The sequence below is a fragment of the Pontibacter harenae genome, assembly GCF_020907245.1.
In the GTDB taxonomy this organism is placed as follows: domain Bacteria; phylum Bacteroidota; class Bacteroidia; order Cytophagales; family Hymenobacteraceae; genus Pontibacter; species Pontibacter harenae.
In genome coordinates this window covers 230,686-288,356 of the sequence record NZ_JAJJWH010000001.1, presented here as the reverse complement: position 1 = coordinate 288,356, position 57,671 = coordinate 230,686, and the positions used below count along the sequence as shown (strand labels likewise).

The window sequence follows — 57,671 nt, the reverse complement described above, 5'->3', positions numbered from 1 at the left end:
CCTCTGAAATCTTCCTCCTGCAGTTGGTAGCGCTGAATCATGGTACCCATCGCGCCATCCAGCACGAGTACACGCTCTTTCAGCAATTTATGTATAGGATGCTCTGTCATTTTCGGTGTCGTCTTCTTCTCGTTAGTCTTCAGCATTCGCTTATCAAGAAGGACACCCAGGTATTGGAGGGGATATCTTTCTTATCTTCCCTGGACATGGTTACCAGGAGGGAGTTAGCACCAAGCTTCAGTTCATGGTTGCTAAGACATCGTCGGGCCCTATCCCTCAGTCTTTCTTGATAAGAAGCTGCAATTTAAGAAGATATATGGAGTATGTAAAATTTTGTTGCCCTTAATTACAGCAAGGGTTCTTATAAAGCAAAAGGGAGAGGCGCTCTTGCACCTCTCCCTTTTGTTGTTTACTGCCTGAGCAGTTGATGCTGCGTAGCTTACGCCTCAGCCTGTACTTTAGGAACTACAGAAACGTAAGAACGATCTTTCTTTCCTTTTCTAAATTGTACAACACCGTCTGTTAAAGCAAACAGTGTGTGGTCTTTACCAATACCCACGTTAGTGCCTGGGTGGTGGGCAGTACCTCTTTGTCTTACAATGATGTTACCAGCGATGATATCCTGGCCACCGTAAATTTTAACACCAAGTCGTTTAGAATGCGACTCACGGCCGTTGTTAGAACTACCAGCTCCTTTTTTGTGTGCCATGTTTTTTAAAGTTTAACTCAGGCTAGCGAACTATACCTGAAAAGTTTTCACGATTAATTTCTTCTTACTGCTTAACCAATGCTCTCGATAAGAACCTTCGTAAACTGCTGGCGGTGACCATTCTTTTTACGATATCCTTTTCTTCTCTTCTTTTTGAAAACGATCACTTTGTCGCCTTTCACTAGGGAGGTCAGGATTTTACCTGTTACCTTTACACCCTCTACGAAAGGAGCGCCAACTGTGATAGTACCGTTGTCATCAGTAAGAAGAACATTGGTGAACTCAACGGCGTCACCTTCATTGCCGGAAAGCTTGTTAGCGTAGATGAACTTACCGCTCTCTACTTTGGTCTGTTGACCTGCGATTTCTACAATTGCGTACATCAGCTTCAATGTATATTTTTAGATTTAGTCCGCAAAAGTACGACACATATTCTAATTTTGCAAGCGATTTTTTCTGTTTCTAACTGGTTATCACCAAATATCAACCTTAATCAACAGTAATGTGGAAAACCATGTTGAAATCCACACTTCTTTTTTTGACACAACCGCAAAAACACCCACAAAACACTTCACCCCAACTAGTTACAGCAAAATCAAAGAGCACACCTTATCCACAAACACCACAACACAAGAAGAAGACACGGCTTTGACCTTTGTTTTGAAATTGCACTTTATATTCTCTGGCCACAAGCTTAAAGCCCCCTGAGCATCAGCAGAGCGGTTTTGCACTAAAAACACAGCTAAACATATATAATCAGGAATATTATTTATCAAATATATGCATCGAAACGAATGTTAACATTGCTGTTAATTTTATTACAACAAACACTTAATCAAGTGATTATGCATTTGTGGACAAATTGAAAAACTTTAACCCTCATTTTAGAGTTCATTTCTCTATATTTGAATTCACAATGTTCCGGCAGCCTGGTTCTTAGGTATTGCTTAACTATTGAGAGCAGCAGAGGTTGCCAGCATGCGAATGCTAAACCCTTTACTTTTTTAAATTTTAGCTTATGGAGCCAATACTGAAAGAGAATCCAAACCGCTTTGTTCTGTTCCCGATACAGAATGACGAGGTGTGGCAGATGTACAAGAAAGCTGAAGCCAGTTTTTGGACTGCCGAAGAGATAGATTTAAGCCAGGACCTTAAGGACTGGGAAAACCTGAACGACGGAGAACGTCATTTCATCAGCCACGTGCTTGCATTCTTTGCCGCTTCTGACGGTATCGTGAACGAGAACCTGGCCGTGAACTTCATGAATGAGGTGCAGATACCTGAGGCGCGATGCTTTTATGGTTTCCAAATCATGATGGAAAATATTCACGCCGAAACGTACTCTTTACTTATAGATACCTATGTAAAGAAGCAAAGCGAGAAGGACCATCTATTTAATGCGCTGGAAACAGTGCCTGCTGTTGGAAGAAAAGGAGACTGGGCGCTTCGCTGGATCGAGAGCGAAAACTTTGCTGAACGCCTGATTGCTTTTGCAGCTGTGGAAGGTATTTTCTTCTCTGGCTCTTTCTGCTCTATTTTCTGGCTGAAGAAGCGTGGCTTGATGCCAGGCCTTACTTTTTCTAACGAGCTAATCTCGCGCGATGAAGGCCTGCACTGCGATTTTGCTTGCTTACTTTATAGTATGCTGCACAATAAACTGCCGCAAGAGCGTGTACTGGAAATTATTCGCGATGCGGTAAGCATAGAGCAGGAGTTTGTGACGGATGCACTGCCAGTAGACTTAATAGGCATGAACGCTAAACTGATGAACCAGTACATTGAGTTTGTAGCTGACCGCCTGTTGGTAGCACTTGGCTGCAGCAAGATCTACAACTCTACCAACCCATTCGATTTCATGGAAATGATCTCGCTGCAAGGCAAGACAAACTTCTTTGAGAAGCGCGTGGGCGATTACCAGAAGGCGGGTGTAATGGGCGACAAAGACAAAAACGTTTTCAGCCTGGACGAAGACTTTTAAGAATAAACTTTACGTTGTAAATTTCGGGAGCAAAAGGGGAAGTACTCTTTCCCTTCCCATATTTACTTTTAGTAATCAATTACGAAACACAACAGTCGGAGCAAACGTGCCTCCACAAGCTGTTTCGGAACCATAGTTGGCACCACCGCCACCTAAACGGGCATTTCAACCCCACTATATAGTAAAAGCATTTGGCTTTACCTATAATCGTTTGTACTACAACGGCTTACACTGCTGTGCACGTATGAGCAGGTTGAGTTACATGGCCTAGTATAACCACCTTCTGCAGCAGCAGAGGTTACTATATATATTTTTTTATTAATAACCTGGGCCTTTCAAGCCCACTAATTGCATATGTTATGTTAGTAGTTAAACGAGACGGCAGACGCGAATCTGTTAAATTCGATAAGATTACGGCACGCATCGAAAAGCTGTGCTACGGTTTGAATATGGATTATGTGTCGCCGATTGAGGTGGCCAAGAAGGTGATCGACGGTATTTACGACGGCGTAACTACTGTAGAGCTGGATAACCTGGCAGCAGAAACTGCAGCCTCGCTTACCACTAAGCACCCCGATTATGCGGTGCTGGCGGCGCGTGTGGCTATCTCTAGCCTGCACAAGGTTACAAGCAAGTCGTTCTCGAACACCATGAAGCGCTTGTATACTTACCAAGACCCGAAAACAGGCGAGAACGCTTCGCTTATCTCGAAGGATGTGTATGAGGTAATCCGCAAGCATGCTGCTTCCCTCGACTCTACTATCATTTACGACCGTGATTACAACTACGATTACTTCGGTTATAAAACATTGGAGCGCTCTTACCTGCTTCGCCTGGATGGCAAGATCGTAGAGCGTCCGCAGCACATGTTGATGCGTGTGGCCGTGGGTATCCACAAGGAGGACATCGAATCTGCCATCGAGACTTATAATCTCATGTCCGAGAAGTGGTTTACGCACGCCACCCCAACATTATTTAACGCAGGTACGCCAAAGCCACAGCTTTCTTCGTGCTTCCTGCTTACCATGAAAGACGATAGCATACCAGGCATTTACGACACGCTGAAGCAGTGCGCTCAGATTTCGCAAAGCGCTGGTGGTATCGGCCTGAGCATACACAATGTGCGTGCTACGGGTTCTTACATCAAAGGCACGAACGGTACCTCTAACGGTATCATTCCTATGCTGAAAGTGTTTAACGACACGGCCCGCTACGTAGACCAGGGCGGCGGTAAGCGTAAAGGCGCTTTCGCTATTTACCTGGAGCCTTGGCACTCTGATATCTTCGACTTCCTGGACCTGCGCAAGAACCATGGTAAAGAAGAAAACCGTGCCCGTGATTTGTTTTATGCTCTTTGGACACCAGACTTGTTTATGAAGCGTGTGGAGGAGAACGGCGAATGGAGCCTGTTCTGCCCGCACGAAGCACCTGGCCTGGCCGATTGCTGGGGTAAAGACTTTGAGCGCCTGTACGAGAAGTACGAGCGTGAAGGCCGTGCCCGCAAAACGATAAAAGCACAAGACCTTTGGTTTGCTGTGCTGGAGTCTCAGATTGAGACTGGTACACCTTACATGCTGTATAAAGATGCGGCTAACGGTAAGAGCAACCAGCAGAACCTGGGCACCATTAAGAGCTCGAACCTGTGTACCGAGATTATGGAGTATACCAGCGCCGATGAGGTAGCTGTTTGTAACCTGGCTTCTTTGGCATTGCCTCGTTTTGTGAAAGAAGAGAACGGCCATAAGGTGTTCGACCACCAGAAGCTGTTTGATGTAACGTACCATGTTACCAAAAACCTGAACAAGGTTATCGATATTAACTATTACCCAGTAGAAGAGGCTCGTAATTCTAACATGCGCCACCGCCCGATTGGTTTAGGTGTGCAAGGCTTAGCCGATACATTTATTCACCTGCGTATGCCGTTCGAAAGCGAAGAGGCTCGTGGTCTGAACAAAGATATCTTCGAGACGATCTATTTTGCTGCCATGACGGCTTCTAAAGACTTAGCTAAAAAGCAAGGACATTACGAGACGTTTAAAGGCTCTCCATTATCAGAAGGTAAATTCCAGTTCGACCTGTGGAACGTAACACCAGACAGTGGCCGTTGGGATTGGGAAGAACTTCGCCAAGAGGTGATAGAGCATGGTGTACGCAACTCATTATTGCTGGCTCCAATGCCTACAGCTTCTACTGCCCAGATTTTAGGCAACAACGAATCGTTTGAGCCTTATACTTCTAACATCTATGTACGCCGTGTACTTTCAGGTGAGTTTATGGTGGTGAACAAGCACCTGCTGAAAGACCTGATCGCGCTGGGCATTTGGAACGACAGAATGAAGCAGGACATTATCGCAGCCAACGGCTCGGTACAGGATATCCCGAACATTCCGCAGCACATCAAAGACCTATACAAAACAGTATGGGAGATCAGCCAACGTACGGTAATTGACATGAGCGCCGACCGCGGTGCCTTCATCTGCCAAAGCCAGTCGCTGAACCTGCACGTGCAGAACGTGAACTTCGGTAAGCTGACCTCGATGCACTTCTATAGCTGGAAGAAAGGCCTGAAAACAGGTATGTACTACCTGCGCACTAAGTCAGCGGTAGATGCCATCAAGTTTACGGTAGAGAAACAGGCAGCCGAAACGCTGTCGCCAGTCTACCAGGAACAAGATCAGAACCGCAGCGACATGAGCTGCTCACTGGATAACCCAGACGCATGCGAAGCTTGCGGATCGTAAGGTAACTTATAAAGGGAGAGCTAGTTATAGTTCTCCCTTTATTTTGCTCAACCTAAGTACATCCTATGTTATTACTAATTTATAATTAGCAGGCGAAATCGTGATGTCATAGCTTTTAGCCAAATATCCTTAAAATAGATAATGAAAACTGTCGCCATAATCGGAAGCGGACTTAATTATATTATTGCTGATATAATTAACCAATACTCCAAAGAAAGTTCAAAGTCTCACCTCAAGCAGGAGTTGGAACAGGCACATAGAGACCTGTTAGCATTGAACAATCTTTGGGGAGAACTGGATAACATCCTCAACAATCCGAGCTCCGCCTTCCCATCTAAAAATGGTGAAGAAATTATCCAGTTTTACCAAACAGTCTTTGAATCTAAACTATTCAAGAACATGATAAGCAGAGACTACAACATCGAATACTCAGTAAGTTCACATCGGAATCTTCTTCAAGATGAGATCAAGAGGATTTGCTATCGCTTTACTGAATTTGAAAACAAAGGCGGTTACAGTAACATCAAAAAGCTCCTACCGCACATAGGAGATAACTTCTCTAATATTCTTCGAAAGAACGAAGTAAGGAAGCTGCACATTTACACATTGAACTATGATGGCGTGCTTGATGCTTTACTGACAGAACGAAGGAAGGTGAGTCAGAAACAGGACTATCTGTTTAAAGACAGCTTTCATTATGGAGAATTCAATCAATGGAAGTTAAATAATTTGCCATACCTTATGGGGCATTTACATGGCTCATATAAGTATAAAAGAAATACACACTCAACAACGAAGCTAAAAAAAGGAATTATAAATGAGAATCCAGTAATGATTTATAATAGCCCTAACCTCAAAAAGACACTAATAAAAGAAGACCCTGTATTAAAAGCATATTATAATCAATTAGCTATGGACCTAAAAACATATCAGCGTTTAGTTGTATTAGGTGCCTCTTTTAAAACCGAACCTCATTTACTAGAACTTATTAGGACAGCCTTCAACAGGCCCAACACACATCTTATAGTATGTTCAGATAAGCCTAGAGAAGTAGCTTCCATTTTAGAATCTTACTACGATTTCCCCATTTATGTACAATCTACTGAACATATTAAAACAGAAACAGACCTTATAAAGTTGTTTGATCAGCTAGTTAGCACTAAAAGCACAAATTTTGTTGCGACAGCATAAACAAATATTCCTTTCCCTGCCGTAACTCAACCGCAGCAATACGTTATAGCAGTAGTTCCATATAAGCCTACCTTCTCAACTGAAGCAATACAGTAGGCAGGCGCTACAGTGGTTGTTGGTGCCAACACACAACAACGGCGGAGGGTGTTGTAGGAGAAACAGTAACGGCATAAGCCGCAAGAGAGGTATAAAAGCGGCAGTTCAAGCACTCACAGCACAACCTTAGTGAGTGCACCACAATATTTTAGCACATGTTCGAGCAGAGGCACATAGCGTTCTTCACGGCTACTATACTTGAGTGGAAACACCTCCTGAAGCCAGACAAGTACAAGAACCTCATTATTGAAAGCCTGCGGTTTCTTGTGGAGAACAAGCGGGTGAAGGTATACGGATTTGTTATTATGCCTAACCACCTGCACCTGCTCTGGAAAATGGAGGAGCCACACAGGCGGGAAAATGTGCTGCGGGACTTCTTAAAATATACAACAGCAAATTAAGGCTGACCTGGTAAAGCACTACCCTGCGGTACTGGAGAAGTTTCGAGTGGGGCTAAGGATCGACAGTACCAACTGTGGGAACGCAACCCACTGTCGGTGTACTGCTACTCTACTGCTGTAACAGAGCAAAAGCTGGATTATACACACCATAACCCTATTCAGGAGAAATGGTAGCTAGCTACTGCTCCTGAGGAATATCTTTATTCATCAGCACGATTCTACCTCACAAACAAAGATAACTATGGTTTCTAACACATTACCTTGATTAAGCGAGAGCAATGGTTGCAACTGAAAATGCCAACAACAGCAGAAGACTTCTGGTAAACAACTGGCAGCTACTGCTACCGAGAAGGGCAGTTGCATATAATGCATTCACTTACATACGCAAATGGGCTGCGTAGTGTATTTCGACAACGCTGAGAAGGGACTGTACACTATTAACCTCCTGCTACTACGCAGGTTCAAGGCTTTACAGGAGCATAATCCACTACAAAAGCATCTTCTAGAATATCTAGTTGTCCCAATAATTCACCAAACGTCTTATGCTCTGGATGCGGCAGGTAATTATCACGTGCTGCGGCATCTTCAAACGTTAATTGGTAAACATGGGTAAAGCCAAGGTTTTTGTTCTCTGGGCTATCGTTCACGCCATATTCGAAGGCTACAATACCAGGAATTTTATTTTGCAAATCACCAAAGGCTTTGGTCACCTTTTCAATTTGGGCAGAAGTTGCATCTGGTTTATACTTGAAAACTACAATATGTCGCACGGGCTCGTTTTTAGGGTTTTGAAATGCTGTAATAAACAACGTGGCGAAAAGAACTACCACAACTAAACTTATACCTGTTATCTTCTTCATAGCTACTTGAAGCATATATATGTTCTCGCAAACTAACTATAGCATACGAGTATACTCTTCTTGAGCAAGATTTACAACTTTTAGAAAGATAACCTTACATCTAGATGCTTTGTGTCCATCAAATCTAACGCCATAATATTTTCCCTTCTGAATATCTATAATGCTAGAAGGGCTGTTTTAACCAACCCATAGCTAATACCTTATTTTCAAAATCTTTTGTTACCAGATCGCTTAGCCCCTCCGATCGCTTGTAGATCTGCTCTACGGCTGTTTTGTTGAAAAAGTCTTCTGACACCAAAACGGCATTTCGGCGCAGTGTTGAACTATGGAGCCTTGGCAGAATATGCTCCACAAACCACTCCTGATCTGCCTGACGGATAACTCTCATTTTACGATTGTCACCTAGCCACCTCAAGAGCCGCTGCCCTTCCATCAACTGCACACAGGTAGTAATTGCCTCTCTAAACTCTTGGCTAGAAAGAAAACCCTCCCAGATAGCCGTACCTAACTGCAAACTCTTATCATGGGTGATGGTAACCACATGATTCTGGAAGAAAATAGATTCCATAAATGAATACGCTCCTACTAATAACTCACCCGTAAAATTAGATGATACTTTTGTATAGACAATAATTATCGAAACATCTTACGCCCTTTTAAGTTTCTGGTTATACCGCTTTTAAGGAAGCAGCCGCGCATAAATAAAGAGAAGCCTTGAAAGTAGGGAAAGCTTATTAGCTGGGCAATAATAAAGGAGGAGCTGCGGAAACAGTATAGCAAATAAACCGTTAATCAAGTGCAAAAGTGATAAAGGCTTATGTTTAAGCATAAGTACTTCTGCTCATTGTATTCTCTGAAAATATTTTTAAAGAGTGCAATAATATAAGAAAGCTGAGGGCTTACTGGCTTTTATACTTTGCTAATTCGACAGTTAAGTAATTGGTAATCAATTTTACTTATTGAAAGTTAGTACATATATTCGCTAATATCTATAGCCATATCCTATGATCTATTTCAAGCAACTTGATGCTGTTAGAGCACTAGCTGTTATGCTTGTTATTGTTTCGCATTGGTTGCCATTCCCGATCCTGCAGAAGGGCGGATTCGTTGGCGTAAATATTTTTTTCGTGCTCAGCGGCTTCCTGATAACAAATATTCTGTTTGACAATAAAAAAGAAGCGGAGGAAACAGGTACCTCTAAGCTCGTTGCTTTCAAGAACTTCTTCTTCAGAAGAGCCCTAAGAATACTGCCAGCCTACTACTTCACAGTTATTCTTGTATATTTTTTAAGCCGATATTTCAAACTGGGTGTCGACTCTGAACTTCCTTATCTTTTAACTTTCACTACCAATATTCACTTCTATAATTTAAAGTATTTCGGCGATTTAACAGCGCATTGCTGGTCTTTAGCCGTGGAAGAACAGTTTTACTTTTTATGGCCTTGGGTTATTCTATATACAAATAAAAAGTACATACTTCCCGTCATACTCGCCTTTATACTTACTGGCACCATCAGCCAATTATTTATCACCAACTTTGAGTATGGCTATTTGCCTACTTACACCTGCTTTGACGCTTTCGGTCTAGGAGCTCTATTGGCATGGGTGCTGGCTTATAAGCCTCATTTGTTAGGCAAGGCTTATAAAGCTCTGCATCTGCTCGTAATTTTAAGTATGCTACTTTTGGCAGGCAAACTATCTGGCAGTTTAAATATTCCTGTACCCATTCGTACGTTTGTATCTGTTATAGCCTTGTGCGTGATAACTTTTTTAGTGCACCAAGGGCAGGCCAAGAAATACAGGTTCTCTTCTTTGTTTAACAACAAGCGCCTGCTATTTATAGGCAAAATCAGTTATGGCCTCTATCTATATCATATTCCGATACCGTATGTGGTATGGGCATTTGCAAGGCTTATAAACCCATACTTCCCTTACCTGACCGACAACTATTTGTATTTTGCTTTGGCAAACATTAGTTTGCTCTGCCTGCTACCGTGGCTTTCCTGGATGTGCATCGAAAAGCCTTTCTTGAATTTGAAGAAATACTTTTCTTACAAGAAGGCTTCGATTCCTGTTCCTGTAAGCACAGTTGTAAAGGTGGGCTAACTTAATGCTATAGTAAAAGCTGGAAACCTAAGGGGAGAATACTAAGAATAGAAAAACAACAGACAAAGCTAGGAGGAATGCTTGTCTGAACCAGGCACGCCTGCTACCTCCACAAGCCATGCTTCTGCTTCGACGATATCCTGAAAATCATGTACAACCAGGCTTTCTTCCGAGTTGTTAGCCTTACTGTACATCTTTTCTATGGCATCTCGGTTCTGTTTGTTTTCTGAGGCCACGTTAGCTAAACGGAGTAGCGGGCTTTCCAGCAACTGAGGTATAAATACTTTTAAACTCCATTCCAGATCATCTAGGCGAATAGATTTCATTTTACGATTATCGCCCAACCAACCTCTCAATTCGTGCCTTTCTATAAGATCTAGGCACAACAAGACTGCTTCACGATACTCTGAGCCTATTAGCTCCCCATGCCAAACAGCTTTACCTAATCGCTGCTTTTTATCATAGAATATACTAACAAAGCTATTTTTGAAGTATAAATTTTTCATACAGCATTAAAGTAGCAGCAAGTTAGCATATTTAAAGATAATGTGCAAAACAATTTATATCACAAGAACCTACTCCACCAAAAGGCCACAACCATAACATTTAATTTTAAAGCTTAAAAACCCTTTAAAACCACTAATATCACGTTAATTACACAAATATGTTATACTTTACCCACCATTGCTGCGCATTACAATCAGCCTGAACAAAACAGAAATACACAAAAACAAAAAAGCAGGTATGGCACCCAATATTGGTAACCAAACCTGCTCTTAAATTATTCTTTTCTAAGATTTACTGTTTTAAGGCTTACTACTGCTGTGTGGCAACTACAATCGCTACACGGCGGTTTTTCTGTCTACCTTCTGCTGTATCGTTAGTTGCTCTTGGATTTGCTTCGCCCACTGCCTGTGTCGATATACGAGAAGCATCCAGTTCTGTATTTTGCTGTAACCAGTTCTTAACGTTATTGGCGCGTTCTTCAGCAAGCTGTTTATTATACTCTTTGCTAGCCAGATAGTCAGTATAGCCATAAACACGGATAGGGGCCTGAGATCCGCCAACTTCCTTGATTGATTCTACAATGCTATTAAGCTTTTCATCTGCACCAGAACGAAGTGTGGCTTTATCTAAATCAAACAGAATACGCTCATCCATCATATAGATATTGTACCCCTGGCTCGAACGGCGCTCTATACCTGAATTTGTAAACCTATTATCATTTGCTACGGGAGCATCTAGATCTACATTAGCCCAAAAGCCTTCTCCTACCTCTTTTATCTCAGCTCCATCTGCCTCCACTCGGGCTCTATCATCGCCATACATAACTGCGGTATCGGCAGAAGCCAATTCTGATACGCCTGCTTCCTCTACTCTGTTGTTTTCATTACATGCTGTAAATAAGCCTAATGCGGCAATAAGTGCAATTGATTTAATATTTTTCATAGTTGTGTTCTTAGTTGGTTCTTATATATTTTCTACGAGGCATACCAGGCATTGTTTAGGTATAACATCCTTAATACTAGCATATTCTAAGAAATGCTCCAGCCAAGAAAGCATAAAAAAGCAGCAAACTATAAGAACCGCAAAACGAATTGTAGTCATTTATAACTGTGTTTAGAACCCGCACTACTAGCCGACAAAAAACAATAACACTTTATTAAACAGCTATTTACAATAAGTAAAATTATTCTAACAGCCACTATTGAGGCAGAATTATGAAGCTCGCTAATCTGCTATAAGTGAGCAAACCTAAATAGCAAGTACCAATCCTTTTCATATATAACTATACTTTTACAGCATTTTGCAAAAAAATGACAAAATGGCCATACAAGAGCAATAACTCTACCCATGAGAAGCCAAATTGGCATAACCACTTGAGGTTATAAATTACAGAGCACGCCTCGAATAAATGGCATCTATTTTGCATTATTCCTCTTGAAACCGAAAGAGGAGAAAGACATGAAATTGATAAATAATAAAGAATTTTTACGAAGCATAGCTCAACACCTTGATCTGTTTAATACAGTTGGAGGAGGTATAAGCGAAACTTATGTTGAAATCGAAAAATATAAGAAGGGAGCAATCATTAGTGTTTGGGCTGCGGGCGTGAACCCAGAAGCATTTAAAGTGGTGCTTCACAACAACCAACTAACTATTTATTCTGTGTTACAAAGCGAGATAAATCCTGAGTTGGCTATTCCGTTGTTCAACCGCATATATATGTTACCACCTCAGGTAGATTTAGGCCGCATTGAGGCAGTATACCAAGAAGGAGAACTTCAGGTAAAATTACCTTACCACGAAGCCGCTATGCAACCTAAAGAAATTGAGATAAAACAACTATAAGTAACCCAAAAATAAAGCTATAAACGAGCAAAGGCTACCATAATGGTAGCCTTTGCTCGTTTAGGTGGGGCTTGATAAGCATAACACACGCCCTGTTCGAAAACATAATTTATAAAAATTTAGCTTTTATGATTGATGTAAGGTAGTCGTACACTTCTACTGTTTCTTTATCATAGATAAAAGACTGATATCCTTCGGCTGTAGTTTGCTGCACCCTACAACCACTTTCTATCATCATAAATATTAGCTCCCGCAGACGGTACGGATGGCCAGCCACATTGAGGATACAGACAGCATCGCTGCTCTCTACCTGCAGAAACATGTGTTGCACCTGGTTTACATCCGTCATAGTGTTTTGATCAGACATATGCATAATTGATACTTTGGCTATTACTCTAGAGCAAAAACTTCTCAAAAAAAGTGCCCTATTGTAAACAGAATTTTACCAAAAGCCACTAAAACTTACTTAAATACAACCTAATGTAAGTATGGTTTTACACATCGGCTCTACTTAAGCCTTACCGTATGAACAATAACGTCAGCAGTAGCTATTTTTAGACTGCTTAATCTGGGCTGGCAATTCTACCACATTATAAAAAGCGGCATTTCAGGTTCTGAGAGGGTAGAAGTACAACGCTGAAGTACATTTCTACTTTAAAACTACTATCGCCTTGGGTGCTCCTTTCGCCAACCTACCACAAACAAGATAATCCAGACAGGAAACAGAGAGCTAAGGATAGAAGCAAAGTAAGGGTCTACTGCAAAGGCAAGTATGATCTGAAGCAAGAATGTTACGACAGCTCCAACGGCGGCTATTTTATAATACTTGTTCCATTTTTTCATAAACACTTATACGCAAGTTTTGCTCTGAAGCTTAGGACTACTGTTTTTCCTTTTTGATAGTATATAGTTTGTAGCAGGACAAAAAGAAAGACAATTGCCGCTAAGGCCGCAATCGAAAGGAGCCAAGGCTACACAAACAGAAATGGAGAAAAGGAATTGGATGACAAAGTCTTACTTATTGTTCCAACACAAAAGGGGAAGTGCGGCATGACGCAAAAAAAATACCCGTCGTTATGGGCGGGTATTCATTAATCTAAACGCTTCAGCACGCGTAATCTTCTTCTCAAGTATAAGCGGAGGATCGTCTTTCTTCGCTACGACCAACGTATACTTGTTTTTTGCATCCTGATAATAGATCAACGTTGTTAAATCTTCGTAACCAATACTAAAGATTTTTCGCGTCTCCTTATTATAGAAATTATAATTATCTAATTTAATATTCTTCAATAACCTCATATTCCAACACCTTTCTATTAATTTAACGGTACAGTGGCCCCCTAATGTTTCATTTCTTAAAGTTGTTCAACTACTTTCTTCTAAAATTTATACATTTGGCAACTATACATATATGTGCTTCTAATAAAGATAACTCGTACTAAAACTGTGCCATCAGCTACAAACCCTAGCAACCTTACTGCCAGCGAAATAACTGGCCTGCAAAACATGCTTAACCAACACGGGCTTATAAAGCAGCTCAACCCTGCCATGACGCGGGAGCGATACGAGGAGCTGCTCATAACTATGCTGGATAACGGCTACCGTATGGTTGGAGCTTTTGATAGCAGCACCTGTGTAGGTCTCTCTGGTTTTTGGGTAAACGCAAAGCTTTACAGCGGTAAGTATTTAGAAGTAGATAACTTTATAGTAGATGAAGCTTACAGATCTAAAGGTGTAGGCAAATTGTTGTCTGACTGGATGCTACAAGAGGCGAAAAACTTAGCTTGCGATACTATAATGCTAGATGCATACGTTACAAATAGTGCCGCTCATAAGTTTTACTTTAGGGAAGGGTTCCATATCAAAAGCTACCATTTTTTTAAAAGTATTTAGCGCATGAACAGCAGCAGCTCAAGCCGCTTTTACGGTTTGCTTCTCTTTCTAATCTTTGAAATCGTAGTTTTTGCTGGACTAAAGTGGCTACTATCGGATATGGGTATGGACAATCAGTTTCAGCCAGAAAACACTATTGTACCCAACTGGGTAAAAGCGGCGCTTTTTATCTTGCTTTACCTGCTTTCTGTGCTCACCGCTGTTGTGTTGGTAAGTAATTACGTGCCTAGCAAACACCGTAAGCAACTTATGGGCTGGGTGTACTTAGCGTTACTTGTTATGCTGCCTATGCTTTTTTTTATTTTTGAATAAACTGTGTGGCTGTTGATTTCATCAGAACGTTTTTACAGAGTTTCACCTGGCACAAAGACAGTTACTGATCGCGAAATCACACAAAAACTATTTCTTCCTCTAACTTTAACACGTACACAAAACCAATTATAATCTGACTAATTAATCTAATATTGCACTCATGAAAAAGTTACTTTCATCTATACTACTGCTGTTGTCGCTGTGCATGGGGGCGCAAGCACAAACAGAACAGGCGCAACCTGCTAGATATTTTATTCATCTTAACAACGGACAGACCATATACACCAATAAGTTAAAGTATAAGTCTCCGATCTTTAAGCAGGACTACTTCTTAGTAGATGACACGCTCCGTTATAGCATACAGTCTGTAAACCTGTACCAGAGCGACGAGGGTTATTTTGCCCGTGTTAGCTACGGCAGTGGCCTCGACAGCTTTGCAAAGCGCGTATCGGAAGGGCCGCGTATCTCTAAGTTCTACACCAGCACTTATGATTACAGGCCAAACTACTCGCCGTATGGCTTCGGAGGATATGGATACGGCTATGGTGCTGTACCATCACGCAGGCGCGTATACTTCTTCTCGAAAGACAATGGCCCACTGATCCCTTTAAACTACGAAAACCTGAAAGAGTCCCTTGCGGACAATGCCTCTAGCATGGCTTTGCTACAGCGGCATAAGCGCGAGCGTGTAATCTCTACCATTGTGTCTGCAGTGGGTGTGGGTGTTACGGCTATAGGCGTTTTAAGCTCTAATGTTACTACAGATGTCTATGGTAACAGCAGTGCCCAAATAAATCCAGCCGTGTACGCAGGCGCTGGTCTAATAGCCCTTCCGTTTGTAATCAAGCTTTTCCAGAAAGACAAACTGACTCAGGCCATGGAAGTTTACAACTATGAGCTAAAACGCTAACAGGACATATCACATAAAAGCTTTTGACTTTAGCCGAAACTGCCTTACAGTTTCGGCTATTTCATTATATTGTAGTCTGTACCGTTTAACGTGTGCCTTGATGGCGATTAGCGCTCTTCAGTTCTAGACACTCTAGCTCGACATGCTTCTGAATAGGCAATGTGTTCTTAGCGGCGGCGTATAAACATTAACTATTACCATTCTTTATGTTGCTTTCCTTACCCTTTACTGTTCCGAATTTTTCAATTATTAAGCGTTGGGTAGCCTCTGTAGCTGTTGCAGCCGCTCTAACCACAGGATTTTCTTCCTGCGCCAGCACGCCACCGCAGCATGGCCAACGCGGCTACACCGAACAAGGCAAAGCTTCTTACTACAGCCGAAAGTTTCAGGGGCGTAAAATGGCTAACGGAGAACCTTACCGCCGCCGAAAACTAACTGCAGCACACAAAACGCTGCCCTTCGGCACAAAGGTGAAAGTTACTAACTTGCAATCAGGCAAAACAGTACGGGTGAAAATCACAGACAGAGGCCCGTTTATCAGCGGCCGTATTATAGACTTGTCTGAAGCTGCAGCCAAGAGGTTGAACTATATTAAAGCAGGCGTTGTACCTGTTAAAATAAAAGTTGTGCGTGCAGCCGATTAGCAGCGACAAAATTTAAGGAATATTTAACATTTAAGACACACCTGTTCTTCAATTGGTTACGTTAAGTATAGTAAAAGTTGCATTTTATATAATATCCAAAGTTTACATTGATTATTATAACTATACTTTATAATTTTGTCTCATGAAATCAAGAGAAATATATTGGACTCTTTCCTCTTTAGTAGTTATAATGCTGGTTGCGATAGCCACTTGCATGGCAGCTACTTCTGTTTCTCTTAGTCCTTCAAACCAGCCTCAGCAACAGGTTACTTTGGCAGGAGAAGCTAGTACAAATGAGCCAAAAGCAAAATCGACTGCAACAACCACTAAACCAAGCCAAAAATCGATTCTGGATGCTGATGTACTGGAAAGCCCTATGTCTTTTCTAAAAAGCGCCTTTTCTGAGGAAGAGGATTCTGCAGAAAGCTTTGATCATGCCAGTGCTCTGGTAGTTGCTCTAAAAGCGCTTGTGGCAACCCTACTTTCCACAATCATTTAGTCTACATATCTTACGGCCTGTGCAGGCCTTACCAGCAAGAGGTTCCATAGCTGTGCTTGCACCCACTTATCTCAAAAGTATTTCAGAAAAGTGTAGTGGAGAGGGATTGGTATATTTTCCTTTTTTAAAAAGAAGTAGCTACTCCCACTAAGCCAAGCATAACCATCAGTTGTGATTTTCCCTCCACACTAAGCCGCTGCTGAACCATGCTGTCCTATATAAAATCGCTCATGATGGCCAAAGCCAAGCCAAGTATAGTTGCTACTAACTTATTTCGGTTAAAATGATGATCTGGACTGCTCTCAAAAAGAATGGTAGTGGAAATATGCAGGAAGTTACCAGCCACCAAACCTGTTAAGGCTATGTAGAGAGGGCTGCTTGCGGGTTCTTGTGCAAGCAGAGTGTTACCAACAATAATACCTAACGGAGAGCCTACCGCAAAAATTAAGAGCCACAGAAAAGCCTTCTTAAAGTTATGCCACCGCGAAAGCAGCACCGACATAAGCGCAAAAGCAGCAGGCACGTGGTGCAGCGCTACTCCTAACAGCACCAGGCTAAAACCGCCTCCTGCATGTGAGTGGCCATGCGCCGATGATCTTACATCAACCAGAATACTTCCTTCCAGAAAAGAGTGCACAAACAAAGAGCATAGCAAAAGAAAGGGGATACCTGTTGCCTCGTTGTGCTGGTGTTTATGCATGTGCCCATGCTCTACGCCCTGCGAAAAAAGCTCTAATATTAGCTGCAGAAAGAAACCAGCCAATACCCAATAGCCAACCAAATAAGGGTTATTAGCCTCTAACAGCATGTCGGGCAACAAGTGGATAATGGTGATGGAGAACAGGTAGGCACCGCTAAACGATAACGCAAGCTTCAGCCATTTACTGTTGCTGGGCGGAAACGCCTTTACCAGAAAGCCTGAAAGCACAACTGTAAAAAACAGCACAAGTATGGCAACTATCATAAAGGCTAAGGTCGTGTTAAAATAAAAATCATGCGGTCGCTATTTTCCGCGTGGTAAGGTTTAAGGTTATAGTCGCCAAACATATCTACTAACTCCAACTGCGCCATTCTGAAATAGCGCCTAAAATTTTTTTCTCGCAGCACTCTTACGCGCTCCTCAAATTCATAGTTCTTTCCTTTATCAGAAAAAAGGATATCTTTAACTATAAAGCCAGCCTCCAACTTCCTGTTAATGCGAAAGGTTATACCGTTTATCTCTTTTTCTTCGTGCGGCACCAGTTTCGCAATCGTTTTAGATGTGTTCATAAAATCAATTACTAGCTTGCCACCAGGTTTAACGGCTTTAGCTGTAGAGCTTAGTGCAACTATGTTTTCTACCTCACTTTCGAAATAGCCGAAGCTCGTATATAAGTTTACCACTAGGTCGAAGTATTCAGGCTTGTACACGGCACGCATGTCATGCACTTCAAAATGAAGGCGATCTTTCTCAAACTGCTTTGCATGCTTTATACTGCTCGCCGAAAGGTCGAGACCTGTCACGTCGCATCCTTTTTGGTTCAGGTAAACAGAATGCCGCCCTCTTCCGCACGCCAAATCCAGTACTTTGTAAGAGGGATCAGGTTGAATGTAGGCTAACAGATTATCTATAAACAATTGTGCCTCTTGTGCATTACGGTTTTTGTAAAGGATGTGATAGTACGGGGAATTAAACCAAGCGCTAAACCATTCTTCCTGCTGCGACATAATGCTAAAAGCAATAGAGTTGCAAATATAGAGTTAATTTCTGAAAAGCTGCCTTCCTTGCAGCACCAATAAGCTTACGGTATACGAAAGGAAAGAGCAAAAAAAAAGCCTGCCGTTGCTATAACAGCAGCGGCAGGCTAATAAAATCTTATAAATTTTAGTGCTGTAGTGTACCCATATCAGAAGTGTTAGATTCCACTTCTTCTGAAACACTGTCGCTTGGTTGTATGCTGTTTCCACCTCTCATGTGGCCTGGCATGTACTCTTCTTTCTGAGACTCGCCATGTATATCGTTTACCTTGCCGATATTATGTGTATTCCTTGTGCCTGGCTCAACATAGTCTACAGACACTTTCGTTTCTGGTCTGTAATCTGACGGAGTACCGCAAGAGGCCATAAACAAACCACATACGGCGGCAAAAGCTACTATTACGTTCTTGTTCATCATTGTTTGGTTTATACTTTATACTATAGCGCCTCTTCTCTTCTGATAAAGCTTCTATAATAATTGTTTACGACTATAACCTCACCTTAGGTTCTAAGGCAACTACGCCAACAGACTTTTACGGCGCAATATGCTATCCAACAGCTTAATATCGTTCGGGCTGTTAAATATACGGTGCGGCAAATGCACGAACACAGGCACCTGGAAGTTTTTAGCTACCCAGCCTTTCCAGCCACTTGGCAACTGCTCAGCACTTGGCTGCTGTAGCCACAGCATGAAAGCATCCTCTGAATGGCCTGCTTTCTGAATCATGTCCCAAGTCAGGTTCATACCCTCACGCTCGTTGCGCTTCATCAAGATCTGACGCTGGTCTATCTCGTAGTAAAGGCGCTCAAACAAAGGGTTGCCTTGCTCTACCTGCGTTACTCCCATCACCTGGGCCGAACGCACCAGCACAAAAAGAAGCGTAACGACAACAGCCGCTACCACCCACCACCACGAGAAGCTAAATACAGCTGGCAGCAACAGTAGCACCAACGGAATAAGAGCGTACCACCAATCGCGGCTCCAAACTTGCTTCAGGGCCATGGTAGTATACATTTGCTTGTCAAGCTGATATTTTTTTGTTCGGATGGCCAGCGGATTAGCGCCTTGTCCCATCCTTTGCCCTCTTTGATTTGGTTGATGCATAACTAATTAAACTATCGAAACTCACTGCTCTGCTCGTTCACCACTACCAGCCTCTGGTTGCAGAACTGACACCAGAGGTACATAAAGTAACCTGAAGGCACTGCCTCCCTACAATTTCGAGCACAAAAGTAGTTAATATTTGGGTTTAAGCAATTAGCTATCTGCTAATAGTGTCCTGTAACAGACACATTTTTGCACCATTTGTAATCAGACCACCACAAACTATGGCTATGGGATGCAAAACACTATAGGCTGTTCTGCCTACTCTAGCACATTTATACCCTTACCATAATCAGTGTTAGATAATGCCTGGTGCTAATACGCTTTCAGGCTCAGGTCCAGGCTTCTGTTAGAGTGGGTGAGGGCACCCACCGAAATATAATCTACACCGCTTTCGGCTACCTCACGAATCGTAGCCTCTGTTATACCTCCCGAAGCCTCGGTTTCGTAACGGCCTCCAATAAGCTCCACAGCCTCACGCATCAGCTTAGGAGCCATATTATCGAGCATGATACGATGGATACCGCCAACTTCCAGCGCCTCACGCACCTCATCAAGCGAACGCGTTTCTACTTCTATTCTCAGGTCTTTACCTTTCTCTTCCAGGTAACGCTGTGTAGCTGTAATAGCCGCGCGTATGCCGCCAGCATAGTCCACATGGTTGTCTTTCAACATAATCATATCGAACAGGCCGTAGCGGTGGTTCTGACCGCCGCCAATCACGACAGCCCATTTCTCCATTATGCGGAAGTTTGGAGTTGTTTTGCGGGTATCGAGCAGCTTTGCGTTAGTGCCTTCTAACAGTTTGGCGAGGCTGCGGGTATAAGTGGCAATACCACTCATGCGCTGCATACAGTTCAGCACCAAACGCTCGGCCGTAAGTATAGACTGCGCCTTTCCTGATACAGTAAAAGCTATTTCGCCGTGTTTCACCTCAGTGCCATCCTGCAGTAGTATCTCTAGCTTTAGTGCTGGGTCTACAGCATTAAAAATATAGTCAGCCATTTCTACACCAGCCAGTATACCTTCGTCTTTAACCAACAGGCGTGCCTTGTTTTGGGCATCCGCAGGAATAGAGGCAAGTGAAGAATGGTCTCCGTCACCGATATCTTCGGCAAGGGCACGAGAAATAAACTCGCTTATACTTTGTTCGTTCAGGTATGTCGGTTTCACAGTACAAAAATAAAAAAAGGCTCGGAACTTAACCCGAGCCTCATTAAAATCTATTTATTTATCGCTTACTACTTTATAAATTCAATGGAATGCACCAAATAGCGGCCGCTCGACTCTTTTAAACGGATAAGAACGGTAAAGGTGCCATCCTCATGTGTATAGGTTCCTATTACATAAGATTTGCTTTTGGTATTGGAGTCTCCGTCGAAACCATAGGAAAAATCAGTTGCGGGATGCTTGCTGAAGAAGTTCTTCATCACAAACTCTGCCTGTGTGTTGCTATAGTCTGTTGGTTTTTCGTCTACAAAAGATATTCTTACCTTATTGTCGAAATGCCTTGCCAGTTCTTTCGAAGAACCTGTCCGCATTGCTGTTTTCACCTGATCTGTTACATTATCAGAAAATGAATTCTGCGCAATTGCCTGCCCTCCGCACAACCACACAAACACTATTAGCAAAGAAAATACAGCAGCAATGTGTTTGATTTCTTTCATAAAAAATACTTAAGTCTCGCCCTCCTTTAAGCTAAAACTGTGCCAATAGCTTTTCCTTTTTCAGATATAAAGTTAATAGTATTCTTTTAATATTTGCGCAGAATTTTCCTTTGTAGGCACCTTTATCATGCTTTATTTAGCGTACAAAACAAAAACCTACTTGCATAGCATTAAGCCATACCCAAAGACTTGCTTTAAAAGTTTATACTTATATTTGCATCATGGATAAAAAGGTTCTCTTAGTTATTCTGGATGGATGGGGCATCGCCACTAATCCAGAGGTGTCTGCCATACAAGCAGCCAATACACCGTTTATTGACTCTATTCTTCAAAATTACCCTGTTTCTAAGCTGGAGGCTTCTGGCGAGGCAGTAGGTTTGCCTGTAGGGCAAATGGGTAACTCTGAAGTAGGACACATGAACATTGGCGCAGGCCGTGTAGTATACCAGGATCTGGTACGTGTAAACAAAGCCATTTCTGAACATAAACTAGGCTCCATGCCAGCCCTGGCAGAGGCTTTTTCTATTGCCAAAGAAAACAATAAGCCTGTTCACTTCATCGGCTTGCTGTCTGATGGGGGTGTTCACTCTCATATAGATCACTTAAAGGCACTTTGCTCGGAAGCCGCAGATCAGGGCTTGTCTCAGGTTTACATACATGCCTTTACCGATGGTCGCGACACTGACCCTAAGGGAGGAGTGAAATACATAAACGAACTGGAGCAGCACCTGGAGAATACTACAGGTACCATTGCCACTGTTATAGGCCGCTACTATGCCATGGACCGCGACAACCGTTGGGAGCGTGTAAAACTGGCTTACGATGTAATGGTTCACGGCAAAGGCACTCCTTCGCAGAACATTATTAAGTCGATGCTGAACTCTTATAACGAGAATGTAACCGACGAATTTATCCAGCCGATTGTAAAGGTAAACGACCAGCAGGAGCCTATTGCTACTATAAAAGACGGCGATGTAGTTATTTGCTTTAACTTCCGTACAGACCGTGGCCGTGAAATTACGCAGGCACTAACCCAGCGCGATTTCCCTGAGCAGGATATGCACAAGCTAGACCTGCACTATATTACCATGACCAACTACGATGAGTCTTTCCTAAAAGTAAAGGCCATTTTTGAAAAAGATAACCTGAACAATACGCTTGGCGAGGTGCTAGCTAACGCTGGTAAAAAGCAAATCCGTATTGCCGAAACAGAAAAGTACCCACACGTAACGTTCTTCTTCTCTGGCGGCCGCGAGCAGCAGTTTGAAGGTGAGAAGCGCCTGCTTTGCCCATCGCCGAAAGTGGCCACTTACGACCTTCAGCCAGAAATGAGCGCTTACGATATCAGAAACGCCATTGTACCAGAGCTGAAAAACAAAACCGCCGACTACATTTGCCTGAACTTTGCCAACCCAGACATGGTAGGCCACACAGGTGTGTTTGAGGCTGCTGTTAAAGCTTGTGAGGTAGTAGATGAGTGTGCAAAAGATGTAATTACAGCTGCCCTTGAAAGCGACTACTATACTATAGTAATTGCAGACCACGGTAACGCTGACATGATGGTTAACCCAGACGGAACGCCAAACACAGCACACACTACTAACCTGGTGCCTTGCGTACTGGTAAGCAACGACTATAAAGGAACATTGAAAGACGGTAAACTAGGCGATATTGCACCTACTGTGCTTGACCTGATGGGCATTAGCCTGCCAGCAGAAATGACAGGTACTTCATTGCTAAACAAAGCATAATACTGTTGCTAAAGTATAAAAATATATTGTATGCATTTTTCTTGCTGGCTATAGCAGCCTGTGAGAGACCGACGCCGCCCGCCACTGGTGAGGCGGCGTTGGCTTACGATATCAATGGGTTTATTGCCCAGCAGGTTCAGCACTTAGAGGCCCAGAGCCCAACAGTACTTAAAACAGTACAAACAGAAGGTCAACCTGCTGAAACCATTAAAACAGATAGCGTAAACTGGGAAGAAGAACTAGCTGTTTTCCAGGAGGTGGATGTGAACAGACCCGCTGTGCAGGAGTTTTATACAGAGCAGAAAACACAGCTTTCCAACGGAAACACTTCTGTAAAGTACAATAGAGTGGAAGGAGCGGAGGCACCCGTTGCTTATCTGCACCTGATCCTCCGCCCAGACAACCAGATACAGCACCTGGAAGCTGTGCTACAGGACCAGAATCCTCTGTTTTATACCAAAAGAACACTAAGCCTCACCACCGACGCTAACACCACCCTGCAAAGTTATTCTATTGAGGGCGTACAGAAGCTTATTCTCAACGACTCTCTTCATTATAGCGTCTCTGCAAAACTGTAAAAATTCTTAGCTAAGCTACTGCTATATTTTGTGGTAAGATGCTATTTATCTGTATCTTGCGCACAAAAGCCCTGCTTGTAAGTTTCCATGGTGGGCTAAGCCATAGTAGTATGCGTTTCTATTTTTTATTTTTTCTGCTTACCTGTTGCCTACCTTGTTTTGGACAAGGAACAACCAACGCACAGCAACGGTCGTGTGGCTACAGTACCTATGTAGAAACGCTAAAGGAAAAGGATGCCACATTTGAGTTACGTCAGCAAAAGGTAGAGCAAGACGTTCAGCAGGCGCTACAGCAAAAGCCACAGGGCCAGTACCTGCAGCAGTCTACTGTTTTTGTGCCCGTTGTTTTTCATGTCGTTTATAGTACAGAAGAGGAGAACATATCTGATGAACAGATTTACTCGCAGTTACAGATACTAAACAGCGATTTTCGGCGCAAGAATGCTGATACCACTAACACTCCTGCTTATTTTAAAGAGTTTTCTGCTGATGCAGGAATAGAGTTCTGCCTTGCCAGCGTTGACCCAGAAGGCAACCCAACCAAAGGCATTACCCGCACCAAAACCACCAGAACGTCCTTTAGCATCGGTAGTGACAATGTTAAGTTTAGCCAGTCTGGAGGAGTAGATGGCTGGGACCCGGAACAGTATTTAAACATCTGGATATGCAGTATATCGAACCGTATACTCGGATATGCAACTCCACCTGGAGCATCCGCAGCTTACGATGGTGTTGTGTTGCTTTACTCTGCTGTAGGAGCCTATCCTGCCAACCCTTTTGCTTCTCAATACAACCTGGGACGCACTGCCACGCATGAAGTAGGCCATTGGCTAGGCTTGAACCATATCTGGGGCAACGGTAACACTTGTTCAGACTCCGATGGCATAGACGACACACCTAATCAGTTGGGAGAAAACTACCAATGCCCAAGCAGTATAACAGTATCCTGCGACGATAGCCCCTACGGTGATATGTACCAGAACTACATGGACTACACCGACGATGCCTGCATGAATCTTTTCACGAAAGGCCAGGCAGCTTATATGCAGGCAGTGCTGGAAACAAAACGTGCTTCTATACTTAACTCTATTGTGTGCGATGGCATTATCAGAGCTAACTTTAAGCTAACCAACGCGCAAGATACACTTGCCATAGCAGGCAACACCGTTAATTTCACAGATGAGTCTGATGGTGTAAGAGCCAACTCCTGGCTTTGGGAATTTGAAGGAGCTTCTCCAGCTACCTCTACGGCTCAGAACCCAAGCGTGGTATATACTACTCCAGGTAAGTATCGTGTAAAACTAACTATCTCTAACAGCTACCAAACCAGCACAGAAGTAAAAGAGCAACTGGTGCATGTAACCGTGAATGAGTTGATGATCTATCCGAACCCTGCACATGATGTGCTTACCATTGAGCAGCCAGCCAGAATATATGTACGGCAAGTGGAGCTAGTAAACAGCCTAGGGCAAACCGTACTTAGCGAGCAGGTGAAAGACCGTGTACTGAAGCTGGATGTCAGAAGCTTACCTCCTGGCATGTATATCCTACGCCTAAAGAGCACAGATGCCACAACAATCAGAAAAATAATGATCACCAAATAGGCTTTCAAAGCTGCCTCAAGTCATCGTTGCTACCTACATACCTGGAGCTAAACAGAGGCCTGGTTCTCTTATAATACAACTCAATGCGCGCTGCACAAACAACGAGCTTACTGCCCCTGTAGCGTCACGACAACTGTACGCTTCGAGGCATAATCGCGGTGCTCACACAGGTAAACACCTTGCCAGGTGCCTAAGTTAAACCTTCCGTTTGTAATAGGCATGGTAACGGAGTTTCCTAAAATAGCAGCTTTAAGGTGAGCAGGCATATCATCAGAGCCCTCCAGTGTGTGGCGATAATAAGATTGATTTTCGGGCACCATATGGTTAAAATGGCTTTCAAAGTCCTGGCGCACCGTAGGGTCTGCATCCTCATTTATAGTTAAACTAGCCGATGTATGCTTGATGAATACATGTGCCAGTCCTACTTCTATATCCTCCAGTTCAGGCAACTGCGCCTCCAGCAAATCTGTTATTAAATGGAAGCCTCGCTTAACGGCTGGCAATCGTATCTCTTTCTGATACCACTTCATAGTATAGGCTATTGGGAAAAATGGTTTTAAGTGAAGTTTACGGGTAGGAAGTTAAAAGTTTAAAAGTAAGAGTTAAAAGTTGCTCTACTTAAGCAGCTGTTCTAACCTTTAATCAGCTTTACCTGCTTACACAGTATGCATGGACCTAACCTTTGCAATTTTACCCTTATCGCTTTATCGAAATCAAGAAAGCGAACAACAATTGACGGGGAACGGATAACGAAATCAGTCTATCGTTCTTTCAAAGGCACCCATATCAGGTTTGGTAGTGCTTCTGGTTTTGCCCTTAAAATCTATGGTAACTGTTGGTAAAGGCTTGGCGGCATTGCTGGCAGGGGAAAGGGTGTCTAAGCTAAAGTCCAGCTTGCCTGGCGCTTTAAACATAGGAGAAGTATTCAAAACATTCCCGTTGGCGCTAAAGCGGTCCTTGTAACGCTCGGTGCGCAATAAGTTATTCTCCACCTCCACTAGGCCTTCACCTATCTCTATCATTATCTCATCCCGTACGCTCTCGCTGTAGACAATCGAGTTGAGGAGCCTTAGGTTGGTTGGCTTGCCCTCTGCTCCTTCAGATTGCAGGTAACCAGTAACTACAAAGGCCGCAGAAGAACGTAGTGCTCTGTTATTATAGTTAACAATGGTAGAGTAAAGCACCTCATAGTTACCGCCGCCCCGTCCCCCAAAGCTATACCCGCCACAGTTGTATATAAGCGTGTTCACCAACCTTACATCTGCATCAGAAGCCATAATACCGCCATCAAAGGCATACTTTATAAAGCACCCTTCCACTAAATTACGGCTTTGGCCTGTGTTGTTTATGTATAAGGCGGTTCTGGCATTGCTGATATCGGTATACTTGATGCTGTTGTTTCCATTTTGCCCTAGCAGCCTTATTCCATGCCATTGCCCAGGAGCCGTAGCATATTCGGGCTCATGCCGATAGCCACTAAAAGATACCCGCTCGTCTGGCGTGCCTTCTACCGTTATGTTACCGTTTACAAGTAAAACCGCTTTATTAGCTGCGTATATACGTGCTCCTTTCTGTATGGTAAGCGTAGCACCTGGCTGCACCTGCACGGTATCGAGTAAAACGTAGGGCTTATCATTTGTCCAGGTGGTGGTGCCGAGAGAGCTTTTGCGGTAAAACACAGCATTCTGACCGTAGGCCACAAGTTTTACATCCTGCTGCTGCCCATTTGTGTTAAAAATAATAGAATCAGCTACAAGAAAAGGAAGGTCCTCATCTGAAGGATTAATCTGCACCTTTACCAATATGTACAGGCTATCCTGCCCCCTCAGCTCCAGATTGCTTACTACTGGTCCCTCAACCCCATTAACTGTTAGTTGATAAGGTGAACTAGCGGCACCAGCCAATGAAATGCTGTTGATCTTAACGGCTTTTCTATTTGAGTTATATACCTTCAGCCGCTTCGTGACGCTGCCTTGCTGCACAAACACGGTATCAAACAGCACGGTATCTGTAGAGAACTCCAGCACCGCACTGGCGTCAGTGGTGAGCACCTCATCGTTAGGTTCGCAGCCAAGCAAAGATAACAGCAGGAGCAGGGGCAATATGAGAAGCAGGTACTTCAAATTAATATTAAGCGATTTAGAAAAAGCGTATACTTGATGATTTTTGGTTGGCCTACTATTAGTGCTCGATAATAACTATTCCTAAACGGTTAGAGTTTCTTTGGTGTTAATTAGCTGCATTTAGCGACGTAATAACGTTATACTTCTTATACTCTTTTATTCTAGGATCGAAGTATTCTTGCTCTGTATAGTTTAGCCTTACTTTCTTTTTCAGCAGTTTTTTATAGCCATCTGCCAGATTAACATCAGACAGGAAAAAGTTTAACCAGAAGAAGTTATTTGTTTTACCTGTCGCATCTTTCAAGGTAAAAACAACAAACTGCTGATCAGTTACGCTTACAATCTCTCCTACAAAAGAACTCTCTACACTTATAGCTTTCTTATCCTCCTCCAGCATAGTTGTAAGGGCAATAAAGGCATTCGGGCACTGCGTAGCAATACGCACTCCCATTACTTTGCCAAGTTCTTCGCCTTGCTCATCAATACGACTCAGCTCAATGTTGTAATCTCTCTTTATCTGCTTTTCATAAGGCTTTGCAGCATACATAGTCCTAATCTTATTTCAAGATTTTTTGTTTCATTGTTGGCCACAAGGTTATCTATGCAAGCACAAGAGTTTTCGGCAATAGCATCCATATAGTCCTGAGAGAAGGCGCTAAGAGAAGCTGAAAACAGAAACAAGCTGGTGATAAGGGCGACACGGGTAAAGCTTTTCATTTTAGATAGGTAATATATCAATAGCCGAATGTAAGGACATTCTGGCAATTGTGTAACAAAAAAATAGGAGTGCAGCTTCAGCTTTTACAGCCTCACTGCACTCCTACATTATCTATCTCTTTTGACTATACCTATTCTGCCGCAGCACCTTCTTTCAAGCGCTCAGCGTTTTCGGCGATTCTCAGTTGCTCTACAAAATCTTCTATACCACCATCCATCACGTTTGGAAGGTTATAAACAGTATACCCGATGCGGTGGTCTGTAACACGGCCTTGCGGATAGTTGTACGTGCGGATTTTATCAGAACGGTCGCCGCTACCTACCATTGTTTTACGTTGCGCACCTTCAGCCTCATTCTTCTTAGCCAGCTCTATCTCGTAAATACGAGAACGTAATACTGCCAAGGCTTTGTCGAAGTTCTTCAGCTGCGACTTCTGGTCCTGGCACTGCGCCACAATACCTGTAGGAATGTGCGTTAAACGAACAGCAGAATATGTAGTGTTTACTGACTGACCACCAGGACCAGATGACATAAATAAGTCTTTGCGTATATCATTCATATCCAGCTCTACATCCAGTTCCTCCACCTCTGGCAGCACTACCACCGAGGCAACCGAAGTATGGATACGACCTTGCGTTTCAGTGGCTGGTACACGTTGCACACGGTGCACACCTGACTCAAACTTAAGTTTACCATACACATCTTCGCCAGACATGTTCACAATAATTTCTTTATAGCCACCAGAAGTACCCTCTGTCGCGTCAATCAATTCCATGCGCCAGCCCATGCGCTCAGCAAAACGGCTGTACATACGGTATAAGTCACCTGCAAAAATAGAAGCCTCATCGCCACCTGCACCTGCACGAATTTCCATAATGATGTCTTTGCTATCATTCGGGTCTTTCGGGATTAGGAGCTCTTTCAGTAGCTCTTCCATCTCCTCACGCTGCGGAAGCAACCCATCCAGTTCTTCCTTGGCCATCTCACGAAAATCTTCATCTTTTTCGGTAGCGATAACCTGCTTCGCGTTTTCGATGTTGCTCAGTATGTTCAGATATTTTTTATATTCTACAACAATCTTGTTAAGATCTTTGTACTCTTTATTCAGCGACTTATACTTCTTCATGTCGCTGGCCACGTCAGGCTGGATAAGCAACTGGCTTACCTCTTCAAAACGCTCATTAATGGCTTCTAATTTATCTAACATTGTTCCGCTATGGTTTTAAAGTGCGAAGATACTAAATTGGAGCTTAGTTTCTTTAATACAAATTTGGCTAAAAAGATGTTCAAATGCCTTAATATCTTCGCTTTTATAAAATTGCGGCAGCATGTGTAGCTCTAGGCCACGAAGTAAAGCAGACTAAGGGAGGCAAAAGCAAAGCGCGTAGTCCAAATCTATATACTGTAGGCAACCCAATTACAGGTGATTCTACAATAACTATTCAGGCAGTAGCTGGTTAAGAATGCTCAGCAAGCACAAAAGAAAAAAGAAATAGAAACACAAACAACTAAAAAGAAAGCTGTAACAATAGCTTCAATTCATAAAACATGAAGAAAGCTACATATTTAGGTATGAAACTTTTACCTTTGTAGCTAGTATGAATAAAGTATACTTTATTAGATGTTAAAACTTAAAAACAGATACTATGCCTGTTATTAAAGCAACAGATACCGATTTTTCGAATATATTAGGCGCTAACCAGAAAGTGGTAGTGAAATACTACGCTGACTGGTGTGGAAACTGCCGCCTTTTTTCGCCAAAGTTCAAGCGCCTGTCTGACGACGAGCAATTTACAGATGTAGCCTTCGTAGACGTAAACGCAGAGAACAGTCCTGAGGCACGTAAGTTGGCTGGCGTAACTAACCTGCCTTTCTTTGCTGTGTTCAAAGGAGGCCAGTTAGTAGATACCGTTGCAGCGAGCAAAGAAGAAGCTGTAAGAGATTTGATCCACAAACTTGATGCGTAAACTATAATGAAGATACCAGCTATAAAAAAACTAGTAGAAGCTCATTCTCTAGAAACCCTTATGGCAGCTGAGGCTGCCATTGTAGATGAGCAACCAGTAGCTATTGAGGTGGAAGGTGATGACGAAGGAGAGCAGCTAACACACGTATTAGCTGCCGTTTGGATTCTGAACCACATGGAAGACAATGGTACCGACTTTAAGACCGCTTTGCGAGAGTATACCAAGAAGGTGCGTGTCTCTATTAGCTAACTAACTCTTAACATATATAAAAGCAAAGGCCTGATGATTATCTTCATCAGGCCTTTGCTTTTATAAGTCGTTCTTTGAAAAGTATTCTTCTGCCAACCGGCCGCCGCTATCTGTACAAATGCCGCGAATGTAATATAGAAAAGTGCTCCGAAACACTTCTGGTAGGGAATAACGGTTTGGAGAAAACACAGCTGGATTTAATACCATCCGCACCTGCTCCAACATGATTTTAGTAACCAACTGTATGTTGATGTCCCTCCTGAACTGGTTTTGCAGAATACCTCTATTTATTATTTCTGAAATCTGGTGATAGGAATAGCTGTCTAAATGATCGAGTTTAAGCTGCCATGCTTCAGGGTAGTGCTGCTGCAGATCAATATAATATTTAAAGTTAATTTTTTGCGTCCTTTCAATTCCGTCTTTCAGAAGATACATAATCTCCTCTACAGGGCTGTTGGCTTTTGCCAAGTTTACACGGTGTTCTTCCTCATTTAGCTTAACCTCATGCTCCACTACCTGCTTTACCATATCTAGCCTGTCTTTGAAGAGCTCGTTATAAGTCGAGGCACTCATATTCAACCTGCTTACAATGTCTTCCTCAGAGTGAGCCTCTATACCCTCTTTGTGAAATAGTTGGAGAAGATCCCCTAATATGGTTTCTAGATATGTCATTTAGTATGAAACAGCCTTATGTACCTTTACCTGATATAGCCTACAAATTACGCTAAAGCTACGTAAAAGTATATCTTTTCATGACCATTTACCTACAAAAGGCTTAAAATTAAAAGTTTATGCAATCATAAAAAGCTAAAAAGGCTCATAAAAGAAAAACTATATCAGGTACACAAGCGGGGACAGTCTGTGTATCTTGTAGATTGGTAAAACATGAAAAAGGACCTGCAATAGGGCTGCTAATAAACAAGATTACTGCCTAACGCTTGCCCTCAAAACCTATTGTATGAAACAGAACTAGTATAAAAGCACCACCCACAGCTTATAGTTCTGTGTGGCAGGCTCGGTTTTAGGAATGACTTATTTTTGTAGAGAGTGGCACAAGTTCTCCTACAATTTTAGCAGATAACAAACATAATGGAATACCGCCACCAGGATGCACACTTCCGCCACAGAAGTATAAGCCTTTCAGCTTCGAGCTAAAGTTCGGATGCCGCAGGAAAGCTGCCATTCTATTGTTAGAGCTACTACCATACAAAGCGCCAGCATAAGAAGAGGTGCGCTGCTCGATAAGAAGAGGGTCCAGCACCTGCTCTTGCTCAATTAAAGAGGCTATATCAGTGTGCAGCATCTTACTCAGCTTATTCAGTACGGCTTGTCGTGTCTCAGCTTTCAGCTTTTCCCAATCCTGCCCCTCATTGTGCGGCACATTTACCATCACAAACCAATTCTCACACCCTGCTGGCGCATCCTCTGCCGATAACTTAGAGGTGATGTTCACGTAAACCGTAGGATCGGGACTAATAGTTTTATGCTGAAAGATGTGCTCAAACTCATTTTTGTAGTCTTGGCTAAAGAAGATATTGTGCAGGTGCAGCTCAGGAAATTCTTTTTTAATGCCCCAGTAATAAATTAAGGCTGAACTAGAGCGCGGCTGCTGCAATGTTTTTTCTGGTGCAGACTGATTAGGTAGTAGCCTGCGGTACGTAGGCACCACATCCATATTGCTTACCACCACATCTGCCTGATATGTCTCTTTTATAGTTCGGACACCTGTTATTTTGTTGCCAGCTGTGGTAATCTGCTCTACCTTCTCGTTATATCGGAACTGCACGCCTAGCTCCTCCGCCAGCTTTACCAAACTAGCAGCTATGGCATAAATACCGCCCTCAGGGTAAAATGCTCCAATGTTGTGCTCCAGGTGCGGAATCAGGTTGAGCGTGCCAGGTGCCTGGTAAGGATCGGAGCCATTGTAGGTGGCAAAGCGGTCGAGCAGCTGCACAAAGCGTGTGTCTGAAAATAGTGCGCTGTTGGCTTCGTGCATGGTGGTGGTAAGGCCAAGGTCGGAAAGGCAACTGAGCGCCTTCAGCACATCGGTACTTAAATAGGTACCAGCCTTGTGCAACGACTTGTGCAGAAAAGTATCTGCGGTGCCGTTGTAAAGCCTACTGCTCTTTGCCAGCACCTGCTGTACGTCTTGTTTCGGCACATCTAACTGTTGCTCTACCTCTTGTGCAAACGCAGTAGCATCAGCATAGGCTTTTACTTGGCTGCCATCAGGCCAGAAGTAATGCGTAACAGGGTCTAATCTAGTATAGGTAAAATAATCGGAGGGGGTGCGGCCTGCCAGCGTAAAAAGCTCGTCTACAAGGTGTGGCAGCGTGAACAGCGATGGCCCAGCATCGAACCTATAGTTACCCAGCCAAAACTCCTGCATTTTACCGCCAAAAGTGTCATTTGCCTCAAAAACGGTAACATCATAACCTTTCACAGCCAAACGAATAGCTGCTGCTATGCCTCCTATTCCTGAACCTATAACGGCTGCCTTTGCCATTTTACACTTAACCTGTTTATGTTTCTCCTGCACTAAACTAGAGTGAGGGGGTAAAGGTTTTGCAACAAATGTTATTAATTAGAATCCCTCAGGCCGAATACTTTCCTGTAAATTGGCTTCCGCATACTAAACTGAGACAGCATCAGCGGGTAAAGCAGCAGGTCCAGTACTTTGTTGCCAGTGCTATAGTTAATTATATCGTGAATAGTAGCACCATTACCATTCTTTGTAATGAGGTGCTTGTGCCGCCATTGGCGCAGGGGAGAAGGTACTTCCTGGCCTTCATCTATAAAATAAGCTTCCGTAGCTGTTATATTTCGTTCTGTAATCAAACTTGTCCAGCGGTGGCAGGAAAGGCCTGTCTGCAGCTCCAGTGCCACCACATCTCCTGGCTCACTTCCATCAAAACGCAGCAGCTTCGTTTTGGGGTAAGGCGGAGACAACTTCCGAAATAGTTGCTCATCAAAAGCATGAAATACTTTAAGATAATCTTGCTGCACATTTGTCTGGAGATGAAGCTGCATGGGTTTAGCCTTTAAATATAATACGATTAAGTATTTCCGAAAGCTCAGCTCTAGCCAAAGGAATTTATATGTTAACACACTCCTAAACCTATTGTTATACCGCTGCAACAAAAAAGCCGCTGCATTTCTGCAACGGCTTTCTAATAGATTTCATCATCAAGAAAACAACTAATCTTAACTCAATAAGTTGTCGATATCTTCTTTTGTAAGGCTCTTAATGATAGTTTCGTCGGTGCTGATAAGCTCTGTCACCAGCTGTATTTTGCGGCTTTGCAGGGCCAGTATCTTTTCTTCTACAGAGTCTTTGGTGATGAACTTATAGGTGAACACCGTGTTCTGCTGCCCAATACGGTGCGCACGGTCTACAGCCTGAGCTTCTACAGCTGGGTTCCACCATGGGTCAAGTATAAACACGTAGTCGGCAGCCGTTAAATTGAGACCTACGCCACCTGCTTTTAATGAGATCAGGAAAATCTGCACCTGCTCATCCTCCTGAAAACGCTCTACCTGCTGCTGGCGGTTTTTTGTATTGCCATCCAGATACGCATAGGTAATGCCACGCTCATTTAAAGCAGCACGTATAATCTCCAAATGCTTTACAAACTGACTGAACACTAATACTTTGTGTCCTTTCCCAACAATGTTCTTCGTCATTCGCAGCACCTCTTTCAGTTTGCCAGACTCTCCTTCGTAACCAGCATCGGTCATCAGCGGGTGGTTGGCAATTTGGCGGAGCTTTACTAGGCCCTGCAAAAGCATAAACTGTGTATTGCCTGCGCTACCGTTTTCCTCCAGGCTCTTGAGTATCTTGTTGCGGTAGTAAGACTTTGTTTCTTCGTAGGCATGCTCTTGCTCCTCTGTCATATTGCAGTAGGTGGTATGCTCTATTTTTTCGGGTAGCTCCCGTGCCACCTGCGATTTATGCCTGCGCAAAATAAATGGCTTAATAAGCGCATGTAGCCTGCGTGTTTTCTGCTCATCTTTTGACTTCTCGATTGGCTTCAAGAACTCTTTGCGGAAGAACTGCTTATTGCCCAGCAAACCAGGATTTATGAAAGACATCTGCGACCATAGGTCCATCGTGCTATTCTCTACAGGTGTACCTGTCAAGATAAGGCGGTGGCGCGACTTAAGCGATCGTACAGAGCGAGAGGTGTTAGAGTCGGGGTTTTTAATAGCCTGCGACTCATCCAGTATGATGTAGTCGAAGTAGTATGATTTTAGCAGTTCAGCATCTAAGCGTACAATACCATAGGAGGTAAGCACCACATCATAATTAACGAACTGCTCTACGTTTTTATCGCGGTAGGTGCCCGTATAAACTAATATGCGTAGGTTTGGCGTAAACTTTTGAGCTTCGTTTTGCCAGTTGTAAATGAGCGACGTTGGCATTACCAGCAGCGATGCGGCTTCTGCTCCGTTTTCTTTTCGGTGCTGTAGCATTGCCAGCGTCTGCACGGTTTTCCCCAAGCCCATGTCATCAGCAAGGCAGCCCCCGAACTTATAATCCTGCACAAAATGCAGCCAGTTATAACCTGCCTTCTGGTAAGGGCGCAACTCACCTTTAAAGCCACTAGGCAATGGGTGATCCTGAATCTCTTCAAAATCGCGCAGCTTCTCCAACTTGCGGCTCATGGTAACAGTAGCCAGGTTACCATTTTGAAGGTCATTTACGAGCGCCATATGGTGCTTTCTCAGCGTAAGGTTGTGCTCTCCCTCCGAAAAAGCAAACAGCTCAATGTACTGTGTAAACCACTCTTCAGGTATAATCGCTATTTGTCCGTTTGGTAGCTTAAACTCATTGTTCTTCGTCAGAATATGTGTTTTCAGCTTTATAAACGGAATTTCAAACTCTCCGAACCGAACGATACCATGTATATCGAACCAGTCGTTGTTTTCAGAAATTCCTACCTCTACAGAAACCTCACCTATAAAGTAGTTTTTGCCGTTCTTTTCTGTCTGCTGTACGCTAAAACCTAGCTTCTCCAAATCCTGCACATGGCTATTCAGCCATGCAAACGCAGTACTTTTATCTAGAACAGCCTTCCCGTTTTTTACCTCTAGGGCTCGCTTCGACAGCTCTTTTACAAACTCCTTCTCATGGCTTATATCACGTATCAGGCGATGAAACACATACGACTCATCCGTCTTCTCCACGCTCACGCTTACACGCTTCGCCTCTTCTGTCTGCACTACATGGTCACCGTACTTAAAGGCAAGCTCAAACAGAATCTTCTCTGATGCTGCTTTTTCTGCTTTCGTCTCGGTTCTTCCGCTTAGTTGCAGCACAGGTACCTCTGTCGCCTTCACCTCCGAAAAAGAAAGGTAGGGACTCGGGCTAAATCGTTCAGACTTTATATCGAAGCCTTTGGCATATACATCGAAGGATTCTACCAGCGGCGCTACAAACTTTTTGAAGTAATTCTCCTCTACCGAGCGGGGTATAACTATAAACTTCTTGTTCAGGAAAGGCTGTAGCTTTTTACCGTCTATAGCTTTCTCAAAGCTATAAATGGTATCGTTCAGCATTAACCAGGCTGGCTCGTAGCAAACAAGGGTAGCGTTCTGGTACTGAAAGTCCAGTTTGACGCCTGCGTATTTTATAGTTGGGAAATAATGGGTATTGTCGTCATTGCGCCTGAAGTGGAAAAGCACAGTAGCTTTCTCTGGAGCAAGTGTTATCTGCTTCCAGGTTGGCTCACCGTCTTTGCCCATGATAAAGGTCATCTTGTTTTGCAACAAGCTCAGGATCTTATCCATCCGCACCTGTATGTAGTGTGCTATGGCTTCCTGGAGTGTTTTATCTCCTCGTTCAGCATCGTATACTTTCAGGAAGAAATCGGCAGGAGAAACTCGTTTCGGGGAGAACTTCTTCAGCACCGCATCCTGCTGGATCTGATCTATCAAAGTGATCAGTTTAAAGTCTTCTGTATCGAGGCGCGACGCAAATTCATCAGCATTCTTTGCCGAAATATTCTGATGTTGCAACGTAAGCTGGCCCTTGGTATTTACCTGCACCACAAAGGACTCAAACAAGTAGCCCAGATACTCGTGCTCAAATAACGAGTATACCACCTGAAAAGGCTGCGTGGTGTATACTTTCATGCCAGTTACATTTTTTGGACACCAAATTTAATTGTAAAACAGCTAATATCCTATCTTAAATTTCCATGAAATTGATAAACAATAGTTCATTTTAAGAGATATTCAGCAGCCTCTCCACCCACCACTATTTATGGCCGTAATACATTTATAAGAAGAAGAGGCAATAATTAAATTAGGAGTGAGTTGAACTAGAGGTTATCTGTTACAGACATGGCGGCAGCTCTTTGTGCAGGCCTGATGGATACTAAAATGGTAATGACTACGATGGCTAAACCTGTTAACGCAAAATCTCTGACCTCCATTTTAACAGGGTAGGAGTCTACCACCGAAGTGGCCATACCCATCGACACCAGCCCGAATGTCTGTTGCAAATTGCAAACCAACATACCCAGCGACAGACCATAAGCTGCGCCTATAAATGCCACTAAAGCTCCTTCTAGCAAGAAAATATTACGGATGGTAGTAGCCGTTGCTCCCATAGAGGCTAGTATAGCAATATCTTTTTTCTTATCGATAACTAGCATAGAAAGCGAGAAGAAGATATTAAGAGAGGCAATAAGCAAAATAAAGGCAAAAGTAATGAACACAAAAAGCTTCTCTACCTTCACCGCTCTTAACAAGCTTGTATGTTGCTCATCGCTGTTCAGTACATTAAAATTTTCGCCTAGCAACTGCTGCAGCGAGCGCTTTACATCTGCTACTCTAAACCCATCTGCTACCTTAATCTCAAGGGCTGTGCGGCGGCGACCATACTCTAAAAGCTCTGCTGCAAAATTTAGCGGCACAAACACATAGGCATCGTCATATTGGCGCTCGATGGCAAATACACCGCCAGGCAATATGTTCTGCTGATTAAACGCCCCCTCAGGGTTAAGCGGGTTAAAAGGCGTATTGCGAGGGTACAGAAACTGTAATGGAATAAAGCTATTATTAGGCCTTATAGAGAGTTGGTACTGTATGCCGCGCCCTACGAGCGCATGGTAATCATCATCTTTTATAAGCTGGCTGTGCCCCTCTACCACCGAAGAGTCGATCTCGTTCTGCTGAAAGAAATTTTCGCTAACGCCTTTTATCTTCACCACCATCTGCCGGTCGTTGTAGCGCAGCAGGGCATTATCCTCTATCACCTCCGATACTACCGCTATGCCTGGCATGCGCCGGATGCGGTTCATAAATTCTGTGTCTGTCTCAAACGACTTGCCCTCCACAGAACTTATTTTCAGATCAGGGTCGAAGCTGCTGTAAATCTCGCGGATAAGGTCTTCCAGGCCGTTAAATACCGACAGCACAATAATAAGCGCCATCGTGCCTACGGCAACGCCTATCATAGCAATGTTAGATATAATACTAATGATGCTCCTCTTCTTTCTAGAGAAAAAATATCGCTTCGCTATCAGAAAAGGTACATTCATTTATTTTCGTTGATCGTTGTCCGTTTATCGCTTACGAAGCAACTACTGCAATTATTGTATTTAGGTTTATCGTATACACAACTCGTAGACCAGAATTATTCTGCCGTAACTCGAAAGTTACTTCCATGCTTTTACGATCAAGCCTGTACCTGAAGCCTGCTTGTTGTTTACATCCATCCAGTTCAGCACCAGGCTAATCGGGAATGTGAGGAGGTAATAGAACGGCAGCAGTATAAAAAAAGCTTTCGAGGCATTTAGCATTAGCAGCGGGTATTTCATAGACAAGCGCCACGATATTTGCCCTGGCTTTCCATAAGAGTATCGTGCCTCAGTTTTTCTGAAACCTGCTATACGTAGCTTATCCTGAATTTCCTGTATGTTGTAGCCGTCTCTTACGTGTTCTTCTATAAAAGAGGCTTCGCTATCGCCATGCACATCGGAGCCGCCTTGGTCGGAAGGAGTAGAGATAACCAGCATACCACCTGAACGCAAAGAAGCATAAATGTTCTTAAACACTTCCACATCTTCCAGTATATGCTCCATCACATCTACCGACAGTGCCAGATCGTAGGTGTTTGGCTGCCTAAACTGCACCAGGTCTTCAATCTTGAAGAGTACATTGTGCCTGTTAATAGCCCTGAAGAACTTATTGTTATCTGAAACCTGCTCTTCTTTTACATCAACAGCTAAAATATTCCACTTGCTACTCATGCTGGAGAGGTAGTACGTGTACTGCCCAAAACCAGCACCCGCATCCAGAATGCACTGTTCTTTATCTTTTCTGTTAGCGGCCCAGGCACGAAGCTCTTTGTGCACGTGCCACGAGCGAAGCAGTAACAGGTCTAACAGGTTAAAGAAAACTTGGCGCAGAAAAGGCGTCTTGTTGAACATATCGCCCAACACACGCTTTATCGGATCATACTGCATAAGGGTGAAGCAAAGCTTTATCTGTCGGTATAAGTATCGTCCTCTGCATCGTCATCCTCACTCTCTTCAGGAGCGGGAGGAATCTCGAGGTTCTCAAACAGTTTGTCCATGCGTGAGGCGTATTCTGCGGTATCATCCAGGTGAAACACCAGCTCAGGTATAACGCGAACCTGGCTTTTAATGCGTTGCGCCAGCAAATGGCGTATTGTTTTGGTATTCACGCGTACCTCCTGCAACAACTCTTCGTTGTTATTAGCCATCATCACGCTTAGGTACACACGTGCCAGCCCAAGGTCGGGCGACACACGCACTACGCTAATTGATATATAAGCCCCTCCGAACAAGTGCGGCACCTCTCTCTGAAAGATCTCCGCCAACTCCTTCTGAATAAGGCGCGAAAATTTCTGTTGTCTTTTACTTTCCATATGAAGATGCAAATATCATATTAATTTTGCATTTTTACCCCTAAAGCGCCTACTCATTTCGCATAGGCAGGTGTTTAGTTCTTTAACTCCTTCTTTCCTTGATTCGTTACTTCCGAAGCATATTACCTTCCCGACTTATCTTGCTGGTATTGCTGTACCTTGCGCTACGGCTACCGCTTATCTTCTTTGGTTTTCCTACTACAGCGCCAGAACTGTTATATATGCTGATAGGCGAACGCATGGCAGACGGCTTTGAGATGTACCATGACATTTACGATAACACGGCTCCACTCTCAGCTATGTTTTACTGGCTGATTGATTTGGTTGTAGGCCGTTCTGTAGTTGTTTACAGAGTAGTGGCTACTGTTTTGCTCTTGATACAATGTTTGGTATTGAACAGCACTTTTAACAGGCACAATGTTTACGGAAGCCAAAACTACCTGCCTGCGCTACTGTATTTGCTTTTAGGCAGTATCACGTTTGAGTTCGATATGCTTACGCCGTTGCTTATTGGCAACACGTTTGTGATCATGTCGCTGCCGTACTTTTTAACGCTATCGCGGGAAGGATTAGATAGCCACAGGCTATTTGTGGGTGGTTTTATGTTGGGCTTAGCTGCTTTAAGTTATTTGCCGCTAGCGCTTTTCCTGCTGATGGGCTTGTTTGCCGTTATACTTTTTGCCTCCAACTCCTTCCGCAGTTTTTTGCTAACGCTGTGCGGTTTTCTGTTTCCGTATGCTGTGCTCATGACCTACTACATGTATGTCGGTTCTCAGCAGTTTTTCCTGGACCTACATCTCCTGCGTCCCTGGAGGTTTAACATCAACTTTTTACTCCCTCCTGATGACTTGGCTATTCTTTTGGCGGCACCTGCGCTGGTTTTGCTTTTGGGGCTACTTAGTGCCGCCTCGCTTCCGCAACGCCTGGTTTTCCAGGTAAAGTTTCAGCAACTTATGTGGGTTTGGCTTATCGTAAGCCTGGTGGTTATCTTTACAAGAGAGGAAGTATCTGCAGGCACCTTTGTGATGGCTTTACCTGCCGTTGCTTATTTCAGCGAGTATATTTTTACTTCTTCCAGAAAAGCATGGATTTTGAATACCCTGTTTTTGCTTATAGTAGCCAGTGTTGTTCTTTTACGCTATCGAGATCCGCTTAAAATTGATGGCCTTATAGCGTTAGAGGAGTCTGCTTTACTCTTACCACAGGCTCCTGCCACACCAGCAAATGCTACCGTGCTTGTTTTAGGCAACGACAGAAGCTACTATATCCAAAATAAACTGGCTACGCCTTACCTAAACTGGCGCTTATCCCAAAGGCACTTCGCCCAGCTCAACAATTATGAAGCCGTGCATGCCATTTACCTCAACTTTATACAGGAAAAGCCTACTTATATTATTGACAAAGCAGGCATGATGCAGGAGTTGCAGTATAAGCTGCCTGGCATTTTTGAGTTGTATAGCCCAACAGCTACACCAGGCGTGTTTAAATTAAAATAAAATTGCCGCTTAGCAGGCGGCAATTTTATTTACTCTGTTTTGGTGGCGACCACCTTCGAATTCTGTTTCCAGGAAAACCCGTAGCATTTCTTTTGCAACTTCTTCTGATACAAAGCGCGCAGGAATACAAAGCACGTTTGCATTGTTGTGGCTGCGGGCAAGTGCTGCTATTTCAGGCTGCCAGCATAGTGCTGCGCGTACTCCCTGGTGCTTGTTTGCCGTTATAGCAACACCGTTACCGCTTCCGCAAATCAGTACACCTAAATCTGCCTCTTTGTTCACCACTGCCTTTGCCAGCGGATGCACATGATCAGGGTAATCTACAGACGCATCAGAATCGGGGCCAAAGTCCTGTATGGTATGACCAAGTTCTTCCAACACTGTTTTCAGCATAGCCTTATAAGTAAAGCCAGCATGGTCTCCTCCTATAGCAATTTTGTTAGCCATTATATTGTATTGTTTTCGTTCAATCTCTTTAAATCTGCATTTCTGATAGACCTGGAAACACTGATACTTACTTCGTAGAGCAATGTTAGCGGGAGCGCAATGAGTATTTGGCTTATTACGTCTGGCGGCGTTATAATAGCCGAAATTACAAGTATAACCACAATGGCATGTCGCCTGTACAACTTCATTAACTCAGGCGATAAGATACCTGCCTTTGTAAAGAAGTAAACTATAACAGGCATCTCAAACATAAACGCACAAGACAGGCACAACGTTGTGAGCGTAGAGATGTACGAAGACAGGTCAAACTCATTTAAGATTGTAGGGTCGACCTGGTAGCCTGCCAAAAAGTTGATGGAAATAGGGGAGACTACATAATAGCCAAACAGTAGCCCCATTATAAACAACACAGACACAAAGAAAACAGCCCCACGCGAGTTCTTTCTTTCCTCTGGGTACAAGCCAGGGCTTACAAAGCGCCAAATTTCCCAGAAAGCATACGGAAAAGCACAGGCCAGACCAAGTATGGCAGACACCAGCAGGTGCATGGCAAACTGCCCACTCATTTGGCGGCTTTGTATTGTAAAGCCCATGTCAGTTATACAAAGCGCCGTAGAACCCATTCGCTCGCCTAACTCACACATCAGCCTATAGCTAAGAAAATCAGTGCGCGACGGAGCTAAAATAATATCGTGGAACACAAAGCCCTTCGCTAGAAAGGCTATCGTTCCGAATACAAATATAGAACCCAGGGCTCTGATGAGATGCCATCGCAGTTCCTCGAGATGATCTATAAAGGTCATCTCCTCCTGTGGCTCTTGTTCTCCTATGCGTGGTTGGTCCATCAAAGTGGGCAGTTACAGATATTAGTATGCGAAGAGTGGATACTGGTTCATCCAGGTATTTATCTCTTTGCGCACAGCTTCGATCTTGCTCTCGTTTTCATTGTTAAGCAATACATCATCGATCAATTCAACAATGCGTGCCATGTCATTTTCTTTTAAACCTCTTGTTGTTATGGCTGCTGTACCTACACGCATACCCGATGTCACGAACGGTGATTTATCATCGAAAGGCACCATGTTTTTGTTAATGGTAATATCAGCTTTCACTAATGTATTTTCGGCTAGTTTACCTGTCAGCCCTTTTGAGCGAAGGTCGATCAGCATCATGTGGTTGTCTGTGCCTCCTGATATGATATCGTAACCGCGCTCCAGAAATGCTTTTGCCATTGCCTGTGCATTCTGCTGCACCTGCTTCACGTATGCCAGGTAGTCATCAGAAAGTGCCTCGAAGTAAGCAACAGCCTTTGCAGCGATAACGTGCTCTAGTGGCCCGCCTTGTGTGCCAGGGAACACAGCGCCATCTAACAACGACGACATCATACGTGTTTCGCCTTTCGGTGTTTTGATGCCGTAAGGGTTCTCGAAATCTTTACCCAACATAATCATACCGCCACGTGGGCCACGCAATGTTTTGTGGGTAGTGGTGGTTACGATATGGCAATGCTCAAACGGGCTGTTTAACAAGCCGCGTGCAATCAGCCCGGAAGGGTGGGAGATATCAGCCAGCAACAGAGCGCCTACTTCATCAGCAGTCTGACGCAGTTTTTTATAGTCCCAGTCACGGGAATAAGCCGAAGCTCCACAGATGATCAGCTTTGGTTTTTCGCGGCGAGCTATTTCTACTACTTTATCGAAATCTATCAAGCCTGTTTCCTGCTCTACACCATAGAACGTTGGGTTGTACAGCTTACCAGAGAAGTTTACTGGCGAGCCGTGTGTCAGGTGCCCACCATGCGACAGGTCGAAGCCTAATATTTTATCGCCTGGTTGAAGCAGGGCCAGCATAACAGCTGAATTAGCCTGTGCACCAGAGTGCGGCTGCACGTTTACCCACTCTACGCCGAAAAGCTCTTTTGCACGATCAATAGCCAGTTGCTCTGACTGGTCTACTATTTCACAGCCACCATAATAGCGTTTGCCTGGCAAGCCTTCTGCATACTTATTCGTCATTACGCTTCCCATAGCCTGCATTACCTGCTCCGAAACAAAGTTTTCAGAAGCAATCAGTTCTATTCCGTGCGTTTGTCGGGTTTTTTCTTTTGCTATAAGGTCAAAGATGGCTGTGTCTTTTTGCATCGTATGTATATGGTTTTTAAGCTCCCAAAATTACAGTATGCTTCTTAATAAACCAATGCTTCGGTATTTTAATAAGCACCACTTACGCAATCCTTCCTTTTCCAGATTGCTCTACTTTTAAATATTTGCAAAAAGCAAAAACAGGAGTACTATTTAGCCAACAAAAAAGCCTGAGGTTGTTACCCCAGGCTTTCTTATTAATGCTTCATTCTTTATCTCTTCAGCACTTTTGTTTGATGCAGTTTACCGTCTACTTCTACTGTAAGTATGTAGACGCCGTTTGGTAGCTTATCGTAAAGCGGCAAGCTTACCTCGTTTTCTCCTGCAGTTACCTCTACATCTTTAAAGTATACCTGCTTACCCGCTATGTTGCTCACACGGAGTATGGCTTTACCATCGCTGTTAGCCATGATGTACACTTTAGAGCTATAGTTAATTGGATTAGGAGCAACTGTTAACACTTGCACTGCCTCTGCAACAGCTTCCACAGCCACTACACTGCTGTAAGCAAATGTAACACCGTCTGTATCTATCTGCTTCAGTCTATAGTAGCGTGTGCTGGCCTCGCCATTGTAGAAGTGCGTGTATGTATAGTTTGTAGCCGTAGAGCTAGTACCTACCTTACTCTTAACTTCACCTATTTTGCTAAACCCTTCCATAGGGTTATAAGCCATTTCTATCTCAAAGCGATCGTTGTCTTTCTCCGAAGCAGTTTTCCATTTAAGAACCGTACCGCTTGACTGCTGCTGAGCCGTGAAAGAGACTAGTTCTACTGGAAGATCATTTGCCGTGCCTTCAAGTGCAAGATACCTCGTTTCTGCATTGATAGAACTATGCACTAATCTTTCATTATGTATATCACTAGTACTAGCTTCCGCGCCTGGTACGTATCTTACATAAATTTTAGTTGGGCTAACTTCACCATCTGTATTAACCTCTAAAGTAATTGGTGCAGTAATAAAGCTAACGTTGTCTTCTGAAATTTCGAAACGATGCGCAACCCCTACTCCTAAATCTTCAAGTGAGATGTTAATGTCGCCATTTAAATAAATACCACTCACTGAATAGGTTTGCGTTGCTGAAGTATCTCCAGGAGCAGCTTTGAAGTAAAGCGTAGTAGGAGTAAGGGTGATTGTTGGCTCTACTCCAGTTGTTCCCGTCACGGCTAACAACTCATTCTCTGCTTCTGTGTTATGGCTTATAAACTCATTATGTGTGCCTTCTGTTGTTGGGAGGTACCTGATATAGATAGGCGTCTCGTTAAGCGTACCAGTTGTAGCGTTTGAAAGAGGTATGTTTAACTGATACTCAAATGGCCCTGCCGCATCAAGCGCTATTTGAAAATTCTCTGGAGCTGTTACAACCACCTCTGTTTCGCCAACTGCAAGATTAGAACCAGTTACAGTATAGGTTTGAACTGCTGATGGCTGGTTTAAAGTAGATGTGAAAACAGTTAACTCTGCATTCAGTACTAGATCAGGTCGCAACACCTGGAAGTTCTCATACTCTGCAGTTCCTTCAAATGTTGTAAGTTCAATTGTTCCAGAAGCAGCGTTAGTAGGTACTATTACTGTTACGGATGTTTCAGTAGAAGATACTATATCGCCTATCGCACGAGCGTCTCCTACTATTACATTATTGAAGGTTACAATTGGGTTCTCATTATTGTACCTTAACCTGGTACCTGTGATTGTTATTTGCTCTAACAGTCTTGCAGGGTTAGGAGAAACAACGTCAATATCAACAGCTGTAGCTGTTCCATTCACTACCAGAGCCTCACTCTCGCCTACAGTAATATGATCTATTGAGCCAGTATGTGGGGCTTCTTCGGTTGCTTCGGTTGGCAAATACCTTACATAAATTGTAGTAGGCTCAAGCATTCCACTCTCAAGGTTTGTTAAAGGTAATTCAAGAGATGCCCCCCATTCGCCATTAGGGCCTGTAGCAATCTGGAAATGTTCAGGAGCTGTTATTGCTAAAGATTCTTCTCCAACTGCAAAGTTTGTTCCAGATACAACATATGACTGAACGTTAGAAGTATTTCCAACAGCAGCAGTAAATTCACCAGTAAAATTATTAGTATTTAAAACTACGTCAGGTCTAAGTACTTCAAAGTTATCATAGTCTGCAGGTCCTTCTGCCGTAGTAAGAGTTAAAGTACCAGAAGCAGCGTTAGTAGGCACTATTACTACCACGGATGTTTCGTTAAAAGAAAAAACTTCTCCTACCAAACGAACCTCTCCTCCCTCTATACTATTGAATGTCACAGTTGGCGCAGTTCCATTTGTACTTAGTCTGGCACCTGTGATTGTAATTTCCTGGTTTAGTCTTGCAGGATCAGGAGTGACGCTTGTTATTGTTGGACCAATTACAGTGAACACCTCGCTTTGGCCGCTGCCCTGCGGGTTGGTGACCGTAATAGAGCCTGTCTCGGCGCCTGCAGGTACTGCCACCTGCACATAGAAGCTTTCACCGTCAGGAACTATGACGATGTTCTCTGTGGCAACGGCAGCCCCACCGCCGAATACCACCTCTGTCACATCGCCCAGGTTCTCGCCGTAGATCGTCACAAGGTCGCCCACCTCTCCAGAGGTAGGATTGATAGTCAGGTTCGTTGGAACACGCTCCAGCACAACGAAATTAACGGAGGCCGTGCCACCACCTGATGTCGTCACCTCAAGAGGGCCTGTCTCGGCACCCTCTGGAACCACCGCGTAGATCACAGTGTTACCGTTCTCGTCTGTGACTGCCCCGAAATCTGCATCAAGGCCATTGAACGTCACGCGCTCAGTGTCCTCCAGGTTTTCGCCCGATATAACCACCTCGTCACCAATATAACCCTCCGAAGGTGAAACAGACGTAATGGTTGGACCAATTACGGTGAATACTTCGCTCTGGCCGCTGCCCTGAGGATTGGTTACCGTGATACGGCCTGTCTCGGCGCCTGCAGGCACTGTCACCTGCACATAGAAGCCTTCGCCGTCAGGAACTATGACAATGTTCTCAGGGGCAACCGCAGCCCCGCCGCCGAATACCACCTCTGTCACGNGCCGTGCCACCTGGTGTCCTCACCTCAAGAGGGCCTGTCTCGGCACCCTCTGGAACCACCGCGTAGATCACAGTGTTACCGTTCTCGTCTGTGACTGCCCCGAAATCTGCATCAAGGCCATTGAACGTCACGCGCTCAGTGTCCTCCAGGTTTTCGCCCGATATAACCACCTCGTCACCAACATAGCCTTCCGAAGGTGAAACAGAGAGATTAGAAGGTGGCACTAAAACTTGAAAGATGCTGCTACTACTACTATAAGTACCTGCGTACACTGTGATAGGACCATCTACTGCACCTGCAGGTACTATTACTCTGATTTCCGTATCACTCACAACACTAAAATCTAGGGCATCTACTCCAGTTGCAAACTCTACTCGATCTACGCTTGTAAACCCAGTACCAGTAATTATCACTTCTGAACCTACTAGCCCACTATAGGTAGATAGGCTGGTTATATTTGGTTGAGAAACAACTGCACTACCAGAAAGATAGATTACAAAAGGACTCTCATCTAAATCGTCCGATAAAATCTGTACTTCAGCGCTTTTATTGCCGAACCTTGTTGGGCTAAATATTACACTAGCAGTTGTTGACTCACCAGGTTCTAAAGTAAGATCGACACCTGTCAGGTCTATTGAAAAATCATCAGGGTTTATTCCTCCAAGAGTTGCTCCAAGGTTAAGAGTACTTGTACCATCATTACGTACTGAAAAAACTACTGGTGCAGAAGAAGCACCAACTGTTATAGTACCAAAGTTTTGTGTATAACCATTAGTAATGCTACTACTACCCACTGATACGTTTATCTCAGGGCCAGCAGGCGCTTCTGCTGCTTCTGCTAGGCTAACTAAGTCAACATAAACTGATCCAGATGTTCTTTTTGACATATACAGGCGCACCGATCGGGTTGTGGAACTAAGATTCCTTGTATACTGCACCCCCGTAAGACCAAGAGCAGGATCTCCACTAGCTGTGCTAAGCTGACTTCCAACCCGTTGTTCAAAAGTTCCTGTTGAACTAGTGGCCTCCCGTACTTCAAAAGTTCCTCCAAAGGTTGGTCCACTACTACTCGTCCCCGAAGATCTAGCATAAAACGATAGTTGCCCAGGAGCTGAATCAAAGTTTATTTGTATATACTCTCCTGTAGCATTGAACTCCGCCGCACCACCTGTAGTTGATGGACTAAGATTTGAAGTTCTGTCAGATACACCTACGCTTGTCCATCCCACAGGTAAATTTGAGTTATCCCACAGCCCTTCATGGCTGGTTGGTAACGTAGCCGTTTGCCCATACCCCACCGATACGAGCCCCATCATCAAAACACACTGCAAGAGCAGTGCCTTTAGAAGCTTAGTAAAGTTTGTAGTGTGTAATGCTTCTATCATAATCATTAATTGTATAAATTCTCAAATAAACTCTTAGGTTAGGGGTATATTTATCTCCAATATAACACAATACAAAGTAACGGCTTTCTTGGGATTTTTTATGATATTTTATGTAGTAAAGTTAATCTGACAATTTTAGCAGTTTTTCCTGCTAAGTAATTTTAAAGTGAAACTGAGCTTTAACTATTCAGTTATAAACCTTACCTTTTTTTAAGGCGCTGCATTACATAATTTTACTGACATATTAAATTCAGGCTCCAGCAAGCCATTGTTGCACAAACTGTTATACGCACCTTCTTGCTTAACTATAAGGTACAAGCTTGTAAAACAGCTAGAATAACTAGTAAATGCTATAAAAAGGGCTTCACTGCCCCGTAGACAGCAGAAATCACTCAGGCACCTCTTTAAGCTGATTATAATTAAAAGCAGATGCGTTGCGCCACATGCATACCTTGGCCGTACAGGAAAATCAATGAGCTTGGAAGTTTATATACAAATCCTTTTTAGTAGTGCCGTATATGCGGCTAATCTCTACTCCGAAGCTGCACAAAGTCGCAATTCATAAAATCCTAACATCAGGAACTTTCTGCCGCCTCTGCTTAACTACTGTGTAAAGTTATTTTTGTTTCCTTTTCAAGTTTTTTGGCAAACGAAGAACAACACAATATGTTGTAAAAATTATATTGGCATATTCAAATATTGAATTTATTGCCGCTGTGCTGATCAGGTTTATGCTCAATTTCTGAATAAGTACTGTAGAAGAAGATCAATAGATAATTGATAGATAACCCAAGTTGCGATTTAAAAAGGCAGGATAAACGTGCTATGCAGCTTACCCACCCCTAGCCCCTCCGAGGACTAATCTTGTAGGGTTAAATGTGACATCCCCTATTTAACTCTTAAAAACCCGATAACATGCTTCAAGTTTTCAACTTGCGTAGCGAAATTTTCCAGCCAGCACTTCTTACGAAAGTTGAAAACTTTCCCCATTTTAACCACAAGATGAAATCTTGCGGTAGTTTATTTTCCCCTACAAGATTAGATCTGAGGTGGGGCTAGGGGTGGGTTGTATTTCAAGACATGAAATAAACCGTAATTTGAGTTATTTGAGAAGTAAAAACTCAGCAGAGTTTAGCTTTTGCGGGCCACGGGGTATGGCCTATCTGTGTTCGGCTGCACTAAGAGCTCGTAAGTATCCATGTTTAAAGCCACCATATTTCCGAACGAGGCGTTGCGGTAGTATACACACCCAGCATCCAGGTTTAGGCGGTCTTCATTATGAGATGTCGCTTTTTTTATAGTATGTAACGGAGTAGGTGTATGGCCGTGCAGCAGGCCTTTGTTGTACAGCTTATCCCAGTTAATTTTATAGTCACGGATGTTTAGCATGGCATCTGTGTCTTTAAAAATATCGGTTTGCTTAAAGTCGAAGCCTGCATGAACGAGAAAGAAATCTTTTACTTCCAGGTAGTAAGGAAGGCCTTTTAAGAAATTTATGTATTTTTTAGGAAGCTCTTTCAGGTGAACGATTTCAAAGTTCTCTAGCAATAGCTTCTTTTCGATGGCTGTAAGTTTGATTGCGCTATCTCCTTTTTGGCTGGCTTTTAGCAGCATCTGGTCGTGATTGCCCCTTAGGCAGAACACCTGGTAATCCTGCTTTTGTAAATGTAGGATAAAGTCTATCACACCTTTACTGTCGGGCCCTTTGTTTACCAGGTCACCCAGAATATACAGTTCGTCTGTTTTCTGAAGCTTCAGTTGATCTTGCACCATGGCTTTTAATGTGCGTGCGCATCCATGGATGTCAGTAAGGGCGTATCGGGCCATCAGCTTGTGTTTTGGCTTTGCTAAAAGTAAAATAAGCTACTAAGATAAAAAAGAAAGCACCTGCTTCTAAGCAGGTGCTTTCTTTTTTATAAAACTTAATCAGTCTTAGTTATACTTGTTGTTGTCAATGCCAGGTTTGTGCAGGTTGCGGTTTACGTTGTTTGTACGTATACCGTCTGCTAACTCGTCTGGTCCTTTTGTGTACTTTTCTTTTAATTCTTCGTGTTCGTCACGAGTTTGGTTCGGATCTACTGGTTTCGCTCCAGCTTTAGATTGTCCTCTTCCAGATGGATTTCCTGAATCAGCCCCACCAGGCTGTGTATGCTTATATGGCATGATGTCCTCCTTTTTATTTAAATTAAACATGCGGTACAAGAGCCTATTTTGTTCTTATACCTGAAATTTGAATTCACTCACAAGGCTAGGCTCAAGTGCCTCGCCCTTCTTCCTCAGTTCTAAAGTTATCTTTCGGCGGTGTGCCATCGTCAGAGAAATCGTTTACGCCTGTGGCCGATGGTCCCTGACCTGCTGTATCGCTTCCATATCCTTCTTTACCGTCGCGGTTACCAAAACCGCCACGCTGATGTTCGTTCTTAGGTGCATCAGCTCCTGGCACTATATGTCCTGCACGCATTTCCTGCTCTGATGTATCTTCATCAATCACACGCACAGGCCTTTCCTCAGGCGGTACACCCTTAAGCGAACCTTTATGCTCATTATTTTTATCTTCAGCCATTATTGTTGCTTTAAGTTTGAATTGCACCAGTTTGCAAAGTGCTTTACAATTAGTTTTACTCCAAATTGCACGGTATGGTTGGCTATTTTACGAACCAATTAATTCGCCACCGTTCACATGTATTACTTGGCCAGTTACATAAGATCCATCTTCTGAAGCCAGATACACATAAGCAGGAGCCACTTCAGAAGGCTGGCCTACACGCCCCAGCGGCTGGCTCTCACCAAACTCAGCCACTTTATCGGCATCAAACGAAGCTGGGATCAGTGGTGTCCAGATAGGGCCTGGCGCTACGGCATTTACCCTTATTTTTTTGTCTGCCAGGTTAGAGGATAGCGATCTTGTAAAGCTTGTAATAGCACCTTTTGTGGCTGCATAATCCATCAGGTGGCTGCTGCCGCGGTAAGAGGTAATAGAGGTGGTATTAACAATAGCACTGCCTTCTTTTAAATGGTTAAGGGCAGCTTTTGTCATGTAAAACATTGAGAAGATGTTTGTCTGGAACGTGCGCTGCAATTGTTCTTTTGTGATGTCCCGCAGGTCTGTCTGCTCGTGCTGCTCTGCGGCATTGTTTACTAACACATCCAGCTTACCGAGCTCTTTTACAGTACGCTCAACAGCCTCTTTGCAGAAGTCTTCTTCTCCTATGTCACCTGCCATTGTCAGGCATTTGCGACCTTCTTTCTCTACTAATTCCTTCGTCTTCTGCGCATCTTTTTCCTCGTCCAGGTAAATAATGGCAACATCAGCTCCTTCGCGGGCAAAATGCACGGCCACAGCACGACCTATGCCGCTGTCGCCACCGCTGATTAAAGCTACTTTTCCCTTTAGCTTGTCGCCACCTTTATAAGAGTCTCTTATAAATTCTGGCTCTGGTGTCATTTTATGCTCCTTGCCTGGCTGGTGCCCCTGCTCTTGTGCTGGTAAAGATTCTGGTTTGTTTTCCATAGTTTTATAGTTTTACGTCGTTAACAAAAGTGACACACTTACCACGACATAGGCCAAACAGCTCTTATAAAGCTTGAGCGATGTACGTGATGTGTGTTAGATTTAACTATACGCCTGCATCTTAGGCTTGTTTCTGTAGTATACCTGTTAGTACTAATTTTAAAACTATGTGGAGAGAAGAAGACAATGCTTTAAAGTGCAGCCTGCGCTTTAAAGATTTCAACCAAGCGATGGCCTTCATGAACCAAGTGGCCAAGGTTGCCGAGGAGCTAAACCACCACCCCTGGTGGAGCAACGTGTACAACAAAGTAGACATAGAGCTAACTACCCACGACGCTGGCAACACCGTAACAGAGCTGGACCATAAGCTGGCTAAGCGGATTGAGGAAATATATGGGAAGTTTAGGAGTTAGAGATTTAGAGCGTTAAAGTATTTGTTAATTTGTTACACTGATAATATATCTGGCGTAGCTATAGTTGATACAGAAAACACCTCTCTAACTCCCAAACGCTCTAAATCTCTAAACTCAGAATAACTCTTTAACCCTCTAACTCTTTAAATCTCTAACTCTACCCGTTATCTTTACCTCATGCAGGAACAGGAAAAGACAAATTTATACTTGGTACCTACACCCATAGGTAACCTGGAGGATATTACGCTTCGGGCTATTCGGGTGCTGAAGGAGGTGGATGTTATTCTGGCAGAGGATACGCGCACCAGCGGCAAGTTACTGCAGCACCTGGGCATCGAAAAGCGGATGCATAGCCACCACCTCCACAACGAGCATAAGGCAACAGGGCATTTGGTAGACAGATTAAAGGCAGGAGAGGTGATGGCTTTGATTTCTGATGCGGGTACGCCTGGCATTTCCGACCCTGGCTTTTACCTGGTGCGGGAGTGCCTGAAGCATGACCTTAAAATTGAATGTTTGCCTGGGCCTACTGCTTTTGTACCAGCCCTGGTAAAATCTGGCTTCAGCACCGACCGTTTTACATTTGAAGGATTTCTGCCTGTTAAAAAAGGCAGACAAACACGTTTGCAGAGTTTGGTACAGGAGGAGCGGACCATGATTTTTTACGAATCGCCGCACCGCCTGCTTAAGTCGCTCACGCAGTTTAAAGAGTTTTTTGGCGGGGAAAGACAAGCATCTGTTTCACGTGAAATATCTAAGATGTTTGAAGAAACCATCAATGGCACACTGGATGAACTGGTGGAGCTTTTCACGACGAAGGCTATAAAAGGGGAGTTTGTGTTGGTAGTATCAGGTGCGGGAGCAAAAGGAGGAAAGGCAAGCTCTGAGGAGTAGTTGAGGGGCATTGTGTTTTGCAAGTGTTTTTCAACCACCCCCAGCCCCTCCTTGTCTAAGGCGGGGAGCTTTACTTACTCCTTTGCCCGTCTTGCGTGTTGTAACGGCATGAGCTAAGTGATGATTTATTAATTTGTGCCTTAGTCACAAATTAATTTATACCTCATAATTTATAATTTAACTGTTAGCTACAGAGCACTACAGAGGAAGTAGCAGCAGCAGACTCCCCGCCTTAGATAAGGAGGGGGCAGGGGGTGCTTGAACAAACTACTGCCACAGTAAAAAAGCAAGTATATAGAACGATACCAATCATTTAATAACTGAGCATCCAGAGGCACCAGCGCCTCGCTAACTATATGAAAAGATATTTTAAACACATTGGGCTGCTGCTTCTGGTGTGCCTGTGTACATTACAGGCGCAGGCGCAGTTTGAAGGCATGCGTATATCGCCTGATGCCAAGATCAGCCTGATAACCTGCTCCAGCGGTGATGATTTGTATGCTGTATTCGGACACAGTGCGGTGCGGGTAAACGATCCTGCCCTGGGCCTGGACATTATCTTTAACTATGGCACCTTCGATTTTAACGAGCCGAACTTTTACCTGAAGTTTGCCAGAGGAAAGCTGAACTATAAACTCTCTGCCGCTTATTTCCGCGATTTCGTGTACAACTACTCGATGGAGAACCGCTCTGTGTATGAGCAGGAACTGAACCTGACACCAGAGCAAAAGCAGCAGTATTGGCTATTCCTGACAAACAATTACCTGCCAGCCAATCGCTTCTATCTGTATGATTTCTTCTTCGATAACTGTGCTACCCGTATCCGCGATGGTTTAGAAGCTACTTTTCCTGGTCAGATCGAGTTTAACATTGCGCACTTCGACAAAGACTATACTTTCCGCAACCTGATTGATTTGTACCTGCCGCCGCAGCCCTGGGGCGACTTCGGTATCGATTTAGCTTTGGGTGCTAAAATAGACCAAGAAGCAACTCCTTACGAGTACATGTTCCTGCCTAATTATCTTTCGAAGGGTTTTGCCAACGCCACCATTATGCGTGATGGAAGGGCTGTACCTTTGGCAGGAGAGCCGCAGCCTGTTTTCCTGCAGACACCACCGCAGGAAGAAGGCTTTTCGCTGTTTACACCAACCATACTTTTCTGGGTGTTCTTTGTGGCAGTTTTAATCGTTACCATACTTGATTTTAAGAACCGCCGACGTACCCGCACATTAGATACAGTTCTTTTCTTTGTGGCAGGGCTCTTAGGCATTGTATTCCTGCTGCTGTGGTTTGCCACCGATCATCAGGCTACTGCGAACAACTTTAACCTGTTGTGGGGCATTCCTACACATGTGGTAGTGGCTTTCTTTTTGGGCAAAAAGCTTCTCCCAAACTGGATAAGGCTTTACATGACGATAACGGCTGTTATTACAGGTTTGCTGGTAATTACCTGGTGGGGATTACCACAGGAACCGCACGCCGCATTTATTCCTATTGCTTTAACCTTAGCACTTAGAGCAGAGTACATTGTATGGTCTTTTAAAGAAAAAAGAACTTTAACAACAAAGGCCAAAGTATAAAAACCAAACTATGAACTTAGAACAGTTATCAAACAACCTAAATGTAATTGCCCGCAGTGCAGGCGCTTTTCTACAGCAAGAAGCCGCAAACTTCGATCGCTCTAAAATAGAGATGAAAGGTTTCAACGACCTGGTATCTTATGTAGATAAAGAAACAGAAAAACAGCTGGTAGCAGACCTGAAGAAGCTGTTGCCAGAGGCTGGCTTTATTACCGAAGAAGGTACCGAAACCACCAAAGGCGAACGTTACAACTGGATTATAGACCCGCTGGATGGCACCACCAATTTTACGCACGGCCTGCCCGACTATTGCGTAAGCGTTGGCCTGGCTGATGGCGACGAGGTAATATTAGGCACCGTATACGAGCCAAACCGCGACGAGTGCTTTTCTGCCTACAAAGGGGGCGGAGCTTATTTAAATGACGCGCCTATAAAGGTTTCGGATGCTCCACAGCTAAAAGATTCGCTTATCGCGACGGGCTTTCCTTATTTCGATTTCGGCCTAATGCAGCAGTACCTGCAGGTAATGAGCAGCTTTATGCAGAAATCGCATGGCGTACGCAGAATTGGCTCTGCCGCTTTAGATCTGGCTTATGTGGCCGTTGGGCGCTTCGAGGGTTTTTTTGAATACAACCTGAACCCTTGGGATGTAGCCGCAGGCGCTATTATTGTAAAAGAAGCAGGCGGGCACCTGACAAAGTTTACAGAAGAAGGCGATGTGGTATTTGGGCGTGAGATGGTAGCCAGCAACGGCAAAATACATGCTGAGATGATGGAAACGATAGGCGAGTTCTGGAAAGGCAAAGCAGAGTAAACTTTTCTTATCTTTGCGTAGTTATAAAAGCATATGGTACAGCACATTCTTATACTGATCATTTTTTTAGCGGCAGCGGCATACATGGGCCGTATGCTTTACCAAAGTTTTAGCGCTAAAAGCGGCTGTGCCAAAGGCTGCGGCGGCGCATGCTCTACTATAGATTTCAACAAGATTCAAAAAGAGCTGCAAAAGAAGCAGACCGCTTCTTCGTAGTCCTCTTGTTCTTGCATACTATTTATAAATAAGGTACAACTACAGAGTTGTACCTTATTTTTTTATACCTATTGCCAGTATCGCTTGCTTTGGCTCTATATCAATCTTAGCACTTTTTCGTATCCTTAGTTAGTTTCTGCGTATAGAGGTATGTAAAATACCCCAACAGATATTCATTTAAAAACCGTAACGCTATGGAAGATAAAGTAGAATTAACATCCTTGGTTAGTGTAAGTAACAAGCTACGTAAGGAAGGATATAAAACTGATTTCAAGATTAATGACGATGGTCGCCTTAGCACCATGGACGATAAAAACACGTATGGCCCAACTGAGGCTCGTATCATAGATTTTTATCGTTTTGAGGGTGAAACGAACCCTGATGACATGGCAATACTTTATGTATTGGAAACTGTGGATGGCCTGAAGGGATCTATCACTAACTCATATGGCCCTTATGCCGACGAGAAAATAGATAACTTTATGAAGCAGATAGAAGACCTTGGCAAAGACTTAGATAAAGAAAGTAAATAAGCAAAAAGGGCCGATATTGTATCGGCCCTTTTTGCTGTTCTAATATTATTCCTTCCTACCGCTCCGTATTTCCTCCCAACTGCTGCCCATTCTTCATAGAGGCAGTTATATTTTTCACTTCCTCGTTTAGTTTCACGCCTCCCTTTATACCAAAGTCCAGCGTACGAATTGGGAACGGGATCATAATATCGTTCGCATCAAAAGCCTTTTTGATGCGGATAACAGCATCACTCTTGGCAAGTACATAATCTACCTGCCGTTTATACGAAATCCAGAATCTAGCTTTGAAGTTGATAGAACTGTCGCCGAACTCATGGTACAGCACCTCAATGTCGCGTGTGTTGATGCGGTTCTTTACCTCTTGCAGGGCCTCGATAACTACTTGCTGCACACGCTCCAGGTCTTCACCATACGAGACACCTACATCTAGATCTACGCGGCGGGTGCCATAGATAGAGTAGTTCACTGTCGGGTTCTCGAAAACCATTTTGTTAGGAATATGCACCACCTCGCCTGTTACCTGCCTTATGTTTATGGTGCGGAGGGTTATCCGCTCAATTACGCCAAAGTAATCATTCGTCTCAATCATATCGCCTACTCCGAAAGGCCTTTGCACGGCAATGATAACTCCTGAAATAAAGTTGGCAGCAATATCTTGAAAAGCAAAACCCAAAGCCAGACCAATGATACCGACACCAGCCAAGAGCGACATCACTACTCTATCAAGATTCAATATGTCCAGCACAAAGAAGAAGCCCACCAGCAGCATACCGATGTACAGTACCGTCAGGACTAAGTTGTTGATGGCGGCACTATGAGAGAACTTACTTATAGCTTTTTCCAGCCAATCCCTTACTACCCTTGCTATATAAAAGGTAAGAATAAGAAGTATAATTGCTAAGAAAATATTGGGAAGCATCAGGATGATCTCGTCGCCCCATGTTTCCAGCTTACCCCACAGCAGCTCTAATTCTTCGTTCAGGTTTTGCATATAGTTCGTTAGTTGATTCTGTTCCTCTTTATCAGGCCCACACTTTGGTACCCTCCGTACAGTTTCGGCACATTTCTATTTCGGAACGAGAACGCAGCACCGACTGCCTAAACTGCTTATACGCGGGCCCACGCCACACCTGCTGAAAACTTTCCTCTTTTAAATCACCCATTCTGTACTCGGCGTCTTTATCGAAGCAGCAGGGCACCATCAGGCCATCCCAGGTAATGACACACGAATGCCACATCTTCCAGCAATGGTTCAACAGCTTATTTTTAAGGCTGTAGCTGCCATCTCCGTTGTTCTGGTACCGAGAATAATAGTCTATCGTCGGGATAAGCGGCGAACCTTGCGCATAGTCGTAGATTTGTGCCGTTTTAAAAACTACCTCATCTACGCCCAGCTCCTGCGCCAGCTTCTTTACGTCATCCAGCTGATGCTCGTTAGGCCGTACTACTAAAAACTGAAACATGATGTGTGGTGTTTTCGATTTTAACTCTTTTTTCCACTTCACCACATTTCTTGTTCCCTCCAGCACCTTCTCCAGCTTACCGCCTATACGGTAAGCCGCATAAGTTTCCTGTGTAGTGCCGTCTATCGATACAATCAGGCGATCCAAGCCCGACTCTACCGTTTTGCGGGCATTCTCATCATCCAGAAAATGTGCGTTGGTAGAGGTCGCAGTATAAATGCCCCTGCTGGAGGCATACTTCACCATCCGTAAAAACTCTTTGTGCAGGTAAGGCTCTCCCTGAAAGTAGAAGATGAGGTATAGCAAGCGCTTGTGCAGCTGCTCTATCGTAGTCTCGAAAATATCCTGCTGCAGCATACCTGTAGGGCGGGTAAAGGAGCGGAGGCCACTGGGACACTCAGGACAACGGAGGTTGCAAGAGGTGGTGGGCTCTATAGAAATGCTAAACGGATAGCCCCAATGTGTAGCCTTGCCTGTTACTTTAGAAACTATATAGCTGCTCACTACCTGTAGTGCATTTAAGGCACGAAGCGGTGTTAGTTTAGATAGAAAGTTAAGCCCGTCGGTTAGGTGTGGCACAGTAACAGTATAAGGTTGATAGGTAATTTATGGTATTCTTTTAAAAGAACTGCAGCCGCTA

General features: G+C 43.7%; 61 protein-coding genes and 1 riboswitch (1 of these 62 running past the window's edge). Of the genes, 23 read left to right on the top strand and 38 right to left on the bottom strand.

What is annotated here, in order from left to right:
• The 3 genes from metH to rplU form a co-directional block, all read right to left on the bottom strand.
• A protein-coding gene (gene metH, locus LN893_RS01285) for a methionine synthase (protein ID WP_229967502.1) crosses the window boundary here: on the bottom strand, positions 1-146 show its 5' portion. Its footprint begins 3,601 nt before the window's first position; the window shows 146 of its 3,747 coding nt (coding positions 1-146); it begins with the start codon at positions 144-146; its stop codon lies off the left edge, out of view.
• 42 nt (positions 147-188) lie between these two features.
• Positions 189-296, bottom strand: a riboswitch (SAM riboswitch).
• A 143-nt stretch (positions 297-439) separates the two neighbouring features.
• Positions 440-709, bottom strand: a complete 270-nt coding sequence (gene rpmA, locus LN893_RS01280) for a 50S ribosomal protein L27 (protein ID WP_229967501.1) — start codon at positions 707-709, stop codon at positions 440-442.
• Between the two features lie 71 nt (positions 710-780).
• Positions 781-1,092, bottom strand: a complete 312-nt coding sequence (gene rplU / locus LN893_RS01275; RefSeq protein WP_229967500.1) for a 50S ribosomal protein L21 — start codon at positions 1,090-1,092, stop codon at positions 781-783.
• A gap of 635 nt (positions 1,093-1,727) precedes the next feature.
• On the opposite strand from rplU, the gene LN893_RS01270 reads away from it, so the two are divergent.
• From LN893_RS01270 to LN893_RS01255, 4 genes are all read left to right on the top strand, one after another.
• Positions 1,728-2,687: a ribonucleoside-diphosphate reductase small subunit gene (locus tag LN893_RS01270; protein ID WP_229967498.1), complete on the top strand. Its 960-nt coding sequence runs from the start codon at positions 1,728-1,730 to the stop codon at positions 2,685-2,687.
• 359 nt (positions 2,688-3,046) lie between these two features.
• Complete coding sequence (locus LN893_RS01265) at positions 3,047-5,428, top strand: ribonucleoside-diphosphate reductase subunit alpha (protein ID WP_229967496.1); 2,382 nt, start codon at positions 3,047-3,049, stop codon at positions 5,426-5,428.
• A gap of 141 nt (positions 5,429-5,569) precedes the next feature.
• On the top strand, positions 5,570-6,619 hold the full coding sequence (locus LN893_RS01260) for an SIR2 family protein (protein WP_229967494.1): 1,050 nt from the start codon (positions 5,570-5,572) through the stop codon (positions 6,617-6,619).
• A 251-nt stretch (positions 6,620-6,870) separates the two neighbouring features.
• Complete coding sequence (locus LN893_RS01255) at positions 6,871-7,116, top strand: transposase (RefSeq protein WP_229967492.1); 246 nt, start codon at positions 6,871-6,873, stop codon at positions 7,114-7,116.
• Between the two features lie 461 nt (positions 7,117-7,577).
• Here LN893_RS01255 and LN893_RS01250 read toward each other — a convergent pair whose 3' ends face one another.
• Entirely contained in the window at positions 7,578-7,976 is a 399-nt protein-coding gene (locus LN893_RS01250; protein ID WP_229967490.1) for a Dabb family protein, read from the bottom strand.
• Between the two features lie 163 nt (positions 7,977-8,139).
• Positions 8,140-8,544 carry a hypothetical protein gene (locus tag LN893_RS01245; RefSeq protein ID WP_229967489.1) on the bottom strand — a complete coding sequence of 135 codons (405 nt, stop codon included), beginning with the start codon at positions 8,542-8,544 and terminating at the stop codon, positions 8,140-8,142.
• A 436-nt stretch (positions 8,545-8,980) separates the two neighbouring features.
• On the opposite strand from LN893_RS01245, the gene LN893_RS01240 reads away from it, so the two are divergent.
• Positions 8,981-10,081, top strand: coding sequence for an acyltransferase family protein (locus LN893_RS01240; protein ID WP_229967487.1), 1,101 nt, complete (start codon positions 8,981-8,983; stop codon positions 10,079-10,081).
• A gap of 68 nt (positions 10,082-10,149) precedes the next feature.
• Here LN893_RS01240 and LN893_RS01235 read toward each other — a convergent pair whose 3' ends face one another.
• Together LN893_RS01235 and LN893_RS01230 are read right to left on the bottom strand one after the other, a co-directional pair.
• Positions 10,150-10,587, bottom strand: a complete 438-nt coding sequence (locus LN893_RS01235; RefSeq protein WP_229967485.1) for a hypothetical protein — start codon at positions 10,585-10,587, stop codon at positions 10,150-10,152.
• 310 nt (positions 10,588-10,897) lie between these two features.
• The gene (locus tag LN893_RS01230) at positions 10,898-11,530 is read right to left on the bottom strand and encodes an OmpA family protein (RefSeq protein ID WP_229967483.1); all 633 of its coding nucleotides are present in this window, start codon (positions 11,528-11,530) and stop codon (positions 10,898-10,900) included.
• Between the two features lie 492 nt (positions 11,531-12,022).
• On the opposite strand from LN893_RS01230, the gene LN893_RS01225 reads away from it, so the two are divergent.
• Positions 12,023-12,433, top strand: coding sequence for an Hsp20/alpha crystallin family protein (locus tag LN893_RS01225; RefSeq protein ID WP_229967481.1), 411 nt, complete (start codon positions 12,023-12,025; stop codon positions 12,431-12,433).
• Between the two features lie 109 nt (positions 12,434-12,542).
• Here LN893_RS01225 and LN893_RS01220 read toward each other — a convergent pair whose 3' ends face one another.
• From LN893_RS01220 to LN893_RS20440, 3 genes are all read right to left on the bottom strand, one after another.
• A complete protein-coding gene (locus tag LN893_RS01220) occupies positions 12,543-12,800 on the bottom strand; it encodes a hypothetical protein (RefSeq protein WP_229967479.1) in 258 nt (85 codons plus the stop codon).
• A 296-nt stretch (positions 12,801-13,096) separates the two neighbouring features.
• Complete coding sequence (locus LN893_RS01215; protein WP_229967477.1) at positions 13,097-13,276, bottom strand: hypothetical protein; 180 nt, start codon at positions 13,274-13,276, stop codon at positions 13,097-13,099.
• Positions 13,277-13,507: 231 nt separating this feature from the next.
• Positions 13,508-13,636, bottom strand: coding sequence for a hypothetical protein (locus LN893_RS20440; RefSeq protein WP_255709817.1), 129 nt, complete (start codon positions 13,634-13,636; stop codon positions 13,508-13,510).
• A 243-nt stretch (positions 13,637-13,879) separates the two neighbouring features.
• Here LN893_RS20440 and LN893_RS01210 point away from each other — a divergent pair, with 243 nt between their 5' ends.
• From LN893_RS01210 to LN893_RS01190, 5 genes are all read left to right on the top strand, one after another.
• On the top strand, positions 13,880-14,326 hold the full coding sequence (locus LN893_RS01210; RefSeq protein WP_229967475.1) for a GNAT family N-acetyltransferase: 447 nt from the start codon (positions 13,880-13,882) through the stop codon (positions 14,324-14,326).
• Between the two features lie 3 nt (positions 14,327-14,329).
• Positions 14,330-14,638: a hypothetical protein gene (locus tag LN893_RS01205; protein ID WP_229967473.1), complete on the top strand. Its 309-nt coding sequence runs from the start codon at positions 14,330-14,332 to the stop codon at positions 14,636-14,638.
• A 160-nt stretch (positions 14,639-14,798) separates the two neighbouring features.
• Positions 14,799-15,548 carry a hypothetical protein gene (locus LN893_RS01200; protein ID WP_229967471.1) on the top strand — a complete coding sequence of 250 codons (750 nt, stop codon included), beginning with the start codon at positions 14,799-14,801 and terminating at the stop codon, positions 15,546-15,548.
• A gap of 206 nt (positions 15,549-15,754) precedes the next feature.
• The gene (locus LN893_RS01195; protein ID WP_229967469.1) at positions 15,755-16,192 is read left to right on the top strand and encodes a septal ring lytic transglycosylase RlpA family protein; all 438 of its coding nucleotides are present in this window, start codon (positions 15,755-15,757) and stop codon (positions 16,190-16,192) included.
• Positions 16,193-16,334: 142 nt separating this feature from the next.
• Entirely contained in the window at positions 16,335-16,691 is a 357-nt protein-coding gene (locus tag LN893_RS01190) for a hypothetical protein (RefSeq protein WP_229967468.1), read from the top strand.
• A 214-nt stretch (positions 16,692-16,905) separates the two neighbouring features.
• Here LN893_RS01190 and LN893_RS01185 read toward each other — a convergent pair whose 3' ends face one another.
• The 6 genes from LN893_RS01185 to LN893_RS01160 form a co-directional block, all read right to left on the bottom strand.
• Positions 16,906-17,655, bottom strand: a complete 750-nt coding sequence (locus tag LN893_RS01185; protein ID WP_229967466.1) for a ZIP family metal transporter — start codon at positions 17,653-17,655, stop codon at positions 16,906-16,908.
• Positions 17,656-17,660: 5 nt separating this feature from the next.
• Positions 17,661-18,398, bottom strand: a complete 738-nt coding sequence (locus LN893_RS01180) for a class I SAM-dependent methyltransferase (protein ID WP_229967464.1) — start codon at positions 18,396-18,398, stop codon at positions 17,661-17,663.
• A 157-nt stretch (positions 18,399-18,555) separates the two neighbouring features.
• On the bottom strand, positions 18,556-18,846 hold the full coding sequence (locus LN893_RS01175; protein WP_229967461.1) for a hypothetical protein: 291 nt from the start codon (positions 18,844-18,846) through the stop codon (positions 18,556-18,558).
• Between the two features lie 99 nt (positions 18,847-18,945).
• Positions 18,946-19,533, bottom strand: coding sequence for a hypothetical protein (locus LN893_RS01170; protein WP_229967459.1), 588 nt, complete (start codon positions 19,531-19,533; stop codon positions 18,946-18,948).
• Between the two features lie 315 nt (positions 19,534-19,848).
• Positions 19,849-20,706, bottom strand: coding sequence for a carboxylating nicotinate-nucleotide diphosphorylase (nadC, locus tag LN893_RS01165; RefSeq protein WP_229967457.1), 858 nt, complete (start codon positions 20,704-20,706; stop codon positions 19,849-19,851).
• A gap of 68 nt (positions 20,707-20,774) precedes the next feature.
• Positions 20,775-21,200: a DUF4783 domain-containing protein gene (locus LN893_RS01160; RefSeq protein ID WP_229967455.1), complete on the bottom strand. Its 426-nt coding sequence runs from the start codon at positions 21,198-21,200 to the stop codon at positions 20,775-20,777.
• Positions 21,201-21,421: 221 nt separating this feature from the next.
• Here LN893_RS01160 and gpmI point away from each other — a divergent pair, with 221 nt between their 5' ends.
• From gpmI to LN893_RS01145, 3 genes are all read left to right on the top strand, one after another.
• Positions 21,422-22,951 carry a 2,3-bisphosphoglycerate-independent phosphoglycerate mutase gene (gene gpmI, locus LN893_RS01155; RefSeq protein ID WP_229967453.1) on the top strand — a complete coding sequence of 510 codons (1,530 nt, stop codon included), beginning with the start codon at positions 21,422-21,424 and terminating at the stop codon, positions 22,949-22,951.
• A 5-nt stretch (positions 22,952-22,956) separates the two neighbouring features.
• Positions 22,957-23,529: a hypothetical protein gene (locus tag LN893_RS01150; RefSeq protein WP_229967451.1), complete on the top strand. Its 573-nt coding sequence runs from the start codon at positions 22,957-22,959 to the stop codon at positions 23,527-23,529.
• 110 nt (positions 23,530-23,639) lie between these two features.
• Positions 23,640-25,133 carry a M43 family zinc metalloprotease gene (locus LN893_RS01145; protein WP_229967450.1) on the top strand — a complete coding sequence of 498 codons (1,494 nt, stop codon included), beginning with the start codon at positions 23,640-23,642 and terminating at the stop codon, positions 25,131-25,133.
• Positions 25,134-25,240: 107 nt separating this feature from the next.
• Here the strand turns inward: LN893_RS01145 and LN893_RS01140 are convergent, their stop codons facing one another.
• From LN893_RS01140 to prfA, 4 genes are all read right to left on the bottom strand, one after another.
• A complete protein-coding gene (locus LN893_RS01140; protein WP_229967449.1) occupies positions 25,241-25,663 on the bottom strand; it encodes a secondary thiamine-phosphate synthase enzyme YjbQ in 423 nt (140 codons plus the stop codon).
• Positions 25,664-25,888: 225 nt separating this feature from the next.
• Complete coding sequence (locus tag LN893_RS01135; protein WP_229967448.1) at positions 25,889-27,256, bottom strand: beta-helix domain-containing protein; 1,368 nt, start codon at positions 27,254-27,256, stop codon at positions 25,889-25,891.
• 106 nt (positions 27,257-27,362) lie between these two features.
• Positions 27,363-27,803, bottom strand: a complete 441-nt coding sequence (locus LN893_RS01130; protein WP_229967447.1) for a hypothetical protein — start codon at positions 27,801-27,803, stop codon at positions 27,363-27,365.
• Positions 27,804-28,104: 301 nt separating this feature from the next.
• Positions 28,105-29,181, bottom strand: coding sequence for a peptide chain release factor 1 (gene prfA, locus LN893_RS01125; RefSeq protein ID WP_229967446.1), 1,077 nt, complete (start codon positions 29,179-29,181; stop codon positions 28,105-28,107).
• A gap of 439 nt (positions 29,182-29,620) precedes the next feature.
• On the opposite strand from prfA, the gene LN893_RS01120 reads away from it, so the two are divergent.
• Both LN893_RS01120 and LN893_RS01115 read left to right on the top strand, forming a co-directional pair.
• On the top strand, positions 29,621-29,941 hold the full coding sequence (locus LN893_RS01120; RefSeq protein ID WP_229967445.1) for a thioredoxin family protein: 321 nt from the start codon (positions 29,621-29,623) through the stop codon (positions 29,939-29,941).
• 6 nt (positions 29,942-29,947) lie between these two features.
• Entirely contained in the window at positions 29,948-30,190 is a 243-nt protein-coding gene (locus LN893_RS01115) for a DUF6952 family protein (RefSeq protein ID WP_229967444.1), read from the top strand.
• Between the two features lie 60 nt (positions 30,191-30,250).
• On the opposite strand, the gene LN893_RS01110 is transcribed toward LN893_RS01115, so the two are convergent.
• The 7 genes from LN893_RS01110 to rbfA form a co-directional block, all read right to left on the bottom strand.
• Positions 30,251-30,862 carry a TetR/AcrR family transcriptional regulator gene (locus tag LN893_RS01110; RefSeq protein WP_229967442.1) on the bottom strand — a complete coding sequence of 204 codons (612 nt, stop codon included), beginning with the start codon at positions 30,860-30,862 and terminating at the stop codon, positions 30,251-30,253.
• Positions 30,863-31,211: 349 nt separating this feature from the next.
• Positions 31,212-32,696 (bottom strand): 1-hydroxycarotenoid 3,4-desaturase CrtD, encoded by a 1,485-nt coding sequence (gene crtD / locus LN893_RS01105; protein ID WP_229967440.1) that lies wholly within the window; start codon positions 32,694-32,696, stop codon positions 31,212-31,214.
• 74 nt (positions 32,697-32,770) lie between these two features.
• The gene (locus LN893_RS01100) at positions 32,771-33,220 is read right to left on the bottom strand and encodes an SRPBCC family protein (RefSeq protein ID WP_229967438.1); all 450 of its coding nucleotides are present in this window, start codon (positions 33,218-33,220) and stop codon (positions 32,771-32,773) included.
• Between the two features lie 174 nt (positions 33,221-33,394).
• Positions 33,395-36,325, bottom strand: a complete 2,931-nt coding sequence (locus LN893_RS01095) for a DEAD/DEAH box helicase (protein WP_229967436.1) — start codon at positions 36,323-36,325, stop codon at positions 33,395-33,397.
• Between the two features lie 188 nt (positions 36,326-36,513).
• A complete protein-coding gene (locus tag LN893_RS01090) occupies positions 36,514-37,737 on the bottom strand; it encodes an ABC transporter permease (protein WP_229967434.1) in 1,224 nt (407 codons plus the stop codon).
• A 117-nt stretch (positions 37,738-37,854) separates the two neighbouring features.
• Positions 37,855-38,664 carry a class I SAM-dependent methyltransferase gene (locus tag LN893_RS01085; protein ID WP_229967432.1) on the bottom strand — a complete coding sequence of 270 codons (810 nt, stop codon included), beginning with the start codon at positions 38,662-38,664 and terminating at the stop codon, positions 37,855-37,857.
• Positions 38,665-38,681: 17 nt separating this feature from the next.
• Positions 38,682-39,089 (bottom strand): 30S ribosome-binding factor RbfA, encoded by a 408-nt coding sequence (gene rbfA / locus LN893_RS01080; RefSeq protein WP_229967430.1) that lies wholly within the window; start codon positions 39,087-39,089, stop codon positions 38,682-38,684.
• Between the two features lie 98 nt (positions 39,090-39,187).
• Between rbfA and LN893_RS01075 the strand changes: the two genes are divergently transcribed.
• Positions 39,188-40,585: a hypothetical protein gene (locus LN893_RS01075; protein ID WP_229967428.1), complete on the top strand. Its 1,398-nt coding sequence runs from the start codon at positions 39,188-39,190 to the stop codon at positions 40,583-40,585.
• 9 nt (positions 40,586-40,594) lie between these two features.
• Here the strand turns inward: LN893_RS01075 and rpiB are convergent, their stop codons facing one another.
• The 9 genes from rpiB to LN893_RS01030 all read right to left on the bottom strand — a co-directional run bounded on the left by rpiB (position 40,595) and on the right by LN893_RS01030 (position 51,118).
• Entirely contained in the window at positions 40,595-41,032 is a 438-nt protein-coding gene (gene rpiB / locus LN893_RS01070) for a ribose 5-phosphate isomerase B (RefSeq protein ID WP_229967426.1), read from the bottom strand.
• A complete protein-coding gene (tatC, locus tag LN893_RS01065; protein WP_229967424.1) occupies positions 41,032-41,877 on the bottom strand; it encodes a twin-arginine translocase subunit TatC in 846 nt (281 codons plus the stop codon). The genes rpiB and tatC overlap by 1 nt, the downstream gene beginning before the upstream one ends.
• 21 nt (positions 41,878-41,898) lie before the next feature.
• Positions 41,899-43,173 carry a serine hydroxymethyltransferase gene (gene glyA, locus LN893_RS01060; RefSeq protein WP_229967422.1) on the bottom strand — a complete coding sequence of 425 codons (1,275 nt, stop codon included), beginning with the start codon at positions 43,171-43,173 and terminating at the stop codon, positions 41,899-41,901.
• 212 nt (positions 43,174-43,385) lie between these two features.
• The gene (locus tag LN893_RS20645) at positions 43,386-46,127 is read right to left on the bottom strand and encodes an IPT/TIG domain-containing protein (RefSeq protein ID WP_439651160.1); all 2,742 of its coding nucleotides are present in this window, start codon (positions 46,125-46,127) and stop codon (positions 43,386-43,388) included.
• Between the two features lie 49 nt (positions 46,128-46,176).
• Positions 46,177-47,109, bottom strand: a complete 933-nt coding sequence (locus LN893_RS01050) for a choice-of-anchor D domain-containing protein (RefSeq protein ID WP_439651159.1) — start codon at positions 47,107-47,109, stop codon at positions 46,177-46,179.
• Positions 47,110-48,738: 1,629 nt separating this feature from the next.
• Entirely contained in the window at positions 48,739-49,434 is a 696-nt protein-coding gene (locus LN893_RS01045; protein ID WP_229967415.1) for a metallophosphoesterase family protein, read from the bottom strand.
• 105 nt (positions 49,435-49,539) lie between these two features.
• Positions 49,540-49,770, bottom strand: coding sequence for a hypothetical protein (locus LN893_RS01040; protein WP_229967413.1), 231 nt, complete (start codon positions 49,768-49,770; stop codon positions 49,540-49,542).
• A gap of 91 nt (positions 49,771-49,861) precedes the next feature.
• Positions 49,862-50,170, bottom strand: a complete 309-nt coding sequence (locus tag LN893_RS01035; RefSeq protein WP_229967411.1) for a hypothetical protein — start codon at positions 50,168-50,170, stop codon at positions 49,862-49,864.
• Between the two features lie 87 nt (positions 50,171-50,257).
• Positions 50,258-51,118, bottom strand: a complete 861-nt coding sequence (locus LN893_RS01030; protein WP_229967409.1) for an SDR family oxidoreductase — start codon at positions 51,116-51,118, stop codon at positions 50,258-50,260.
• 167 nt (positions 51,119-51,285) lie between these two features.
• Here LN893_RS01030 and LN893_RS01025 point away from each other — a divergent pair, with 167 nt between their 5' ends.
• From LN893_RS01025 to LN893_RS01000, 6 genes are all read left to right on the top strand, one after another.
• Positions 51,286-51,531 (top strand): 4a-hydroxytetrahydrobiopterin dehydratase, encoded by a 246-nt coding sequence (locus tag LN893_RS01025; RefSeq protein ID WP_229967406.1) that lies wholly within the window; start codon positions 51,286-51,288, stop codon positions 51,529-51,531.
• Positions 51,532-51,708: 177 nt separating this feature from the next.
• Entirely contained in the window at positions 51,709-52,425 is a 717-nt protein-coding gene (gene rsmI, locus LN893_RS01020) for a 16S rRNA (cytidine(1402)-2'-O)-methyltransferase (RefSeq protein ID WP_229967404.1), read from the top strand.
• A gap of 356 nt (positions 52,426-52,781) precedes the next feature.
• The gene (locus LN893_RS01015; protein ID WP_229967402.1) at positions 52,782-54,005 is read left to right on the top strand and encodes an Lnb N-terminal periplasmic domain-containing protein; all 1,224 of its coding nucleotides are present in this window, start codon (positions 52,782-52,784) and stop codon (positions 54,003-54,005) included.
• 10 nt (positions 54,006-54,015) lie between these two features.
• Positions 54,016-54,819 carry an inositol monophosphatase family protein gene (locus LN893_RS01010; protein ID WP_229967400.1) on the top strand — a complete coding sequence of 268 codons (804 nt, stop codon included), beginning with the start codon at positions 54,016-54,018 and terminating at the stop codon, positions 54,817-54,819.
• 33 nt (positions 54,820-54,852) lie between these two features.
• The gene (locus LN893_RS01005; RefSeq protein ID WP_229967398.1) at positions 54,853-55,035 is read left to right on the top strand and encodes a FeoB-associated Cys-rich membrane protein; all 183 of its coding nucleotides are present in this window, start codon (positions 54,853-54,855) and stop codon (positions 55,033-55,035) included.
• A gap of 194 nt (positions 55,036-55,229) precedes the next feature.
• The gene (locus LN893_RS01000) at positions 55,230-55,568 is read left to right on the top strand and encodes a hypothetical protein (protein ID WP_229967396.1); all 339 of its coding nucleotides are present in this window, start codon (positions 55,230-55,232) and stop codon (positions 55,566-55,568) included.
• Positions 55,569-55,623: 55 nt separating this feature from the next.
• On the opposite strand, the gene LN893_RS00995 is transcribed toward LN893_RS01000, so the two are convergent.
• Positions 55,624-56,559, bottom strand: a complete 936-nt coding sequence (locus LN893_RS00995; RefSeq protein ID WP_229967394.1) for a mechanosensitive ion channel family protein — start codon at positions 56,557-56,559, stop codon at positions 55,624-55,626.
• A gap of 31 nt (positions 56,560-56,590) precedes the next feature.
• The gene (locus LN893_RS00990; protein WP_229967392.1) at positions 56,591-57,610 is read right to left on the bottom strand and encodes an SPASM domain-containing protein; all 1,020 of its coding nucleotides are present in this window, start codon (positions 57,608-57,610) and stop codon (positions 56,591-56,593) included.
• Positions 57,611-57,671 lie beyond the last annotated feature (61 nt).

Coding starts and splice junctions, on each gene's coding strand:
- LN893_RS01170 (WP_229967459.1), bottom strand. CDS start 19,533: ATGCATCAACCAAATCAAAGAGGGCAAAGGATGGGACAAGGCGCTAAT.
- LN893_RS01235 (WP_229967485.1), bottom strand. CDS start 10,587: ATGAAAAATTTATACTTCAAAAATAGCTTTGTTAGTATATTCTATGAT.
- LN893_RS00995 (WP_229967394.1), bottom strand. CDS start 56,559: ATGCAAAACCTGAACGAAGAATTAGAGCTGCTGTGGGGTAAGCTGGAA.
- gpmI (WP_229967453.1), top strand. CDS start 21,422: ATGGATAAAAAGGTTCTCTTAGTTATTCTGGATGGATGGGGCATCGCC.
- LN893_RS01130 (WP_229967447.1), bottom strand. CDS start 27,803: ATGTATGCTGCAAAGCCTTATGAAAAGCAGATAAAGAGAGATTACAAC.
- LN893_RS01265 (WP_229967496.1), top strand. CDS start 3,047: ATGTTAGTAGTTAAACGAGACGGCAGACGCGAATCTGTTAAATTCGAT.
- LN893_RS01230 (WP_229967483.1), bottom strand. CDS start 11,530: ATGAAAAATATTAAATCAATTGCACTTATTGCCGCATTAGGCTTATTT.
- LN893_RS01250 (WP_229967490.1), bottom strand. CDS start 7,976: ATGAAGAAGATAACAGGTATAAGTTTAGTTGTGGTAGTTCTTTTCGCC.
- LN893_RS01005 (WP_229967398.1), top strand. CDS start 54,853: ATGGTACAGCACATTCTTATACTGATCATTTTTTTAGCGGCAGCGGCA.
- LN893_RS01045 (WP_229967415.1), bottom strand. CDS start 49,434: ATGGCCCGATACGCCCTTACTGACATCCATGGATGCGCACGCACATTA.
- LN893_RS01240 (WP_229967487.1), top strand. CDS start 8,981: ATGATCTATTTCAAGCAACTTGATGCTGTTAGAGCACTAGCTGTTATG.
- LN893_RS01015 (WP_229967402.1), top strand. CDS start 52,782: ATGAAAAGATATTTTAAACACATTGGGCTGCTGCTTCTGGTGTGCCTG.
- LN893_RS01140 (WP_229967449.1), bottom strand. CDS start 25,663: ATGAAGTGGTATCAGAAAGAGATACGATTGCCAGCCGTTAAGCGAGGC.
- tatC (WP_229967424.1), bottom strand. CDS start 41,877: ATGGACCAACCACGCATAGGAGAACAAGAGCCACAGGAGGAGATGACC.
- LN893_RS01115 (WP_229967444.1), top strand. CDS start 29,948: ATGAAGATACCAGCTATAAAAAAACTAGTAGAAGCTCATTCTCTAGAA.
- prfA (WP_229967446.1), bottom strand. CDS start 29,181: ATGTTAGATAAATTAGAAGCCATTAATGAGCGTTTTGAAGAGGTAAGC.
- rplU (WP_229967500.1), bottom strand. CDS start 1,092: ATGTACGCAATTGTAGAAATCGCAGGTCAACAGACCAAAGTAGAGAGC.
- LN893_RS01195 (WP_229967469.1), top strand. CDS start 15,755: ATGTTGCTTTCCTTACCCTTTACTGTTCCGAATTTTTCAATTATTAAG.
- LN893_RS01030 (WP_229967409.1), bottom strand. CDS start 51,118: ATGGAAAACAAACCAGAATCTTTACCAGCACAAGAGCAGGGGCACCAG.
- LN893_RS01085 (WP_229967432.1), bottom strand. CDS start 38,664: ATGCAGTATGATCCGATAAAGCGTGTGTTGGGCGATATGTTCAACAAG.
- LN893_RS01095 (WP_229967436.1), bottom strand. CDS start 36,325: ATGAAAGTATACACCACGCAGCCTTTTCAGGTGGTATACTCGTTATTT.
- LN893_RS01120 (WP_229967445.1), top strand. CDS start 29,621: ATGCCTGTTATTAAAGCAACAGATACCGATTTTTCGAATATATTAGGC.
- LN893_RS01145 (WP_229967450.1), top strand. CDS start 23,640: ATGCGTTTCTATTTTTTATTTTTTCTGCTTACCTGTTGCCTACCTTGT.
- LN893_RS01110 (WP_229967442.1), bottom strand. CDS start 30,862: ATGACATATCTAGAAACCATATTAGGGGATCTTCTCCAACTATTTCAC.
- LN893_RS01270 (WP_229967498.1), top strand. CDS start 1,728: ATGGAGCCAATACTGAAAGAGAATCCAAACCGCTTTGTTCTGTTCCCG.
- LN893_RS01190 (WP_229967468.1), top strand. CDS start 16,335: ATGAAATCAAGAGAAATATATTGGACTCTTTCCTCTTTAGTAGTTATA.
- LN893_RS01245 (WP_229967489.1), bottom strand. CDS start 8,544: ATGGAATCTATTTTCTTCCAGAATCATGTGGTTACCATCACCCATGAT.
- rsmI (WP_229967404.1), top strand. CDS start 51,709: ATGCAGGAACAGGAAAAGACAAATTTATACTTGGTACCTACACCCATA.
- rbfA (WP_229967430.1), bottom strand. CDS start 39,089: ATGGAAAGTAAAAGACAACAGAAATTTTCGCGCCTTATTCAGAAGGAG.
- LN893_RS01220 (WP_229967479.1), bottom strand. CDS start 12,800: ATGTCTGATCAAAACACTATGACGGATGTAAACCAGGTGCAACACATG.
- rpiB (WP_229967426.1), bottom strand. CDS start 41,032: ATGGCTAACAAAATTGCTATAGGAGGAGACCATGCTGGCTTTACTTAT.
- LN893_RS01215 (WP_229967477.1), bottom strand. CDS start 13,276: ATGAAAAAATGGAACAAGTATTATAAAATAGCCGCCGTTGGAGCTGTC.
- LN893_RS01040 (WP_229967413.1), bottom strand. CDS start 49,770: ATGCCATATAAGCATACACAGCCTGGTGGGGCTGATTCAGGAAATCCA.
- LN893_RS01000 (WP_229967396.1), top strand. CDS start 55,230: ATGGAAGATAAAGTAGAATTAACATCCTTGGTTAGTGTAAGTAACAAG.
- rpmA (WP_229967501.1), bottom strand. CDS start 709: ATGGCACACAAAAAAGGAGCTGGTAGTTCTAACAACGGCCGTGAGTCG.
- LN893_RS01090 (WP_229967434.1), bottom strand. CDS start 37,737: ATGAATGTACCTTTTCTGATAGCGAAGCGATATTTTTTCTCTAGAAAG.
- LN893_RS01255 (WP_229967492.1), top strand. CDS start 6,871: ATGTTCGAGCAGAGGCACATAGCGTTCTTCACGGCTACTATACTTGAG.
- LN893_RS01260 (WP_229967494.1), top strand. CDS start 5,570: ATGAAAACTGTCGCCATAATCGGAAGCGGACTTAATTATATTATTGCT.
- crtD (WP_229967440.1), bottom strand. CDS start 32,696: ATGGCAAAGGCAGCCGTTATAGGTTCAGGAATAGGAGGCATAGCAGCA.
- LN893_RS01205 (WP_229967473.1), top strand. CDS start 14,330: ATGAACAGCAGCAGCTCAAGCCGCTTTTACGGTTTGCTTCTCTTTCTA.
- LN893_RS01185 (WP_229967466.1), bottom strand. CDS start 17,655: ATGATAGTTGCCATACTTGTGCTGTTTTTTACAGTTGTGCTTTCAGGC.
- glyA (WP_229967422.1), bottom strand. CDS start 43,173: ATGCAAAAAGACACAGCCATCTTTGACCTTATAGCAAAAGAAAAAACC.
- LN893_RS01200 (WP_229967471.1), top strand. CDS start 14,799: ATGAAAAAGTTACTTTCATCTATACTACTGCTGTTGTCGCTGTGCATG.
- LN893_RS01010 (WP_229967400.1), top strand. CDS start 54,016: ATGAACTTAGAACAGTTATCAAACAACCTAAATGTAATTGCCCGCAGT.
- LN893_RS01175 (WP_229967461.1), bottom strand. CDS start 18,846: ATGATGAACAAGAACGTAATAGTAGCTTTTGCCGCCGTATGTGGTTTG.
- LN893_RS01035 (WP_229967411.1), bottom strand. CDS start 50,170: ATGGCTGAAGATAAAAATAATGAGCATAAAGGTTCGCTTAAGGGTGTA.
- LN893_RS01180 (WP_229967464.1), bottom strand. CDS start 18,398: ATGTCGCAGCAGGAAGAATGGTTTAGCGCTTGGTTTAATTCCCCGTAC.
- LN893_RS01025 (WP_229967406.1), top strand. CDS start 51,286: ATGTGGAGAGAAGAAGACAATGCTTTAAAGTGCAGCCTGCGCTTTAAA.
- LN893_RS01160 (WP_229967455.1), bottom strand. CDS start 21,200: ATGAAAGAAATCAAACACATTGCTGCTGTATTTTCTTTGCTAATAGTG.
- LN893_RS01100 (WP_229967438.1), bottom strand. CDS start 33,220: ATGCAGCTTCATCTCCAGACAAATGTGCAGCAAGATTATCTTAAAGTA.